The organism is Nonomuraea sp. NPDC004186 (assembly GCF_053603495.1).
Window position 1 is genome coordinate 1 of sequence record NZ_JBSGFQ010000079.1, and the last position, 57396, is coordinate 57396.

Consider the following 57396-nt stretch of genomic DNA (forward strand, 5'->3'; position numbering starts at 1 on the left):
CGTACCAGGACGAGGCGATCGACTTGCCCATCATCATCATCGAGATGCCGAAGAACGCGTGGAAGGGCATGGTCATCATGAGCGTGCCGAGCTTGCCCACGATCACGCCCTTGGTGAAGTGGCGTTGGACGAAGGGGTAGATGATCAAGGCGGGGATCACCGCGATGACCACGATGGCCATTTTGATGGCGAGTGTCGGCGGGGCGTCGCCGGTCACGCCTGCCGTGGCGCTGGGCAACGGGTTGGAGTCCACCACGTACTGGCGCAGGATCAACGCCAGCGGCCACTTCCTGGTGTCGTCGATGTAGAGCATCGCGTTGAACCAGGCGTTCCAGTAGCCGACCGCGTAGAACATCGCCACGACGGCCGTGACCGCCTTCGACATGGGCAGGACGATGCGCCACAGGATGCGGAACTCGCCCGCCCCGTCGATGCGGGCGCTGTCCAGGACCTCGCCCGGGATGCTCATGAAGAACGAGCGCAGCACCACCACGTTGAACGCCGAGACGGCCGTCGGCAGGATCAGCGACCAGTAGCTGTCCTTCAGGCCCAGGCCGCTGACCATCAGGTAGACCGGGATGATGCCGGGGAAGAAGACGAACATCAGCAGCACGCTGAACAGCAGCGGGCGGTGGAGGAACGAGCCCGGGCGCGACAGCGAGTACGCGCCCAGGATGCTCACGCCGGCGCTGAGGAGCGTCCCGACCACCGTGACGCCCGTGCTGACCAGGACGGCCCTGCTGACGACCGTGTCGGAGAAGATCTGCTCGTACGCCTCGAACGTGATCCCTTCCGGCACCAGCACCAGCCCGCCCGCGCGGTTGACCGTGGCGGCCGAGCTGAGGCTGGTCAGGACGATGGTGTAGAGAGGGCCGAGCACCACCACGACGACCAGGGTGATCAGCGAGCCCTTGCCGAGCTGGCCGAACGGCGAGGGGCGTTCCTCCCACGGCGCGAGCCTGGAGGGCTTACGGGAGGTGAGTACGGTCATGATCGCGAATACACCCCTCGCTCGCCGAACGCGTGCGCGACCCGGTTGGCCGCCACGATGAGCAGCAGCCCGACCAGGCCCTTGAACAGCCCGGCCGCCGCCCCGTACCCCAGATCCCCGGTACGCAGGCCCGACCAGTACACGAACGTGTCGAAGACCTCGGATGCCGCGCTGCCGACGGCGCTGCGCTGCAGCATGAACTGCTCGAACCCGACGTTCAGCGCGTCCCCGAGCCGCAGGATCAGCAGGAGCACGATCACCGGACGCAGCCCGGGCAGCGTGATGTGCCACATGCGACGCCAGCGGCGGGCCCCGTCCACGGCGGCGGCCTCGTACAGGTTGGGGTCGATGGTGCTGAGGGCGGCGAGGAAGATGATCGCCCCCCAGCCGGCGTCCTTCCAGACGGTCTGGGACGTGATCAGCAGGATGAACGTGTCGGAGTTCGTCATCCAGTCGATGCCCTCATGGCCGCGCTCCCGCAGGATCTGGGCCAGCAGCCCCGCCCCGCCGAACATCTGCTGGAAGATGGCGATGACCAGCACCCAGGAGAAGAAGAACGGCATGTAGACCACGCCCTGCACGAACGCCCTCAGCCGGGCCGAGACGATGCTGTTGAGCAGCAGCGCCAGCATGATCGGCACGGGGAAGTAGAAGACGAGCTGGAAGGCCGTGATGGACAGGGTGTTCGCGATGGCGCGCAGGAACTGGGGGTCCTGGAGGAGCAGCCCGAAGTTGGTGAAGCCGATGATCGGGGAGCCGGCGATCCCGTCGGTGTACGGGTTGTAGTCCTGGAACGCGATGACGTTGCCGAGGGCCGGGATCCACCAGAAGGCGACGACGAGCAGGAGCATCGGCAGGTTCATCACGAGCAGCGGCCAGTCCCGGCGGAGCTTGGCCCTCCAGGTGATCTCCTGCGGGGCGGCCTTGCTGGGCTGCGGAGCCGTCCGTCTGGCCGTGATCACACCCATGAACAGCCTCTTACCGTTGCGCGGGTTCTCACGGGTCTCACAGCCTGCCGTTCTCCCGCGCGACCTTCATGTAGAACTCCCGGGCCTCGTTCCCGCCCTGGTCCTGCCACTCCTTGACGACGCTCGGCCACTCGGAGACCGGCCGCTTACCCCGGTAGATCTCCTGCATCTTGTCCTCGATGGGCGTGACGAGCCCGGCCATCTTCGACGGCGTCTCCACCCGGAGACCCACGAACGGGTCGTTGGACAGGAGCTTCGCGGCGTTCGACTCCCAGTCGTAGAGCGACTGCACGAGGTCCCTGTACTGGCTCGTCGCGTTGGCGTTGGGCCGCCCCGACAGGAACAGGTACGTGGGCGCGACCTCCTTGCGCCCGAGCGCCGTCGTCTTGATGACGCCGTTCGCGACCGTGTAGTGCTTGCCTTCGACGCCGTTGGAGACCAGTTCGTACTCCTGCGTCCCGAACGGCGCCGAGGTCCAGTTGGCCAGGGCGAGCAGCTCGCGCGTGCGCGCGTCCCCGAGGCCCTTCTTGATGAAGGCGAACATACTGGCGGGCTCGTTGCGCCACACGATGGGGGTGCCGCCCGCGTGCTGCGGGTAGGGATTGACGATCTCCATCTTGAACTTGGGGTCGTCCGGCAGGAAGCGGTCGAGGTTCTCGTGCCAGGCGCCGAGGCCGTCCCAGTAGATGATCATCTGGCCGCTGCCGAAGATGGCCTTGTTGTCGGCGTTCTTGTTGGCCACGACGTCCGGGTGGACGTACCCGTTCGAGAAGAGCTTCGTCATGAACTCGACGTGCGCGGCCCATTCGGCCGTCTCGTACTTGTACTCGAGCGTGCCGTCGCTCTTCTTCCGCCACTCGCGCGGAGCGCCGAAGGCGCGCTGGACCTCCTTGTCCATGCCGCCGAACGCCCAGCGCTTCTTCTTCGGGTCCGTGATCGCCTTGCCGAGCGTCATCAGGTCGTCGGCGCTCTTGGGATGCTCCAGGCCCAGGTCCTTCAGAATGTCCCCGCGGACGAACGTGGCCTGCGGGAACGGGTCGTTCTGCCAGGGGATGCCCTGGAGCATGCCGCCGAAGACGCTGTACTGCCAGGCCGCCGTGTCGTAGTTGGCCAGCAGAGGGAACTCCTTGGCCTTGTCGCCGGCCAGGTAAGGGCCCAGGTCGGCGAAGAGCTTGTTGGCCGCCTCGGTGAAGTGGGCGATCTTGATGAGCTCCCATTGGGGGACGCAGACCATCTCGGGCACGTCGCCGCTGGCCAGGACGGTGCTGAGCTTCTGCCCATACGTGTTGCCGTCCGAGATGTTGAAGCGCACGACGCCGCCGAGGCGCTCGGTCATGTAGTCGTAGTAGGAGTTGCTGCCCGGCCCGGGCGGCACGGTCCCCCACAGCGGCGTCATCGCGGTCACCTCTTTGCCGCTGGTCAGCGGCTTGGTGGTGACGGCCTGCACCATGTTGGCCGGGCGGGTCAGGAAACCGGGCGCGACGAACTCGTTGCCCGGCAGATCCGGTTTGAGCCCGGGGATCTCGAACGGCACCCGCGTGGGCACCAGGCTCTTGAGCTTGTCGGCCGCCACGGCCGTACCCTTGGACAGCTGCTTCTTCTCGGCGCAGCCGGCCACCAGGACGCTCGCACCGACCAGGCCGAGGAATCCGCGGCGGGACGTGTTGGTTGCCATGGCCCGCTCCCTTCTCCAAGTGGGGATGACCTCGTTAAAATTAGTTGGTATTACGACCAAACAAATTAGTAGACTGTGACCGTGGCCACAAGGGATCGCGACGTCACAGGTTGGTGCCGATGAGAAGCTGCGCGGCATCGACTCCTGTTGGTGAAGGGAGCCCGGGATGCGGCATGCTGGGGTCATCTCTTGGCGGGAACGGGGCTGATTTTGATCACTTCTACGACCGGCCCTCAGCCGGCCGACTTCGCCGACGTACGGGCCACCAACCTCGCGGTCGTGCTGCGGTTCGTCCGGGAGCACGCGCCCTGCTCGCGGGCCGACATCGCGGCCTCCACCGGGCTCAACAAGGCGACGGTCTCCAGTCTCGTCGCGGACCTCATCGACCGGCGGCTGGTCCGTGAGACGGGGCTGACGGAGAACCGGGTCGGGCGGCCGGCCACGATGCTGGTGCTGGACGGCTCGCCGTACGCCGCCATCGGGGTCGAGATCAACGTCGACTACGTGTCCGCCGTGGCCGTCGACCTGGCGGGGGAGCGGCTGCTGACGTGGCGGCGCTCGTTCGGCGGCGGCGAGTCCGTCAACCAAGGGGTGGCGGGCGTCGGCGCGATCATCAGGCGGGTGGTCAGCCGCATGGCCAAGGAGGAGCGCCAGGTCCTGGGCCTGGCCGTGGCCGTGCCGGGGCTGGTCGACGTGCAGGGCACCGTACGCATCGCGCCCAACCTCGGCTGGCGGGACGCCGACATCGGCGGCGACCTGACCAAGGCGCTGCGCGACCCCGGCTTCCCGATCCAGGTCGACAACGACGCCAACCTCGCCGCCCTGGCCGAGCAGCGCTTCGGCGCGCACGCGGGGGCCTCCGACCTCGTCTACCTCACCGGCGAGATCGGCGTGGGCGCGGGGATCATCCTCGACGGGCGGCTGCGCCGCGGCCGCCTCGGCTACAGCGGCGAGATCGGCCACGTCCAGCTCGATCCCGACGGTCCCGAGTGCCACTGCGGGCGGCGCGGCTGCCTGGAGGTCATGGCCGGGATCGGCGCCGTGCTGGGCAAGGACCCCTCTCCCGCCGAGATCCAGGTGGAGATCGAGGAGTCCGTACGCCTCGCCCGCGCCGGCGACCCGGCCACCCTGGCCACGCTGGAGTCGGTGGGCCGGAGCCTGGGCAGGGGCGTGTCGATCCTGGCGAACCTGCTCAATCCCGAGGTGGTGATCCTGGGCGGCTACTACGTCCCGCTGGCGCCGTGGCTGCTGCCCGCCGTCCAGGACGAGATGGACGACCGCGTGATCGCCTCCGGGTCCGGCGGCTGCCAGGTCGTCGCCTCGACGCTGGGCCACGACGCTGCCGCGCTGGGCGGTGCCGCGAGGGTGCTCGACTCCATCGATTCGGGGAGATTGCCCCGAGTCCCTTGACCTCGGTCACCGGGGAGTGCACTCTTCAGTCAACCCACCGAAATGTCCGTGTAACTTCCCCAGGCCGGTCGTCGAAGCGCTTCGACAGTTTCAAAGGGATGACCATGCAAGAACCCTTCCGCGACCCAGCGATCCCGATTCCCGACCGGATCGACGACCTGGTGCGCCGGCTCACCCTTGAGGAGAAGGTGGGGCTGCTGCACCAGTACCAGGCGCCGGTCGAGCGGCTGGGCCTCGGCGCGTTCCGCACCGGCACCGAGGCGCTGCACGGGCTGGCCTGGCTGGGACCGGCCACCGTGTTCCCGCAGGCCGTGGGGCTGGCCTCGACGTGGGATCCCGACCTCGTGCGCAGGGTGGGCGAGGCCACCAGCGACGAGGTGCTGGCCTTCCATCACAAGGACCCGGCGGGCGCGGGCCGCAACGTGTGGGCTCCGGTGGTGAACCCGCTGCGTGACCCCCGCTGGGGGCGCAACGAGGAGGGTTACTCCGAGGATCCGTGGCTGACCGGCGTGATGGCCACGGCCTATGCGCGTGGACTTAGTGGGAGCGCTCCCGAAGTCCTCAAGACCGCCCCCACGCTCAAGCACTTCCTGGCCTACAACAACGAGACCGACCGCTGCACGACCTCCAGCAACCTGCCGCCGCGGGTGCTGCGCGAGTACGAGCTGCCCGCCTTCCGGCCCGCCATCGAGGAGGGCGTGGCGGTGGCGGTCATGCCGTCGTACAACCTGGTCAACGGCCGCCCCGCGCACCTCAGCCCGCTGATCGGCCAGGCGCTGCGCGCGTGGGCGCCCGACGACCTGCTGGTGGTCAGCGACGCGTACGCGCCGGGCAACCTCACCGCGCTCCAGGGCTACCACGACACGCTGCCCGAGGCGTACGCGCACGCGATCAAGGCGGGGATCGACAGCTTCACCCAGGACGACGACCGCTCCGAGGCCACGCTCGGCCACCTGCGCGACGCGCTCTCCCAGGGCCTGCTGGCCGAGGAGGACGTGGACCGGGCCGTGCGGCACGCGTTGTCGATCAGGTTCCGGCTGGGGGAGTTCGACCCGGCGACGCCGTACGACGACATCAGCGACAACGTGGTCAACTGCCCCGAACACCAGGCGCTGGCCAGGGAGGCGGCGCGGCGCTCGTTCGTGCTGCTGAAGAACGACGGGCTGCTGCCGCTCGACGGCGTGACCAAGGTCGCGGTGATCGGGCAGCTCGGCGACGCGCTCCTGGAGGACTGGTACAGCGGCACCCTCCCGTACGCGGTCACCGCCCGCCAGGGGCTGGGCGAGCGGTGCGAGACGGTGTTCTGCGAGGCCGTGGACCGGGTGACGCTGACCGCCGAGGCCGGGCCGGTGGCCGCCGATCCCGCGGGCGGGCCGCTCAGCGTGGGCCCGGGCTCCGGCTCTGAGGCGGGCACGTTCGACCTGTTCGACTGGGGCGGCGGGGCCTACGCGCTGCGGGCCGTGGCGACCGGCCGGTTCGTGTCGGTGGACGGCGTCACGCTGGTGAACGACCAGCCGGGCCCCAACGGGTGGGAGGTGCGCCAGACGTTCCGGATGGAGGAGCGGCCGCGCGGCACGCTCGCCCTGCGCCACATCTCGACCGGCTGCTACGTCGGCGCCGGCGACGACGGCGTGCTGCGCCTGGTCGACGACGCCGACCAGGCGGTCTGGCTGGCCATGGACGTGGTCAGGAGCGGCACCGACCAGGCCGCCCGCCTGGCCGCGGCGGCCGACGTGGCGGTCGTGGTGGTCGGCGACCACCCCCTCGTGAACGGCCGCGAGACCGAGGACCGCATGACGCTGGCCCTGGCCGCCGGGCAGGACGCCGTGGTGCGGGCAGTCCGCAAGGCGAACCCCCGTACCGTCATGGTCATCACCAGCGGCTACCCGCTCACCTGGACCGACGACGAGGTCCCGGCCGTGCTGTGGTCGGCCCACGGCGGCCAGGAGTACGGCCACGCCCTGGCCGAGGTGCTCTTCGGCGACGCCGACCCCGAGGGCCGCCTCACCCAGACGTGGTACCGCTCCGAGCAGGAGCTGCCCGACCTGCTCGACTACGACATCATCGCCTCCGACGCCACGTACCTGTACTTCCGCGGCGTCCCGCTCCACCCGTTCGGCCACGGCCTGAGCTACACGACGTTCGAGTACGCCGACCTGCGCGTACAACTGGACGGAGACCTGGTGCGGGCCCGCGTCACCGTGACGAACACCGGCCCGCGGCCCGGCGTGGAGGTCGTCCAGTTCTACACCCACCAGCAGCGCTCCCGCGTCAAGCAGCCGCTGCGCCGCCTGCGCGGCTTCGAGAAGGTCCGCCTGGCGCCCGGCGAGAGCCGCGCCGTCACCCTGACCCTGCCGGTGCCGGAGCTGGCGTTCTGGGACGTGACCAGGAGCAGGTTCGTCGTGGAGAGCGCGCCGCATCAGCTCATGGTCGGCCGCAGCGCCACCGACCTGCGCCTGAGCGCCCGCTTCGAGGTGGACGGCGAGAGCGTGCCGCCCCAGTCGGGGCTGCTGCGCGCGGCGGCGCACGACGAGTACGACGCGATCACGTTCGTGGACGAGACCAAGGTGGACGGCGACGCCGTCAGGTCCGACGCGGAGGGGGCCTGGATCCTCTTCCGGCAGGTCGATCTCAGCGGGGCCACGGCGTGCGTGGCGACGGCGGGCAGCGCGGAAGGCGGCATGATCACCATCCGCCGCGGCGACCCCCTCTACGGGGAGGCCCTCGCCACCTTCCCCGTCCCCAGGACCGCCCGGTACGCCTACCACGCCATCACGGCCTCGCTCGCGGCCGCCGACGGCGTGCACGACCTTTACGCCGTGTTCGAGGACGACGGCGTCACGCTGGCCCGGCTCGACTTCGGAGCCGGGGCTTGAGCGGGCGCACGGTCACGATCTCCCAGGTCGCCAAGCACGCGGGCGTGGCCGTCAGCACGGTCTCCTACGTGCTCAGCGGCAAGCGGACGATCTCGGCCGACACCAGGCGCCGGGTGCTCGACAGCATCAGCGCGCTCGGCTACCACCCCAACGCCGGCGCCCGCGCCCTGGCCAGCAAGCGCTCCAACGTGATCGCGCTGGTGCTGCCGCTGCGGGCGGGCATGCACGTGCCCGTCCTGATGCGCTTCGCCAGCGCCGTGGTGACGGCCGCGCGCCGGTTCGACCACGACGTGCTGCTGCTGACCGCCGACGAGGGCACCGAGGGCATCCGGCGGGTGGCCGCGAGCGCGCTGGTGGACGCGCTGGTGCTCATGGACGTCGAGCTGGACGACCGCAGGGTGCCGCTGCTGCGCGAGCTGGCCGAGCCGAGCGTCCTCATCGGCTTCCCCGCCGAGCCCGCCGGGCTGACGTGCGTCGACCTCGACTTCGCCGCCGCGGGCGCGCGGTGCGTGGACCACCTCGCCGAACGCGGCCACGAGGAGATCGCGCTGCTCGGGGCGCCTTCCGTGGTGTACGAGCGGGGGACGGGGTTCGCCCGGCGGACGCGCGAGGGGTTCGTGGAGGCGGTGGCCGCCCACGGTCTGCAGGGCGTCGCGCTGCCGTGCGAGGACACGTTCGACGAGGTGTACGAGACCGTACGCGGCCTGCTCCTCGACCGCCCCGGCCTGTCCGGGCTGGTCGTGCACAACGAGGCCGCGGTCGGCCACGTGCTGGCGGCGCTGCGGCAGCTCGACCGCCGGGTGCCGCACGACGTGGCGGTGGTGGCGATCTGCCCCGACGACGTGGCCGAGCGGGCCAGCCCGCCGCTCTCCTCCGTGCTGATCCCGGCCGAAGAGGTGGGCAGGGAGGCGGTCCGCCTGGTCATGGACAAGCTCGAAGGCCGCGCGGTGCCCGACTCCACCCTCCTCACCCCGCTCCTGGCCGTGCGCGCCAGCACCTGACCCAAAGCGGCGTCAAGCCTGTCCGCTTTTTCGCCTCCTGGAGTTCCGCGTCCCCTTCTGCGGGCAGGCTGGCCGAGGCGAGGGGAGAGAACGCATGACTGAGCCGCGCATGCCCCCGGGGGCCGCCGACTCGGACGCGGAGGGGCTGACGGCCGTGACGGCCGGTGGGGTTGGGCTCCGCCACATCATCGATGTGACCGCGAAGGAGGGCGAAGGGGTCACGGCGGTCGAACCGGTCGAGGGCGGCTGGAAGATCGGCGTCGAGGTCGTCGAAGACCGTCGCATCCCCTCCTCGGACGACATCCTCGCCCTGTACGAGGCCCGGATCGACGCGGAGGGCGGCCTGCTGTCGTACCGGAGGCTGCGGCGCTACCGGCGCTGCGACGCGGATGGGTCACCTACAGGAGGGTGACCTAGCATCGGGTGCGTGGACGACCCTGGCGCGGAGGTGTTCGAGGGGCAGCGGGCTCGGCTGTTCGGGCTGGCGTACCGGCTGCTCGGCTCCGCCGCCGAGGCCGAGGACATGGTGCAGGAGACGTACCTGCGATGGAGCCGGGTCACCGGGCCGGTCGAGGTCCCGGCCGCCTGGCTGACCAGGGTGATCACCAACCTCTGCCTCAGCCGGCTCACCTCCGCGCGGCGGCAGCGGGAGAGCTACGCGGGCCCGTGGCTGCCCGAGCCGGTGCTCACCGCCGACGGAGCGCTCGGGCCGCTGGAGACCGTCGAGCAGCGCGAGTCCGTGTCGATGGGCGTGCTCATCCTGCTGGAGCGGCTGACGCCGGTGGAGCGGGCGGTGTTCGTGCTGCGGGAGGCGTTCGGGCACAGTCACGCGGAGATCGCCGACGTGGTGGGCATCGAGGAGGCGCACTCCCGTCAGCTCCACCGGCGGGCGCGGGCGCACGTGGGGGAGCCGCGCAAGCGCTTCGCGAGCGACCAGGAGCAGCACCGGCGCATCGTACGGCGGTTCCTGGAGGCCGCCGTGCACGGCGACGTCGCCGCCCTGGAACGGCTGCTCGCCGACGACGTGGTCGCCTGGACCGACGGAGGCGGCTCCGTGACCGCGGCCCGGCGGCCGGTACACGGGCCGGCGAAGGTGACGCGCTACCTGGGAGGGCTGGTCGCGCGGCCGGAGGCGGCCGGGGTGGTGGCCGAGTTCCTGGAGGTCAACGGGGAGCCCGCGGCGCTGATCCGCGGCCCCGGCGGCGACCTGCTGGCGATCATGACCATGGAGCTGGACGGCGACCACGTCGCCGTCGTCCGGACCACCGTCAACCCGGCCAAACTCGCCTTCGCCGGGGCACAGCTCGCCTGATCCGGGTGTGAGCACGATCACACGCCGGTCCTGTCACGGATGGGCGGGCTCGCCAGTTCAGGAACCATGACAGATCGCATCGTGGTGCTGGGAGCCGGATATGCCGGACTGGGAGCGGCCAAGCGCGCCGCACGACGGCTGCGGGGCGCCGGAGCTCGGGTGACGCTGGTCAACGCGGCCGACCGGTTCGTGGAGCGCATCCGGCTCCACCAGCTCGCCGCCGGGCAGCGGCTGCCCGACCTGCCGCTGGCCGGCCTGCTCGACGGCACCGGCATCGAGCTGGTGGTCGCCCGGGTGACGGGGATCGACCCGGGTTCGAGGACGGTACGCCTGGACGCGCCTCCGTACGAGCTCTCCTACGACGTGCTCGTCTACGCCCTCGGGAGCGCGGCGGAGCTGGACTCCGTGCCCGGGGTGCGCGAGCACGCGTACACGCTGGCCACCGCCGACGAGGCCGTCCGGCTGGGCACCCGCCTCGCCGGGACCGGCGAGGTGACCGTGATCGGCGGCGGGCTGACCGGGATCGAGGCCGCGACCGAGTTCGCCTTCACCCGTCCCGGGCTGCGCGTCTCGCTGCTGTCGGGCGGCCTGATCGGGGAGAGCCTGTCCGCGCGTGCCCGCCGCCACCTCCACCGGGCCTTCCGCCGCATGGGCATCGCCGTCCGCGAGCGCACGCCGGTCGCCGAACTCGGCCCGAACGGCCTGCTGCTGGCGAACGGGGACGAGCTGCCCGCCGAGACCGTGGTCTGGGCCGCCGGCTTCCGCGTCCCCGGCCTGGCCGCGGAGGCCGGTCTGGCCACGGACCGGCACGGACGCATGCTCGTGGACCGGTCGCTGCGGTCGGTGTCGCATCCGGAGGTGTTCGGCATCGGCGACGCCGCCGCAGTGGACCGGAGCGGGCAGGTCGCCCGGATGGCCTGCCAGACCGGCCTCCCCATGGGGATCTGCGCGGGCGACGCGGTGGCCGACCTGCTGAGCGGGCGGACGCCGCGGCGGGCCAGATTCCGGTACGTCTGGCAGAACATCAGCCTGGGCCGGCACGACGGCGTCACCCAGTTCACCCGTCCGGACGACAGCCCGCTCGACGCCGTCCTCACCGGCCGGACCTCCGCGGCCTTCAAGGAGACCATCGCCCGCGGCACCGTCTGGGCTATGCGCCACCCGGGCCCGTACCGGCCGTGACGGCCCATCGCTCGTGATCCCGCCACGCTCCGTCGATGAACTGGAAGTCCGGCGAATACCCCTCCCGCCGGAAGCCGGCCCGCCTGATCAGGTTCAGGGAGGGGGTGTTGGACGGCTGGATGTTGGCTTCGATCCGGTGCAGCCCCAGCTCGCCGAACGCGTACCGGACGAGCAGCCGCAGCCCCTCGGTCATGTAGCCCCTGCCGGTCGTGGACGAGTAGGCGCAGTAGCCCAGGGTGCCGTCCTGGCGGGTGCCCCGGATGATGTTGTTCAGGTTGGCCCGGCCGACGATCGCGCCGGTGTCGACCCGGCAGATGACGAATCCCTCGTTCGCCGGGTCGTCGAAGCGTGCCATGTAGCCGTCGAAGGCCTCGTCGGTGGTGATGGGGGCGCCGGGCATCCAGCGGGCGAGCAGGTCGGCGCTCTCCCGGTTCAGGGCCAGGAATTCCGTACGGTCGCGGTGGCCGATGCGGCGGATGCCGACGCGGCCGCCCTGGGCGAGGTAGGTCACTTATCGATCTTGTCGTAAGGCCGGCCACGACGCGCACCGCCAGGACCGGCCGTCCCACTCGACCGGGAACGGCACCGCGTGCGGGAGCGGCGCGCCCCACACCTGCTCGCCCAGCCCGGGGCACAGCACGCTGAGCCCGGCGGTGAGGCTGCCCACATGCCCGACCAGAGCGACCGTCCCGCCGCCGCAGGCGGCCATCTGACCCGGGTGGGCGGCCGGCTCGCTCGGGTGTGCGGCGGGCTCGCTCGGGTGTGCCGCCGGCTCACTCGGGTGGGGGGCGGGCTCACTCGGGTGGGCGGCCGGCTCGCTCGGGTGGGTGGCTGCGATGGAGGCGAAGGCGGCGACCACCCGGGCCACGACCGCGTGCCCGGTCTCGCCGTCCGCCACCGCCTCGCCCAACCGCCCGTCCACGACCCAGGAACGCAACACCTCGGCGGTACGCGCCCGGACCGCCGGGTCGGCGGTGCCCTCCAACCGTCCGATCCCGAACTCCACGAGCCCTCGCAGCGCCACCACCTCCTCCCGCAGCCCCAGCGCCCGCGCGATGATCTCGGCGGTCTGCCGGGCGCGCACCGCCGTACTGGCGTAGATCCGGATGACGCCCTCTCCCCGCAGCCGCTCGGCCGCCTCCGCCGCCTGCGCCCGCCCCTTCGGGGTCAGTTCCGCCGGTGGCAGCGCCCCGGTCACCCCGGCGACGACGTTCTCCGACTCGGCATGGCGCAGGCACAACACGCGGACACCCATGCGCCCGACCCTACGAGCCCGAGCCCCTGGCGTGCTCAAGACTCCGGAGAAGGGCGTCGAGCGACTCCTCGGGGGCCTGTCCGGCGGTGTCGACGAGGACACGTTCGCGCTCCCACGGCTCGTACTCGCGCTCGACGACCTCCCGCCAGTCAGGCGGCCGCAGGTCGGGGATGTCGATCGAGCGCGAGGTCACGCGGTGCCGATGCTCGGCGGGATCGGAGCAGACCACCTCCACCTCGGCCACCGGAGCGCCCGCCTTGACCCCGACCTCCCGCCAGGCGTCGCGGGTGACGCCCAGTGGGTTCACCGACTCCGCGATCACCGTCAGCCCCTGCCTCAGGTGCTCCTCGGCCAGCGCGTAACCGACGACGTATCCGGCGGGGCCGATGGGGTGGCGGGCCAGGCCGGAGCGGACGATCGCCTGCTCGATGGTGTCGATCCGCACGTGCACCGCGCCGATGCGGGTGGCGAGGAGCCGGGCGAGCGTCGTCTTGCCTGTCGCGGGGAGGCCGCCGATGACGATGAGCATGCACCCATGCTAGGAAGCCCACCCGGCGAGCGCGGAAATTGTCACTCCCGTAGTCCAAGCTGAACCCGTCCGCTCTCGCGAAGGGGTGCCGTCCGTGTCGATCCAGGTCGCCGGCCGCCGTCGTTCGGCTGCCTCACTCGCCAAGGCCTTCCCCGGAGCCGAGGTCATCGACGTGACCTCCAAAGCGGACGAGCCATGGGTGCGGCTGAGCCCGTTCTACCCGCACGGCGGCATCCCCGTCCCGCAGACCCCCGGCGTCACCAGCCAGAGCGTCGAGGGGATCTGGCAGGCGCTCAAAGTCTTCGAGACCGCCGACGTCGACCCGGCCAAGCTCGCGATCACCACCATGACCGGCCTCAAACGCACCGTACGCAAGTACGGCCCGGTGCGCGGCCACCGCGACGGCCTCCACGGGGACCGGCTGCTGACCTACCAGGCCGCGCGGCGCCGCATCTACCTCCCGGCCTACCGCTGGGTCCTGGAGCACAAGACCGGCGATCTCGTGGAGCGCCTGCGCCTGCTCGCCGCCGACCGCGACGTCGTCCTCCTCGACTACACCACCAACGGCGACATCGACGACCCCGCCACTCCGCTCTCCCACGCCGCGCTGATCTGCCTGCACATTCAGGAGAAATGGCCGGAGGAAGACTGACCCGCAGTCACCATCAGGTTCCCCAGTCACCAAAAAGTGCGTTCTTCCATGTCAGGGCACACTCTCTTATGGTTTCTGAGTAACTACTAGAGATCACGGGCGTCCTGGTTCGGCGGACGCCCGGACAAGGAGGCAGGCGACATGGCCATCACTCTCGTCAACCCCGACGGATTGCCCGAAATCGATGTCTACCGGCAGGTGTCAATCGCATCAGGGACGAAGCTCGTCTTCCTCGCCGGACAGGTCTCCTGGGACGCCCAGGGGGTCACGGTCGGCGAAGGCGACCTCGCCGCGCAGGTCGAACAGTGCTACCTCAACGTCGCCACCGCCTTGGCCGGGGTAGGCGGCTCCTTCGACGACGTGGCGAAACTGACCGTCTACGTCGTCGACTGGACCCCCGACAAGATGCCCGCGCTCCTGGAGGGCATCTCCCGTGCAGGTGCGAAGCTGGGGGTCACTCCGGTCCCACCGGCCACACTGCTGGGCGTTGCGGCACTGGACATTCCCGAGCATCTGGTCGAGATCGAAGCCACCGCGATGCTCGGCGCATAAAAGGGGATGAACCTCTCCAGGGTTCGGTGCGAGGCTGGGCTCGTGAGCGACACGCAAACCGTGGTCCTGGTCGAGGGAGTCAGTGACAAGTCGGCCGTCGAAGCGCTGGCCGAGCGCCACGGCCGGAATCTGGCGGCCGAGGGCATCTCCCTGGTGGCGATGGGCGGTGCCACGAACATCGGGACGTACATCGGCGAGTTCGGCCCTAACGGTCGCGATCTCCGGCTGGCCGGTCTGTGCGACGTCGGGGAGGAGGGCGACTTCCGGAGGAGCCTCGAGCGCGCCGGCCTCGGATCCGACCTCAGCCGAGGCGATCTGGAGGCGCTCGGATTCTTCGTGTGCGTCGCCGACCTGGAAGACGAGCTGATCCGCGCCCTCGGCACCGCCATGGTCGAGCAGGTCGTCGATGCCGAGGGCGAGCTCAGCTCGTTCCGCTCGCTCCAGAAGCAACCCGCGTGGCGCGGGAGGGCCACCCACGACCAGTTGCGCCGGTTCATGGGGTCAGGCGGCGGCCGCAAAATCCGCTATGCCGGCCTGCTCGTCGCGGCCCTCGATCTCGATCGCGTGCCGCGACCGCTGGACATGCTGCTGGCCCACGTCGCCGGGTGAGGCCTGACGCGCGAGCGCTCCCCGCGGGCTTGTAGGCCCAGGGGGAGCGCTCGTCGTGGTTTCGGTCGGGGCTCGGGGTTACCAGTCGCCTCCGCCGAAGTCGCCGCCGCCGAAGTCGCCTCCGCCACCGAAGTCGCCCCAGCCGCCGCCGTCTCCGCCGCCGCCGCCGAAGTCGCCGCCACCGCCGAAGTCGCCTCCGCCGCCGTCGGCGTAGCCCTCGGCGTAGCCGGCGCCGTAGCCGCCGTAGCCGAAGCCGCCGCTGAGCAGGCTGCCCATCATGGTGCCGATGAACATACCGGTCATGATGTCGCCGAAGCCGCCGTAGTAGCCGTACGCGTACGGCTGGTACGCGGGCCCCGCGTCGTAGTAGGGGCGGCGCTGGCCGTCGACCATGACCTCGCGCATCTGCGGGTCGAAGCCGCGCTCCACGGCCTCGGCGTCCATCTTGCAGGCGGGCACGTCACGGACGGCGCCACCGGGCGGGGCCCAGCGGACGTCGCGGGCGGACGGGCCGTGCTGCGGGTTGAAGAAGCAGGGGGCGCGCCGCTCGGGGACCGGGTCGTTGTGGACCTTGGCCTTCACCACGGCCAGCGCGTAGCGGCCGTCCTCGAGGGTCTGGGTGACCTCGCGGACCTGCTCGGCGCGCTGGACGTTGGCCAGCTGGGTCTTGGCCTTCTCGTAGGAGTCGAGCGCCTGCTGCCACTCCTCGATGTGCTTGCCGCCCTGGCCGGCGAGCGTCACGTCGGTGTCGAGGGAGGTGATCTCCTCGCCCAGCTTGGTGACGTCCTCGTCCACGGTCTGCTTGACGGCCGCCAGGTCCTTGGCCTCCTGGATGGCCTTCTTCTTCTTGCGGTTGCTGGAGTAGAGGAAGTAGCCGCCACCGCCGACCACGACCAGGCCGCCCAGGGCGATCAGCGCGGCGGTGCCGCCGGCGCCGGGGTTGGCCTGGCTGCCGCTGTCGAGCGCGGAGCGCTTGCCGTCGACGGCGAGGTCGACGCGGTTGACGAAGTCCTTCATGCCGTCCACGACGTTGCCGGAGTTGGCACTCACCGCGAGGTTGGCCAGCCGGCCCGCGACACCCTGCTGGCGGATGGCGCTCGAGCCCGCGAACAACGTCTCGCCGTCGAGCACGGCGAACGTGGCGCGGTTGCGGCCGGCCTTCGTGAGCTCGGAGTTGAGCGAGCTCATGTACGACGCAATCGTGGAGTTGTCCAGCGTGCCGTCGGGGAGCGCCACGGTATAGATCTTGCTCTTGGCCCCCTTCAGCGCGTCACGGATCTCATCCTGCTGGTCCGACGACAGCGGTGAACCGGACTCCACGAAAAGCGGGTCCTTCTTGTCCTTCCAGTAGGACACCACCGACTGAGCATCAGGGGGTGCCGCCGCGTTGGCGGCAGGGGACAGCGCAAGCACGACGATTAGACCGGCGATCAGAGCCGCAAGCGCGGCCCCTGCTCGGCGCAGCGAGTGGGTCATTGGCAGCAAGCCTCCTTCGCCCATGAGGACGAACGAGCGGTCGGCAAAGTTCCTCACTGTCGCACGTTACCTGTCCGCGAGCGCGTGGGCGCACACCGTGGCGAAGATGCCGGAATCTCCGTCAGGTGTCCTTGATCTCACAGATCGCGGCGCCCGACGTGACCGTCTGCCCGACCGCGGCCGTGAGCCCCGTGATCGTGCCCGACTTGTGGGCGGCCAGCGGCTGCTCCATCTTCATCGCCTCCAGCACCACGACCGTGTCGCCCTCGTTCACCACGTCCCCGTCCGTGGCCACGACCTTGACGATCGTCCCCTGCATGGGGCTGACCAGCGCGTCTCCGCCCGCCGCCGACGCCTTCCCGGCGCGGGCGGCACCGCGTCGCGGCGCCTTCGCGGGCGCCGGCGCGGACGCGCCGAACCCGGCGGGCAGCACCACTTCGAGGCGTTTGCCCCCGACCTCCACCGTCACCGTCTCGCGAGCGGCGGCGCCGGCGTCCGGGCCCGAGGCGATCTCCTCCTCGTACGGCGCGACCGTGTTCTCCCATTCCGTCTCGATCCACCGCGTGTGCACCGAGAACGGCGAGGAGACGAACGCCGGATCGGACACGACGGCCCGATGGAAGGGCAGCACGGTGGGCATCCCCGAGATCTCGAACTCGGCCAGCGCCCGCCGCGACCGCTCCAGCGCCTCCTGCCGCGTCCGGCCCGTGACGATCAGCTTCGCCACCAGCGAGTCGAACGTCTGCGGCACCGTCATCCCGGCCTCGTAGCCGGCGTCGAGGCGCACCCCGGGCCCGGCGGGCGGGCGCATGACGGTCAGCGTCCCGGGAGCGGGCAGGAAGTTGCGCCCGGCGTCCTCCGCGTTGATCCGGAACTCGATCGAGTGCCCGCGCAGCTCCGGGTCGCCGTACTCCAGCGCCTCCCCGTCGGCGATCCTGAACATCTCCCGCACCAGGTCGATCCCCGACACCTCCTCGGTGACCGGGTGCTCGACCTGCAGCCGGGTGTTCACCTCGAGGAACGAGATGGTCCCGTCCTGCCCCACGAGGAACTCGCACGTGCCGGCCCCGACGTAGCCCGCCTCCTTCAGGATGGCCTTGGAACCGGAGTAGAGGATCTCGAGCTGCTCCCGCGACAGGAACGGCGCCGGCGCCTCCTCCACCAGCTTCTGGTGGCGGCGCTGGAGCGAGCAGTCGCGCGTGCTGACCACGACCACGTTGCCGTGCGCGTCGGCCAGGCACTGCGTCTCGACGTGGCGCGGCCGGTCGAGGTAGCGCTCCACGAAGCACTCGCCCCGTCCGAACGCCGCGACGGCCTCGCGCACGGCCGACTCGTACAGCTCGGCGACCTCGTCCAGGTTGCGCGCCACCTTGATGCCGCGCCCGCCGCCGCCGTACGCCGCCTTGATCGCGATCGGCAGCCCGTGCTCCTCCGCGAACGCCACGACCTCGGCCGCCCCGGAGACGGGATCCTTGGTGCCCGCGACCAGCGGCGCGCCGACCTTCTGCGCGATGTGCCTGGCCCGCACCTTGTCGCCGAGCGCGGCGATGGCCTCCGGCGGCGGGCCGATCCAGATCAGGCCCGCGTCGATGACGGCCTGCGCGAAGGCGGCGTTCTCGGCCAGGAAGCCGTAGCCGGGATGCACGGCGTCGGCGCCGGAGCGCCGCGCGACGTCGAGCAGCTTGGCGATGTCGAGGTAGGTCTCCGCGGGGGATTGACCACCCAGCGCGTACGCCTCGTCGGCGACCTTGGCGTGCAGGGCGTCGAGGTCCTGGTCGGCGTAGACGGCCACACTTCCGATCCCGGCGTCCTGGCACGCGCGGGCCACCCGTACCGCGATCTCGCCGCGATTGGCGATCAGAACCTTCCGCACCGACCTAAGTCCTTCCTGAGAGGTTCAGCGGCCCAGGTACGCGCCGCCGTTCACATGGAGCACCTGCCCGGTCACATGCCTGGCTCCCGCGGAGGCCAGGAACAGAACGGTATCGGCGACGTCGGAGGGGGTGCCGGGGCGCCCGTTCCGCGTGTTCTCCACGCGTGCCCTGATGCCGTCCTCGGTCAGCCGGCCGCGGAAGAACTCGGTGTCCAGGACGAGGCCTGGGGCGACCACGTTCGCGGTGACGCGCCGGGGGCCGAGCTCGGCGGCCAGGTCGGCGGTCCAGGACTCCAGGGCGGCCTTGGCGGCGCCGTACGAGCCGGAGCCCGTGCCGCGCGCGGCGATGGAGCCGATCGAGACGATCCGGCCGCCCTCCCTCAGGCGCGGCGTCAGCGCGGTCGTGACGAGGACGGCGGACATGAGGTTGGCGTTGAGGTTGGCCCACCAGGCCTCGGCCACGTCCGTCAGCTCGCCGGGCTGCCTGCGGTCGAGGTTGGTGTTGCCGCCGGCGTTGTTGACCAGCACGTCCACGTACGGCGGCAGGCTGTCGAGCGCCTCTTTCACGGCGACGGGGCTGGAGGCGTCGAACGCCGCGTGCGCCGCCCCGAGCCGCGCCGCGGCCTCCTTCAGCACGTGCTCGCGGCGGCCGGTGATGGTCACGCGGTCGCCGAGCGAGACGAACGCGGCCGCGACGGCGTATCCGATGCCGGTGCCTCCGCCGGTCACCACAACCTCGCGCATGACCCGAGCGCTCCCCGAGACGAATCCGAACAGTCCTCGGGTAGACCATAGCCGCTCGGTATAACTCAGGCGACGGTAGGTGGTCACCCCTTAAGTTGAGGGCGCTTTCCCCATGTTCCAGGAGGTATGCATGAGCCAGAGCATGCTCGGCGGCGACCCCGCGGAAATGCAGCAGATGGCCAGTCAGTTCACGCAGCAGTCGGAGGCGGTCCGCACCACCATGACCGCGCTCGACCGCGAGGCCGCCAAGGTCGGCACGGCGTGGACGGGGCCGGGCGCCCAGCGTTTCCAACAGGCGTGGCAGAACTACCGCACGGCCTTCCAGCGCATGACCGAGGAGTTGCAGGAGGCTTCGCGCGTCATCGGCACCTACCGCCAGAACATCGAGTCCGCAACGAAATGAGCAACGGATCGGGGCCCTGGCAAGGGAGCCGGGGCTTCCTTCCTCCAAAGCCGAACCGAAGCCGAAGCCGAACCGAAGCCGAACCGAAGCCGAACCGAAGCCGAAGCCGGACCGATGCCGATGCCGGACCGAAGCCGGACCGGCGCTGATTCGGGCCTGATTCGGGGCTGATTCGGGCAGGCCCCGCCGCCGCCCGAATCCGGCAAGCTACGCTTTTCCCCCATGATTGGTCGCGCCTTGGTGGCGAGCGTGCTCGCCCTGCAGGTCCCGCTGGCGCCCGCGGCCGTGAGGGACGAGTGCCGGCCGCCCAGGGGCACCATGCAGGTGGGCGAATCCTGGGCGCAGAAACGGCTCGACCCCAAACGCGTCTGGTCGCTGTCCACCGGCGCGGGCGTGAAGGTGGCCATCGTCGACAGCGGCGTCGATCTGCAGCATCCGCAGATCCGCCTGGCGGGCCGGGCCGACCTCACCGGCACCGGCTACCGCGACTGCGTGGGCCACGGGACCGCGGTGGCGGGCATCATCGGCGCCCAGTACATGCAGGGCGTGCTCTTCTACGGCATGGCGCCGGGCGCGCGGCTGCTGTCGTACAAGCAGACCGCCTCCGAGCGGAACGGCGACCCCGAGCTGCTGGTCAAGGCCATCAAGGCGGCGGCGGACGAGGGCGCCAAGGTCATCAACGTGTCGGTCTCGACGAGCGACCTGCCCTCGCTGCGCGAGGTGGTGCAGTACGCGCTCGCCAAGGACGCGGTGATCGTGGCCGCGGCCGGCAACGTCACGAAGGAGGACGGGACCCCCGTACCGGCCTATCCGGCCGCCTATGAAGGGGTGCTCGCGGTCGGCGCGGCGGGCCCGAACGGCATCCTGTCCAACTTCTCCAACGTCAAGACCCCCGTCGCCGTGCTCGGCCCCGGCCAGGGCATCACGTCCACCTGGCCCGGCCGCTCCTACTTCAAGGACCTCAACGGCACCAGCTACGCCGCCCCCTACGTCGCCGGGGTGGCCGCGCTCGTCCGGGCCCGCTTCCCGAAGCTGGACCAGGCCCAGGTACGCCAGCGCATCATCGCCACCGCCGACGGAGCCACGGGCGGCGGCAAGGGCGCGGGCATGGTCAACCCGATGCTCGCGCTCAGCGCGATCCTCCCGTACGAGCCCGCCGGCGCCCCCGTGGTCGCGCCCCCTCCGCCCAGCCCGCTCGCCGCGGAGGCCGTGGCCAAGGTCCCGCCCGTGGACCACGACGCGATCGACCTGGCCCTGATCGTCGCCGGGTCCGCGCTCGGGCTGGCGCTGCTGGTGGCGATCGCCCGCGTCATGATCCCGATGGGCCGCCGCAGGGGCTGGCGGCCCGGCCGCCCGGAGTGACTCGGGCTGCAAGGAAACAAAACGGTGAATTGTCGGGTACGGCCCGAAACTTCTGATGCTGAAGTGAAAGATCTGGTTCAATGTGTCCAGATCATGCTTTGCCGTGAAAGGTTTAGTCATGCACGCTTTGCGCCCTGGTGATCCCGAGCGGATCGGCGATCTCAGCATTGTTGGCCGGCTGGGAGAGGGGCCGCGGGGCGAGGTGTTCCTTGGCCGCGAGTCCGAGGACGCCCCCATCGTCGCGGTGAAGCTGCTCCCGGCGGAGCCGGACGCCGACGCCGACGCGCCGGTCAAGCACCTGGCAGCCAAACAGGTCTCCAGCTCGTACGTGGCCAGGGTCCTGGACGCCGGAATGCACGAGGACCGCCCGTACGTCGTCAGAGAGCACGTCGAAGGCAAGAGCCTGGCCCAGGCGGTGGCCGACGACGGGCCACTGACCGGGGACGCGCTCGAGCGGGTCGCGGTCGGGGTGCTGACCGCCCTGTCGGCCGTCCACCTCGCCGGCCGTTCGCACAAGTCGCTCACACCCCACAACGTGATCCTCGGCCCCGAGGGCCCGCGGGTCACCGACGCCGGGATCGGCGAGCCGGTGGGCGAGATCGCCTACCAGGCCCCCGAACAGCTGCTCGGCCTGCAGTACGGTCCCTACGCCGACGTGTTCGCCTGGGCGGCGACCATCGCGTTCGCGGCCACGGGCAAGGCGCCGTTCGCCGACCGTGACGCGGTGCTGACCGGCGAGCCCGAGGTGGACATCGAGGCCGAGCCGGTGCGCAGGGTGGTGCTGGCAGCGCTGTCCAAGGAGGTCGGCAAGCGGCCGACCACGTACAGCGCGCTCATGCAGCTGCTCGGCGGCAACGCCAAGCCGCCCGCGGCCCAGCAGACCGCCATCGAGGGCGTGCCGATCCAGGGCATCCCGATCCCCGGCGTGCCCGGCCAGGGCGGTCCCGTGCCGCCGCAGGACACGCTGGTCGCCGGGCCGCCGATGCTGCAGGACGGCCCGCCGCCCGTCCAGGGTCCGCCGTTCGTGCCGGGCCCGCCCATGCAGGGTCCCCCGATGCAGGGTCCGCCCATGCAGGGCCTGCCGGTGCCGCATCAGCACCAGTCCGAGGCGCCGATGTGGGGCCCGCCGGAGCCGGACCAGCCGCCGCAGCACATCAGGCTCGAGGCCGTGCCCTCCGGGGCCGCCGCCCGGCCGCGCCGTGGCTTCCCGCTGGGACTGGTCGCCGGGGTCGCCGTGGTCGCGCTCATCTCGGTCCTGGGCCTTTGGGGCGCGAACAGGTACGTGAAGCTGCAGCAGGTCAACCCGGCCTCCATGGCGCAGGCCAACGCGGACGAGATCCCGGTGCCCGCCAGCGCCCCGGCGACCACCGGCCCGCAGGGCACGGACCCTCTCGGCGGCGGCGCCGATCCGCAGCAGACGCAGCCCGAGGCCACCGTGCCCTGGGGCGCCACGGCTGCCCCGGACGACTCGGGCGTCGGACCGCTGACGCTGCCCACCGAGTGGTCCTCGACCTCGGCTGCGCCCCAGGTGCCCGAGCTGACCACCGTGCCCACGACCCCGGCCGCGATCCCGACCCAGCCGGTCCCGACCCAGCCGGTCCCCACGGCCACGCAGCCGGCCGCGAACAACACGGCCGAGTCGACGCCGACGCCCAGCAAGACGCGGCACGCGAAGCCGACGGCGACCGTCACGAAGACGGTGGACAGGACGCCCACGCCGACGCCCACGCCGACCGAGGAGCCCACGAAGGAGCCGGAGCCCACCCCGACTCCGACCAGGGAGCCGACGAGGGAGCCGGAGCCCACTCCGACTCCGACGAAGACGACGGCCAAGCCGACTCCGACCCCCACGAAGACGACGCCCAAGCCGACGCCGACCAAGACCACGGCCAAGCCCACGCCGACCCCCACGAAGACGACGCCCAAGCCGCCGACCACGAACCCGTACTCGCCCACCCAGGTGTGCGGCTCCGGCTTCTCGGTCCAGCGGTCCAGCCCGTTCGGGGGCGGGGTGACGTACCAGCTCTGGAACAACGGCACCGGCCAGAACTGCGTGGTCACCATCAAGACCACTGACATCGGCAAGAAGACGCCGGTCAGCGCGACCCTGGAGGTCCAGGGCGGCGGCAGCCAGACGGACTCCGGCAGCTTCGAGTACTACGCCGGCCCGGTCAAGCTGCCCGCCAGGGGCAAGTGCGTGCGCTTCTCCGGCAGCGCCGGTGGCACGAGCACCAGCGCGGCCTGGGGCAGCTGCGGAGCCTGAGCGCCCTTTCGAAAGGCAGATGGGCCCGGATCGCTGAGATCCGGGCCCATCTGTCGTTTCAGTAGCCGACGTAGTCCAGGCCGCGCTTGGAGTTGACCACGCCGGGCACGTTCGACACCGAGCCGTAGCGCGAGATCGCGTACCGCACGCCCGCGATGATGTTGTCCACCGGGTCGTAGATGTTCTTGTGCCCGGCCAGCGAGTACGAGCTGAACGTCGGGTCGATGGTCTGCATGAGGCCCTTGGACGGCGTGCCCTTGGCCGCGTTGGAGTCCCAGTTGTTGATCGCGTTGGGATTCCCGCCGGACTCGTGCTGGATGATCATCCAGATGTCGCTGGCGTTCATCTTCGAGGCCGGCACGCCGTTCTTCTCCAGGATCGCGATGGCCTGCTCGATCCACTGCTTGACCTGGCCCGTCGGCGCGGGCCCGCCTCCGGCGGGCGGAGGGCCGCTGGGGCCGTAGCCCCCGAAACCGGACGGGCCACCGCCGCCGGGCCCGTTCCCGCCGGTCCCTTGCAGGGTGGTGCGCGGCTGGTACTCGGGATCCGGCTCCCATTCGATCTTCCGCCCGGGCGCCGGTGTGAAGTCCTGCGTGGAGACATCCGGGATCGCGTGGAAGGTGAGCGTGCGATCGTCCAGGAACCCGTTGATGTCCTTCTTGGCCTTGCTGACCGCCTTGTTCGCCGAGTCCACCCACGGCTGGGCCTCGGTCTTGGCCTGGTCGACCAGCTTCCTCAACCCGGGCTCCACGTCCGCCTCCTTGGCGTCGGGGTGCTCGCGGTAGTAGGTGGTCTTGTAGGTGGCGGCGCTGGTGGTCAGGTCCCGGCAGATGGAGCTGATCTCGGTGCGCGAGGTACGCAGCGCCGAGGCGGCGGCCTCGAGCGAGGACGCGGAGTTGGACAGCGCCAGCTTCAGGTCCTCGGCCGCGGTGCCGTACTTGCGCATGTAAGTGGCGAACTGGTCGGAGGAGCGGCCCTTCCAGGCGTCGTCCACAGCCTGGACCGCGGCCCCCAGCGCGCCGTCGAACTCGTTGACGTCGCCCGACACGCTGCGCCAGGCGGTGGCGATCTTGTCGATGGCGCCGGGGTCGCCGGTCACCTTGTTCAGCATGGTGTCGAGCGCGTCGCCTCCGGGCAGGTGGGCGACGCTCATGAGGTCGCCCTGTGCGCCTTGCGGATGTTCTCCTCCACGTTGCTCAGACCCCGCTCGACCCCGCCGAGCTTCCTGCGGGCCTGGTCCATCTCGCCGATCACGGCGGTCCAGACGCCGTTCGCGGCCGTGGCCAGCGTGCCGGAGTCGTCCAGGTGGCCGAAGGTGGTGGCGGCGACGGCGGTGCGGTTGTTGTGCGGCTCGCCGCGGTCGTCGTAGGTGAGCTTGCCGGGGTTGCGTTCGTTCAGCGTCTCCTCGTACTGGCCGGCGGCCTTGTGGATGGCTGTGCGGCACTTGTCCAGCGCCGAGAGGTAGATCTCCAGATCGGCCATCATTCTCCCCGTGTCTTGTCCGCGTCCAGGTATGCCGTCTGCGTCAGGCGCGCGCCGTATCGCCGGTCGACCAGGAAGCCGCGGCCCGGCGGCAGTGTCTGAGGCCGTACGTTGCCGAACAGGTAGCCCTCGTCCTTGTTGCCGGACATGAGCAGCGCCGGTGTGGCCATGTCCTTCATGCGCTGGATGACCGGGTCGAACATGGCACGGCCCGCGCCGCCCATCTGGCGGGCCAGCACGACGTGCAGGCCGATGTCGCGGGCCTGCGGCAGCAGGTCCACCAGCGGGTGCAGCGGGTTGGACGAGGTCGCGACCAGGTCGTAGTCGTCGACGATGATGTACAGGTCGGAGCCCTGCCACCAGCTGCGGTCGCGCAGCTGCTCGGGCGTCAGGTTGGCCGGGGGCAGGCGGCTCAGCAGGGCGCCCTTGGCGTCGTTGATCAGGTCGGCGGCGGCCGCGCTGGAGGCGGCGTAGCCGATGCGGTGCGGGGTCACCGCCGAGTCGAGCAGCGCTCTGCGGTAGTCGATCACGATCATCATGGCTTCGCTCGGCTGCTTGCGCGCCACCAGCCCCTCGGAGATGAGCCGCAGCAGGTTCGACTTGCCGCTCTCGTTCTCGCCGAAGACCACGAAGTGCGGGTCGGCGTCGAAGTCGAGGGAGACGGGCGCCAGCGCCGCCTCGTCGATGCCGATCGGGATCCGCTCCCGGTCGTCCGGCAGCGCGGAGACGGGCAGGACGGCGGGCAGCAGCCTGACCCGCGGCGCGGGCGTGCCCTGCCAGGAGTCCCGTACGGCCTGCACCAGCGAGCGAGCCCCGGCCGCGATGTCCGTGGAGTTCTGCACCCCGTCGATCCTGGGTAGCGCGGTCAGGAAGTGGAACCCGTCCTTCGTCAGCCCCCGGCCCGGCGCCGCCTCCGGCACGGCCAGCGCCTTCTTCCTGCTGACCTCCGACTCGTACGCGTCGCCGAGCTTCAGCTCGATCTTGGTGCCGAGCAGGTCACGGATGCTCGGCCGGAACTCCGACCACTTGTTGGTCGCGGCGACGAGGTGGATGCCGTACCCGAGCCCGCGCGCCGCGATGTCGGTGATGGTCGGCTCCAGCGAGTCGAACTCCTGCCTGAGCGTCAGCCAGCCGTCCACGACCAGGAACACGTCGCCCCAGCCGTCGCCCTCGATCGCGCCCTCCGCGCACAGCTGCCGGTAGGAGGCCATCGACTCGATGCCGTGCTCGCCGAAGTCGCGCTCGCGCTGCTCCAGGATGGCGCCGATCTCGGCCACCGTACGGCGTACCCGGTCGCCGTCGAGGCGGGTGGCCACGCCGCCGACGTGCGGGAGCCCTTCGAGCGAGGCGAGCGCGCCACCGCCGAAGTCGAGGCAGTAGAACTGGACCTCGCGCGGCGTGTGCATGAGCGCCATGCTGGCCACGAGCGTGCGCACGACGGTGCTCTTGCCGCTCTGGGTGCCGCCCGCCACCCCGACGTGTCCGGCGGCGCCGGAGACGTCCAGCCAGAACGGGTCACGGCGCTGCTCGAACGGCTTGTCGATGATGCCGATGACGGCGTGCAGCTGGCCCCGGCCCTGCCAGCCCGCGGTCGTCAGCCCGAACTCGGGGGTGACGGAGAGCGGGGGCAGCAGGTGCGCCAGGGTAGGCGGCTCGGCCAGCGGCGGCAGCCAGATGCGGTGCGCTCCCGGGCCGTGCCCGGCCAGCCGGCCGACCACGACGTCGAGCAGGCTGCGCTGGTTGCCGCCCGCGGGCTCTTCCTGCTCCGGCTGCGTCGCCAGCTGGACGGGCTTGGTGATCTCGGGCAGCGGCATGTAGGTGGGGCCGTACTCGACGACCTCGCGGATCGCCGCGGTGCCGTCGGGGGCGACCGTCTGCGCCGGGTCGTCGTGGTGGGCGCCGGAGACGTAGGCGGCCTTGAACCTGGTCATACCGGTCGTGTCGAACTTCAGGTAGCCGTTGCCCGGCGCCGACGGCAGCTCGTACGCGTCCGCCACGCCGAGCACGACCCGGCTCTCCATGGCGGAGAACGTCCGCAGGCCGATCCGGTAGGACAGGTGGGTGTCCAGGCCGCGCAGCCGCCCCTCCTCCAGCCGCTGGGAGGCCAGCAGCAGGTGCACGCCGAGCGACCGGCCCAGCCGGCCGATCATCACGAACAGGTCGATGAACTCGGGCTTGGCCGACAGCAGCTCGCTGAACTCGTCCAGCACGATGAACAGCGTCGGCATCGGCCGCAGGTCGGCGCCCTGTTCGCGGGCCCGCTCGTAGTCGCGCAGCGAGGCGTAGTTGCCCGCCGCGCGCAGCAGCTCCTGCCGGCGCACCATCTCGCCGTGCAGCGCGTCGTGCATGCGGTCGACCAGGGGGAGCTCGTCCTCCAGGTTGGTGATGACGGCGGAGACGTGCGAGAGCCCCTCCAGCCCGAGGAACGTCGCGCCACCCTTGAAGTCGACCAGGACGAAGTTGAGGATCTCGGAGGAGTGGGTGATCGCCAGGCCCAGTACGAGCGTGCGCAGCAGCTCCGACTTGCCGGAGCCGGTCGCGCCGATGACCAGGCCGTGCGGGCCCATCCCGCCCTGCGCGGACTCCTTGATGTCCAGCTCGACCACCCGGCCGTCGCCACCCATGCCGATGGGCACGCGCAGCCGGTTGCGGCCCGCCCTGGGCTGCCAGGTGACCGCGGGCGAGAGCCGGCCCGGGTCGCCCACGCCGAGCAGCTCGGTCAGCGTGGTGTTGGTGCCGAGCAGGTCCTGCGACTCGCCGCCGGAGCCCGCCGAGGCCCGCAGCGGCGCGAGCTGCCTGGCCAGGCCCTCCGCGCGCGCGTAGTCCAGCTTGTCGGGGTCGCCCAGCCGGGTCGTGGACCGCTTGCCCGCGTGGTCGATCTTCACCATGTGGAACCCGTCGGGCTGGATCTCCAGCCGCAGCGTGCTGGCCTCCTCGACCGGCCCCGTCGTCTCCGACAGGTCGATCACCGTGACGCCCTGGATGGCGTCGCTGCCGAGCTGGGAGTCGTGCGGCACGTGCCCGCCGTCCACGATCACCACGTGGTACGGCAGCGCGTCCGACGCCGTTCCCGGACGGAACCTGGCCCGCTCCTTCAGCTCGTCGCCCACGAGCTGGTCGAGCTGGGACAGGTTCTCACCCATCAGCCGCACGTGACCGGCTGCGTCCATCTCCTCGGGGTGCAGCGCGTGCGGCAGCCACTTGACCCAGTCCCAGTGGGGCATCGACTCCTTGCCGGCGCACACCAGGACCCGCATGTCGTCGGGGGAGTGGAAGGTGACGAGCTGGGCGATGATCGCCCGTACGAGGCCGCGTACGGCCCGCGGATCCCCGCTGAGGTGGATCCGGGCGAAAGAGTTGAGCGCCACCGCCACGGGCAGCTCGGACACCGTGGAGTGGGCCCGTACGAACCTGCGCAGCGCGCCGGCCGTCAGCGCGTCGAGGTCCTCGACCGGCTTGGAGTCGGGCGGGATGAGCTGCACGGCCAGCTTCTGCACGCCGGTGCCGAGGCGTACCGTGCCGAAGTCGTCGTCGCGGGGCCTGCGCTCCCACAGGCGCGGCCCCATGGCCACCCACCAGAGCGCTTCGGGGGCGGGGCCGCTCCACTCCAGTGCCTCGCGCTGCTGGACGGCGGCCTTGCGGACCCTCTTGCGGATCTGGGAGAGGTAGCGGAAGTAGTCGCGGCGCAGGCCGTTGAGGCGGTTCTTGCGCTCGCCCGCGTTGCGGCCGAACTGGCCGACCGTCATGCCCAGCATCGAGACCGCGAACAGGCCGCTGGCCACGTACATGATGGGGTTGGCGTTACCGCCCGCGGTGAACATCAGCCCCATGGCCGCCCCGCCTGCCAGCATGGGGACGTACATGAGGACGCCGGTCATACCGGCGGGCTGCACCTCGGGGATCTCCGGCGGAGACTCCAGCAGGATTTCCCCACGCGGTGGCTGGGGGCTGGGACGGCGTTCAGGACGCCGAACAACAACAATGCTCACTGACGGGACAACCCTCCTGTCACCTGGAACACTTTCTTACCAGACGTGCCATCCCTATATGTTCGGCATGTCGGATTTCGTCAGCCAGACCTGGAGTGGCCGTGACCTCGCTCGCCCACCAGCCGATGCAGCCCATGCGGCCGATGCCGCCCGGGCCGCCCGGGCTGCCGCCGACGCATCCAGGCGCTCAGCCGCAGATGCGCGCGCCGGTGGCGCCCTTGTGCCACGTCACGATCGTGGCCCCGCGCCGCCGCGTCGATCTGGCGCTGCCTGCCGACATCCCGCTCCCGCACGTGCTGCCCGGCCTGCTGCGCGCGGTCGGCGAGGCCGGCGGCGACGCGGCCGGACCGCCCGGCTGGGTGCTCCAGCGGCTCGGAGGCGCGCCGTTCGACCTTGGGCAGACGCTCGCGTCCCTGGGCGTGCTGGACGGCGAACTGCTCTACCTGCGGCCGCGCGAGCTCACGCTGCCGCCCGCGCTCTTCGACGACGTGGCCGACGTGGTCGCCACGGGCGTCAAGGACAGCTCGGGCAAATGGGAGGCCCGCCACACCCGGGCCATGGGCGCGGGCGCCGCCGCCATCATGCTCGCGCTCGGCGCCCCCGCGCTGGTGCTGTCCGGCAGCGCGCCGCTGGGCGTGACGGTGGTCGCGGGCATGCTCGCTCTGCTGCTGATCGGCGTCAGCGCGGCCCTGTCCAGGGCCGTCGGCGACTCCTCCGCGGGCGCGCTGATCGGCTACGCGGCGCTGCCGTACGCGTTCCTGGCCGGCCTGTACGGCCTGGTCAGCGGCTCCACCCTGGCCGGGCTCGGCGCCCCGCACCTGCTGGCCGCGCTGACCTGCACCGCGCTGGTGGCCACCATCGGCGGCACCGTGGTGGCCGACGGAGTCGCGGGTTTCCTCGGTACGGCCATCGCGACCGTGGCGGGGGCGCTCGCGTCCGCCGCGGTCATGGTGTTCGCCCTGCCCGCGGCGGGCGTGGCGGCGATGACGGTGACGATCCTGATCGCGTTCAGCCCGCTGATCCCCACGCTGTCGTTCAGGATCGCCAGGGTGCCGCTGCCGGCCCTGCCCACCAACGCCGAGGAGTTGCGGGCCGACAACCAGCGGCTGGACAGCGAGGGCGTCCTGGCCCGCACCGCGCAGGCCCGCCGGTACGCGACCGGCATGGTCGTCGGCATCGTGCTCACCGCCATCGGCGCGATGGCCTTCCTGGTCACCACGCCGACCTGGATGGCGGTCTCGATGACCGTCGTGCTCTCGCTGGTGCTGCTGCTGCGCGCCCGCGTCTTCCACGGCCTCGGCCAGCGGCTCTGGCTGCTGGGCGCCGGCCTGGCCGGGCTGATCGCGGTGGGGATCGAGCTGAGCGCGGGCGCGGGCACGGTGGCCGCCGCGGCCGTCGTGATGGGCGTGCTCTGGCTGGCGATGCTGGTCGTCGGGCTCGGCCTGTGGCTGCCGTCCGGGCGGCTCTCGCCGTTCTGGGGGCGCGCGGGCGAGATCGTGGACGTCATCCTGCTGATCGCGCTCTTCCCGCTTGCGCTGGGCGTCCTCGACGTCTACACGTGGATCCGCGGCCTGGCGGGCTGACCGCCTCGCCCCGCTTTCGACGACCCGCTTTCGACGACCCGCCGAGGCGGCCCGGGGGGCCGCCTCGGCAGGTCAGATGTCGCGGGGGTCCTGCTCGCCGAGCCGCCGGAGCCGGTCGTTCCGCTCGGCGGTCTCCGCGCCGAACATGTCCTGGAACTCGGCGAACTGCCGCTGGATCTCCTCCAGCCCGATGATCTGCGACTGCGGCACGGCCAGCAGTTCCTGGGCCTGGCGCCCCTGGTCCTCCTGCGCCTGGCGCACCGCCTGGACGACCTCCTCAGCCAGGGTCCTGACGTCCAGCCGCAGGACGCGCGGCGAGAAGACCACGTTCTGGAGCCGGCCGTCGGCGTCCACGACCGCGGTGGTCAGGCCGCTGCGGCTCTCCCCCTTGCCGGTGATCAGCTGCAGCTCGGCGGCGGCCGCGGCCAGGCGCGTGAGCTCGCGCTCGTTGTCCCGCAGGAGTTTGTCCACGTCGTCGTCGGTGTAGTCCATGACACGCCACGCCATCGGCGCCGGGTTAACTGGAGGCGATCACGGGCTGGCGGGCCGCTGAATCGATCATGAAGATCGAGGCAAGTGTGCCACTTAGTAGAGATATGTGGACAAGAATGCCGATTTGTGGGGCAACAACAGGGTAAAACGGGGCAAGAGATCTACGTCACCTCCTCCACCATCGCGCACACGCGAAAGCGCGTCGACGAGGAGCTGCATCCGAACGTGGAGTTCATCCACGGGCTCATGTCGTACACGGCCGTAGGCGGCCTCGGTTTCGGGGCGATCGGCGGCGTGATGATCGGCGGCGCGTACGAGGAGTTCCGCCGCTGGGCGGACACCACGTTCACCGAAATGGAAGACGCCGTGGAGAGCTGGTCGGACGCCCTCGAACGGGCCAGGCGCAACTGGCGCGCGGCCGAGGAGGCCAGCATCGTGAGGTACCGCGGCTGATGGGCACGCCAGATCCCTGGGGCGGCGCTCCGGACCCCTGGGCGCACACCCAGACCCCGCCGGCCACCCAGGCGCCTCCTGGCAATCCCTACGGCACGCCGGCCCAGCCGGGCGCCCCGGACCCCATGGCGCGGGCGGCCACGCCGCCGCAGCCGGCCGCCCCGGATCCCTGGGCGCACACCCGGCCCCCGGCGCCGGGCCAGCCGGTGCCCGCCAATCCCTACTCCAACCCGTACGCCACCCCGAATCCCTACTCCACGACGCCCACCAGCCCGCGCCCGTACCAGCCGCAGCCCAGGCCCGTTCCCGGCAACCCCTACGCCCAGCCCGTCACCCACACCCCCCAGAACTACGCCGCCAACGGCGCCCAGCGTGCGAACCTGGGCGCAGGCAGGTTCGGTCCGGCTCCGGAGATGAACGCGGCCCGCTCGTCCTTGCCGTCGCTGGGGGAAAAGGCGCTCAACATGCTGAAAAGGGCGGGCAAGCTCGCCCTGGGCCTGGCTCCCGCCATCGCCATCTGCGGCGGCATGCTCGCCAACGAGCCGGGCATGGCCCAGGCGGTCAGCGTCTGGCAGAGCGGCATGGCCCAGCGGCTCGACGGCGGCATGAAGAACCTGCTCCCGCAGCTGCGCGACACGGCCAAGGACGGCTGGATCGCGATGGACCGCGACGAGTTCGACCGGGTGCTGTGGACCTTCCAGCGCGAGTCCGAGGTGCTGCGCAACGTCCTCAACACGGGCGGCAGCTCGCTCGACGAGGTCGCGGCGGCCTACCGGAGCTTCTGGACCTGGGTCCTGCGCACGTCGGCCGCCGCGCTCGGACTGCTCATCGCCGCCAAGGCGCTGCAGCGGGTGCCGCAGAGCTCGGTGTGGGGGGTGCTGATGGAGAAATACATCACGGCCGAGGTCAACATCGCCACGCTCTTCCTGGCCACCTCGCTGGCCAGCACCCTGAAGGAGGGCGGCGAGGTGCTGTCGACCATGGTGAAGCGGAACCACCAGTGGAACTACATCACGCCGGCCGGCGAGGCCGCGGTCAACTTCAAGTCGATCGAGATCGACGCCAAGAAGTACCCCTCCTTCTCGGAGCCCGCCAAGAAGAACGGACTGCCCCCGCGCTACCAGGACTTCGACTGGATCGAGCCGAAACGGGAGATCTCCAAGCCCTGATGGATAGGGTGGTGAGAAAAGCGGCTTCTGCGTCTTGTGGGGTATGAGGGATGATCGAGCGGGAATTCGGCGCGCTGGACATCGACCGGATCCTCCGGAACGCCGACCAGCAGATGGCGCGGGCCGGCGAGTTCCAGCAGGTCCTGCAGGACCTGACGGGCCACGCCCAGGACGAGGACGGGTTCGTCATGGCCGAGTGCGGCAGCACGGGGCTCAAGGAGCTCGTCCTGCACCCCAAGGCCATGCGCCTCAACTCGGCCGACCTGGCAGAGCGCATCAAGGTCGTCATCGCGGAGGCCAACGCCGACCTGCAGCGGCGGATCTCGGAGGAGATGGGCAACGTCTTCGGCGAGGAGAACAACCCCATGCGCTTCGCCCAGAACCCCGAGGGCGGCCTGGAGCTGGTACGGCAGGCCGAGGCGGCCTACAACCGCACGTACGAGGACCTCATGGGAGAGCTGGACAGGATCCGGCAGCGCATGGAGGGCTGAAAAAGCCCGGCTCACGTGGCGTGAGCCGGGCTTTCTTGTTTCCTGTCAGCCGATGCGGTCGGGGCCGGCCTGGTGCGCGGAGGACCAGATGTCCCCTTCGGGGTCGTAGATCTCCCGGTTGCGCTCGCTGCTCTGGTCGCCGCCCGCGCCCATGCCGCCCGGCGGGTACGCCATGAGCCCCGTCCCCGAGGCCCCCGGCCCGCCGCGGAGCACCGACGGAGCGGCCCCCGACGCCGAGCCGCCCGCGCCGTACCAGGTGCTCGGGCCGCCGCCGCTCTGCCCCGGAACCGGGGAGAACGGGGTGCTCGTCGGCACCTGCGTGGTGGGGTTGGTGAGCACGGTGGGCGTGGACTGATGCGGGTAACCCGTGGTCGGCGGCGTCGTCGTGGTGGTGGGGAAGTTCGGGTTTCCGGCGTCGGCGAGCTGGGTCTTCGGCTGGTCTGCGCCGATCACCGGAGGCACGCTCTGGTCCTGGTCCCCGGGCTTCTGCGGCGAGCCGCCGGTGCCCGGGCCGTTGCCCGGCTGCTGGGGGTTGTTGGGGTCCTGGGTTCCCGTGGACGGGTCGTCCTGACCCTTGCCCGGGTCCTGGCCCGGATCGTCGCGCCCCGGATCCTGGTCCTTGCCGGGGTTCTGGTCGCCCTTGCCGTCGGTGCCGTCGGAGCCGTCACGGCCGCCGCCGGTGCTGCTGCCGTCGGAGCCGGACGAGCCCTTCGAGCCGTCGCCCGTGCCGTCGCCCGTCCAGTACCTCGTCTCGCCCGATGGCGTCTTCGTGCCGCTGCCGGGGTCGAGGGGCTGCTGCTTCTGGGTCTCCACCACCATGGGCTGGATCTCGGGCAGCTTGAACGCCAGGCCGTCGGCCATCTGCGCGTTCAGGTCGTTGATCTTGTTGTTCAGCTGCTCCAGATGCGCCCGGGCCGCCGAGTCCACCAGATACCCGGCGGTCCCCAACTGCGGGTTGAAGTTCGTCGTCGGCTCGTTGTCGACGTTGGTCGTGGTGCTGAGGGCGGTGGGCCCGGGCATGGTCGTCTTGGACGTCCTGAGCTGCTGGGCGTACTCGACCATCGGCTTGCCGGTCTTCTCCATGGCGTCGCCGAGCGCCGCGGCGCTCGCGTGCAGCAGCCGCAGCGCCTCCAGCGCCGTCGTGGCCCCTTCGCCGCGCCAGACCTCCGCGAGCTCCTCAGCGGCCTTCAAGAGCGTGCCCTCGAGCCCGCTCTTGCCGTGGACCAGACCGGCCGCCTTGACGTAGCTGTTGCCGGCGCTCTCGATGCGGTCCGGGTCGGTGGCCTTCAGATAGGAGACGATCTGAGCCCTGGTGACGAAGATGCCCGGCTTGCTGTTGCCGAGGTAGTCATAGAGCCTGATCGGCTTCCACTCATCGCCCATCTACGCCATCCTTGCCGATATCTCACGCACTGCTGTCCCGCTGCCCTTTTTCGTAGTTGGAGACGGCCCGTTCGACCGCCTCGGCCCACTTCTCGACATAGTCGATGAGCTGGCTGTAGCTTTCGCCGAACACCTTGTACGCCGACTCGAAGTTGGCGCCGAAGTTGCTGGCCACCTCCCACTTGCCGGTGGCCTCCGGTCCGACGTTGCCCAGACCCTGCACCTCGCCGATCGTGCCGGGGCCGCTCCACGTGGCGCTCATCGACGGCTGCGGGTTGCCGTGCACGGAGCCCAGGTTCTTGCGCAGCCGCGAGACGACGTCCCTGATCCCCTCGTGGTCCGCGTACTGCCCGCCGCCGTTCCCGCTGAGCCCTGGGAAGTCCTTGGCGAGCTCCAGTCCCGGGGGCGGCGAGTCGTTGTCCTTCGGAACGCTCACGCCTTGCCTTTCGAGTCACCCTTGATGGTGTGGTTGGTCGTCGTCACGTCGCTCCTGAAGAGGTCCTCGTCCTCCAGGAGGTACGTGGTCCGTACGATCTCCTGCTGCTCCTGGCCGCCGCCCCGGCCGCCGGGCGCCGCGACCGCCGGGACCATGGAGGAGCCGCCGCTCAGGCCGCGCAGGCCGGCCGCGCTCACACCGTTGCCCGCGCTCGCGCCCCCACCACCGCCGAAGCCGCTTCCTCCCGTGCTGGGGCCGCCGTACGGGCTGCCGATGCCCGTGGTGGGCAGGCTGGTGGACGGGCCGGACAGCGACGGATCGGGCATTCCGGCCAGGGTCGTCGTCGGGCGCCCGGCATTGGGGTCCTGGGAGCTGTTCAGGTTCGGGTTCACGTTCGCATTTGCATTCGCGTTCGCGTTCGCGTTCAGGGCGTTGGAGGGGTCGGTCAGGCCGGGGATGTTGCCGGCGCCGTTCTGGCCGTTGCCGCCGATCCCGTTCTGGCCGTTCCCGATTCCCGAGCCCACGGTCCCGTCCGTGCCGTTGGGGAACGTGCTCGTCGGGTTGTTCGTGGTGTCGATGCCCGGGATCTGGTGCCGGTTGGGGTCCTGCATGCCGTCCTGGTTCAGGCCGGCCGTCGGGTCGAACGTCTGGTTGAGGCCGGCCGGGATGTTGCCGCCGATCCCGGTCTTCCCGCCGAACGGGCCGGTCGGAACGTTCGGCGACAGCGCCATGAACTGCGGGATGTCGGTCTTGAGCTCGGCGGGGAACACGTCGTTGTTGAGCTTGGTGTCCTGGCTCAGCAGCTTGATGGCCTCGGCGGCCTTCTTCCTGTCCTTCTCCTCCTTGGAGTCGCCCCAGAGGTTGGCGAAGGGAAGGTCGCTGATGAAGCGGGTGATACCGCCGACGAGCACGCCCACGCCCGCGCCGATCACCACACCCGGCACGGCTCCCACCCCGCCGAAGAAGGAGCCGATGGCGGCCCCGGCCACGCCGCCCGTGACGGCGGCCTCACCGAAGTCGATGTCACTGCCGGGGTTGTCGGGCACGTCTCCCTTGGCCGCCGACAACGTCCGGGCGTGGACGATGAGCGCGGGGGCGACACCGTGCGGGTTCTTCGGGGGGTTCTTCGCATCGACGGGCTGGTCGCTGATCGTGGTCGAGATGTCCGCCGCCGCCTCCCGCAGCCTGCGCAGCTGCTTCTTGACGGTCTTGGCGTCCTCGCCCGCGGTCCAGGACTTGTCCAGCTCCCGCAGATGCTTGTCGATCACGTCGACGAGATGGTCGAGCCGTGCCTTGCCTTCGAGGAACTCGGCCGCGGCCTGGCCGATGAGCTGGGGCTTGTTCTTGGCCAGCGTGTCGCGGAGCAGATCCAGCGTCGCACCCTCGAACTCGATGCTGCCGATCTGGCCCCTGATAGCCGCCTGGTACTCCGCCATCAGACCTGCATCGCCTTCGACCGGCCCTCGCTGTCCACCTCGGCGCCGTCGTAGTTCTGCAACGCCTGGTCGAGCAGGCCGATGACGTTCGCCACCTGGCCGGTGATGTTCGAGTAGGTGCTGGTGACGGTGGTGATGGCGTTGGTGGTGCTCTGACGGAAGCCCATGGCCGCCGGCCAGAACCCGCCCAGGGCGTCGTAGTCGCCGCTCAACTGCTCGACGGGACCGGAGCCCGTGAAGATGGCCTGCACGGCGCCGCTGCCGCCCGTCTTGCCGGCTTCATGGCCGGGGTCCAGCATGGCGAGGGCCTCTTCCAGGTCCGCCTTGGCCGCCTTGATCGCTCTCCGGCTGAGCTCAACCCCGCCGTTGTCGCTGCCCATGTTCCCCCTCTGGAGTCGGCCCCCGCGCTACGCCTTACTTGCCGTCGAAGATCTGGGAGTTGATCCTGTCGACCTGCTGCATGTTCATGTTCGTGACGTTGATGTTCTTCTTCATCAGGTCGATGAACTGCGACATGTCGTTGGCCTCGCGCTCCCAGAGCTGCCTGACCTCGTCGAAGACGGTCTTGGCCTCGCCCTGCCAGATCGCGCTCTTGGCCAGCAGGTCCCGCTCCAGGTTGTCCAGCTCGGTGACCATGTCGTTGAACGCCTTGGCGAAGTCGGTCTCACCCTGGCTGAGGCCGGAGTAGTTGACCTTTGTAACGTCGAAGATGTCTTCCGCGGGCATTGCGGCCTCCCCTTGCTGCTAGCTGAGACGCGAGTCGAACTGAACGTTGATCATGTTGGCGATCTGGTTCATCGCCTCGGTCCGCTCCTGGTTGAACGCCTGGTAGTTCTTGTTGCTCGTGCCGATGTTCTCCGCCAGGCGGCGCAGGCTGCCCAGGATGACGTCCATCCGCTCGTGCCACTTCTTGTGGACGGCGTCGAACGCGGCCTCCGACTGGCCCAGCCAGTGAGCCTTGAGGCTGATGCCGGCCTGGTCGAGCTGCTGCTGGATGCCGCGCAGGCGCTCGGCGGCGTCCTCGATGCGGGTGACAGCGGCGATGAGATCGGATTCACTTACTTGAGCCTGCGGTTGTGCCCCCACAGTCCCTCCCTTGCTGGTCGGCTGACTCCCAGCCGACTACTGGAGTCGGCCCGTTTGGTCACATTAGTGAACATCCATCACTAGCGTCGCATGTGATCACGTTAATTTTCCATATCTTCGAGGCGGATGGTGGGTGTATTGACAGAATGTAGGCATTTGGGCCCTTGCTCCTGGTGAGTGGTAACAGGCCGTATCTGTCTGTACGGCACATGTGGGGCTGGCGTAACGTATGGGCCGTTCGTGACAAGGGGGGCACGTGGCCGAGGACAGCAATCCCTACTCGAGCGCCCTGAACGGGCTCGGCGGGCTCGGCGGCGGCGCCGTCGACCCGCGTACCAAGGATCCCGACTTCTCGATGAAGTACTCCAGCGTCAACACGCTGGGGAAGAACGTGGGCAGTTACGGCGACGACCTGACCTCGATGAGTCAGAAGACCGGCGCCATCGACATGCACCAGTTCACCTTCGGCGTGATCGGCGGCGGGCTCAACGTGGCGCATCGTTCGGTCCGCGACAACGCCGTCGAGGCGCTGAAACAGGCCAAGGAAGTGCTGGACTCGTGGAAGCAGGCGATCGCCGACGCGGCCGCCAACGGCAAGGACGCCGAGGAGGCCAGCAAGGCCGGCAAAGGCCCCGGCGGCCCCGGCGGGCCGGGGACCGGTGGCCTGCCCAAGAGCGGGCTGGGCGGCCTGCCCAAGGGCGTCAATCCCGACGACCTGAAGATCGACAAGCCCTCGACGGACATCCCGAAGCCGGACATCCCTGGGTCTGACATCCCGAAGCCGGACATCCCCGGGTCTGACATCCCGAAGCCGGACATCCCCGGGTCCGACATCCCGAAGCCGGACATCCCGGGCTCCAACATCGACCAGCCGAAGATCGATCAGCCCAAGATCGACCAGCCGAACATCGACCAGCCCGACATCAAGCAGCCGGACGTCAAGCAGCCCGACCTGAGCGCCCTCAACCAGACGCCCAAGACCAACCTGGAAGGCATCAACCCCAGCCTGCCGACCTCGACCACGCCGCAGGTCCCCAGCACCCCCGGCTACGACCCGCGCGCCTCCGTGCCGCGCACGTCGGTCGGCGTGCCGGACAGCGGGGTGGGCTACACCGCCGGCGGCGGCTCGCCAGGTACGAGCCCGGGCGCGCCGGGGAGCATCGCCCGCGCACTGAACAGCGGGACGCCGCTCTATCCCATGACGCCCGGGATGGGCGGCGGAGCCGGCCAGGAGGAGAAGGACCGCGAGCGCGGTCCCCACCTCGGCGAGGACGAGTCGGTCTGGGAGACGGACGAGGACATCACGCCGGCTGTGCTCGGCAGGGAGGAATAGGCGAGCAGGTGGCTTACGAAGCGGATGTCTGGATGTTCCGCAGTGCCTGGGCGGCCACTGCGGCGGCGACGATCGTCATGCCGTACGCGGCGCCCATCCTCGGGCTCATGAGCCTGGTGATCGCGGACCCGGCCGAGCAGAGCCGGGCGGCGGACCAGTGGAACGACAAGACGCCGGTCAACATCGGGCAGGCCGACAACAAGGACTGGCACCCGCCGATGGCGGCGGGTGCGAAGCCCGCGCAGCAGTCCCCGCTCCTGGCCCCGGCCGGGAACTCGGGGGGCGCCAGCGACCTCGCCTACCTGCGCGGCGAGCTGAAGCGGATGGCCAAGGAGATCGGCGACAACAGCGACTGGGCCGGCCGGGGTTACGCGTCGTTCGTGCAGAAGGTCAACGAGCTCGACGCGCAGCTGGACAAGCTCGACAACAACCGCGTCGCCTGCGGGGAGACGCTCAAGTGCTCGGCCACCGCGTTCCACGTCGTGGCGGTGCTGTGCGACGTCATCGCCGGCATCCTGACGGTGATGGCGGGGATCGTGCTTGCCGTACGTTTCATCCCAGGGGGGCAGGCGTGGGAGGCGGCGATCATCCGCGGGGTGATGAGCATCTACAAGTGCCTGCAGACGGTCTTCAAGAACCACTGGAAGCTCGTCATGAAGGTCACCCTCTACCTGGGACTCGCGGGGACGGCGTTCAACCAGTTCACCAAGGACCTTCCGTTCCTGAAGGCCATGCCGTCCACCGGCGCGCCCAACCTGGTGAACGCCAGCGCCATCTGGGACCCCAGCAAGGCGGACATCGTCAAGAACCCGACACCGCAGATGCCCAACGTGGACGACTCGATGATTCCGGAGTTCGGCTTCTAACCCGGCCCCGACCCCGCCCCTGCCGAGCTGCCGGGAGCCCGGCTGCGCATCACCGTGCCGCCGGGAAACCGGCTACGGCGCTCGTGTGGCTGACCGAGGCCGGCAGCCGGACGCCCACCGTGCCGGCCCGGCCCGCTCCTCGGAGAGGCGCACGCACGCGAGCCCAGACGCAGACGCAGACTCGAACTCGCTCCCGAACCGGACCCGAACACTCCTGAACCCGGATCCGAATCCATCCCGGGGACCGACCATCCCCGGGACCGACCATCCCCGGAACCGAACCCATCCCCGGAGCCAAACACTCCCGAACCCATCCCCGGGACCGAACCCACCCCCGATGGGCCTACCGGCTGCCGACGGTCAGGGGCACCATGGCCGCGGCGGGATCCAGCGCCGGCCCCTGCGGAATGGCGTGCATGATGTTCGTCGGCACAGGCGCGATGTCCGCGGCGTCGTACCCGAGCTTCGCCAGCACGTCAGCCGACGGGACCGGATAGCGCACCCCCTGGTCACTGATCAGCGCCAGCGTCCCCGCGACCGCGCCGAGCTGGCCCTCGCCGGGCAGCACCCCGGCCACCACGGCGCTGCCCGGCGGAAGCAGCACCTGGTCGAAGCGGTCCTGTACGCCTGAGCTCGACGGCGTCGGAATCGTGACCCTGCTGCCGACCGTCACCTTGGCCACGACCGAGCCGGCCGCCGTGTTCGGATAAACCGAGCAGAGCGGCGTCGTCCCGGACACGTTGATCGCCTTGGGCATGGTCGTCGGCAGGGTGGGGTCCATGACGTTCTGGCGCGAGGGCGAGGCGTTGGCCGAGGCCGCGTCGATCTGGATCTCCCGCGCCACCCGGTTGCCGTACGCCTTCTTGATGTTCGGGTCCTCCAGCAGCAGCCTGGCCTGGACGGGGGAGATGGGCGCCAGGCCGTCGTTGAGCAGCACGTACCACCGCGCGGCCGTACCCGGCATGGCCGGGACCACGAACACCTGCCCCACCGCCGCCGTGACCTTCCCGTTGGCCCGTACCTTCCTGCCGAGGTTCGCCACGTTCGGGCCCCTGAAGTCGTGGCCGACGGGCAGCGCGTTCAGCCATGCCGCCGGCACCTTCCTGGGCTGCGCGTTGAGCGCCCGCACGCCGTGCTCGTTGACGCGCATGCGGCGATTGCCCCAGATCACCCAGTTCTGCTGCCCGTCGGAGACCACCATCGCGTCCCCGCCCACGGGCCTCCCGCCGAGGTCCGTCCCCCCGACAAGGGTCGTGTACGGCTTGCGCCCGCCCGTGCTGTCGGGCCCCTCCGCCACGCACACCGACCACGGCGCCTTGACCAGCTTCTTCCGCTCGGGCAGCGAGTCGGGCGCCCCGGAGATCCCGATGAGCGGCCCCCGGGCGTACCCGGCCAGCGAGGCGGCGCTCACGCTCCGGGTCGTGATCTCCCCGGCATCCAGCACGAGCCTGGCCGACACGTAGTTCGCCACCGGCAGCAGCCGCCGCTGCTGCTGGCTGTAGATGAACTTCGCCCCGCTCTCCTCCTCGACCAGCAACTGCCCCGGGTCGGTCAGCTTGGTCGCGTTCCCGGGCCGCACCAGCCCCCAGATCCCGAACACCGCCATCACCAGGACCCCGATCAGGATCCCGCCGAACGTGGCGACGTTCTGCCGGCGCATGGGGGACTCGGGGACATCGGGCTCGGCCTGCAGGAGCGCCATGCCAAGCCTCTGCTGCATCAAGCGGTGTGCCTGATAGAGGTCCTTCTTGGTCTGCACAGCGCCTCCCCGCGTCAGAATCCGCGCATCAGCATAAACGCCTCAAACCCCACCCGCCCCAATCCCCCCAATTCCCACCCCCTCTCACCCCTTCACCCACCCCACCCCCAACTTCCACCCCACCACCCCTCCCACCCCTCCCGACTGCCCGCCCCACCCTCATCCGGCCCACTGCCGCCCCCAGCGCCCTACCACGGCCGCCCACCTCGCGGGTTCCACCTCCGCCAATCCATCCCGGCACTCTCGCAATCCATCCCGGCACGCGCGGCCACCGCCCGCCTGGGGCTTCGGGCCGCCCTCAGCCCGCCCGCCTGGGGCTTCGGGCCGCCCTCAGCCCGCCCGCTGCCAGCCCCAGCGCCCTGCGACCACCGCCCACCTCGCGGTGTCCAGCGCCGCCACCTCCGCCCAGCGCCGCCACCCCGCCCAGCGCCGCCACCGCCCAGCTCGCTCAGCCCGCCTTCAGCGTCACCCCAGACCGGTCTCTGTGAACCACCGCTCGGCCCGCTGCCTCCAGCTCACGCCCCCTCGCAGCTTCCACCCTCGCCAATCCATCCGAGCGCTCCCGACCACCGCCCGCCCGGGGCTTCCGCCCACCTTCATCCGGCACGCTGCCGACCCCAGCGCCGTGCGACCACCGCCCGCCCTGCGACCATCCCCGCCAATCCACCCCAGCCCTTTCGATCACCACCTTCCCGGGGCTTCGGGCCGCCTTCAGCCCGCCCGCTGCCGGCCCCAGCGCCCTGCGACCGCCGCCCACCGCGCGGCTTCCTCACCTCGTCGCCCTGCCGTTTACGGGAGGAGCAACCCCCAGTACAGCGCCCACGGAACGAACACGACGCCGCCCGCCATCAGGAGCCCAACCCGCACCCTCTCGCCGACCGGAGCGGACCGGGGCCACCGTACGAAGGTCAAGACGGTGCCCACGACGGTCGCGATCGCGAGAGCCTGGAGCGCGAGCCAGATGAGAGGCCGCTCCGCCACCAGAGGCCCCGGCGAGGCCAGCTTCCCGCCAGTCATGATCGAGTAGAACAGGTAGAGGAACGCGCCCACGACCACCGCGAGCCCACCGGCACTCACCAGCCACGCCCCCTTGACTGGCGCCGCCTCACCCTGCCCCGCCCTGTCGACAGACGACCCCCTGCCACGCCGCCGGATCCGGCGTACCAGGGCCACCACCGGATACCCCCCGAACGCGACCAGGAACAACACCAGCGCCGCGCCCTGAACGCCCGCCGACTCCCACCACTCGGCAGGCGGCACCGCCACAGTGTCGTCCGCCTGGACCGGCGCGGGCCCCGTCACCTGCGCCACGGGTGCCCGCCCCGAGGTCGCCTCTCCCACCCAACTGCCGACCAGTTCCGCATAACCAGGAGCGAGCTCGGGCAGCCGTGTGACCCCACCATCAGGCGTCCGATGAGCGGCATGATCGGCATCCGCGAAGAACCGGAACGTGTACTGCCGGTTTCCTCCCTTCTCCAAGGCCTTGGCGAAGATGGGCGGCGTCTCCCGGGGTGGCGTCAGCAGGTCGTGCACGCCCCAGATCCCGAGCACGGGCTGCCGCAGGCTCGCGATGACCGGTTCCGGATCGTAGTAGGGCTCGGGAAACATCCCGGCGTCCGTGATCACCCGGTACATCGTGGGCTCGGCCCGATCGACGAACGACCCGTGCACCCCCGCCTTCCGCAACCCTGCCGCCACCGCCCAGGTCTGCTGCCGTAGCGGCTGCAGCGCGTTGGCGCCCACCACGATCACGAACGAGATGTCCTTGGACCGCGACGCCGCCAGCGGCGCCACCCATCCACCCTCGCTGAGGCCCCAGATCCCGACCTTCGCCGGATCGACCCCCGGTTGCCGCCGCAGCGTCTCTACGGCCCCCAGGGCGTCGTCGGCCAGTTGCGAGTACGACCTCTCGAACAGCGAATACCCCTCGGAACGCTTGTCGTAGATCAGCACTGACAGTCCTTGGCGGGCGAACGCCACGGCCTCGCCCAGCAGCTTGTTCCGTTTCGTCCCGGTCCCCGCCCCGTGCACCAGCACAACCCCGGCCCGCCCGCTCTGTGCCCGCACCGGACTGATCACGCTGCCGTGCAGCACCAGCCCACCACTTCCTCGGAAGCTCACCTCGGCGGCCGTCAGGTCGTCGGGCACGTCCAGCCCTCCATCGGGCCCGGCTCCGGAGCGTGTCCCGACTCCACCTCCGAGCTGCCCGGCCCCGAGGCCCCGCTCCCGCACGGCCTGTCCGGCGACGTGTTCGGCCGAGAGTCCGACCGCTAAGTGTTCCGAAGGAGTGCTGGACGCAGCGGGTCCCACGGAAGTGCCGAGCAGTGAAGAACCACCAGAGGGTCCGGCCGCCAGAAGCGCGGCGGCGACGACCGCAAGAATCTTTTGCATATCGCCGAACATACTCTGCAGAGAAGTCTCGGCAAAGAGAAGTCTGCAGATATCGTTCGGGAGGACTACCCTCCTCCTCATGAAGGAGGACGAGACGAAGAACGACCACGAGCCGTTCATCCTCGACGACCCGGACAAGCTCAAGGCCCTGGCCCATCCCATGCGCCGCCGCATGCTGACCCACCTCAACATCCACGGCCCCGCCACCTCCACCACGTTGGGCGAGCTGCTCGGCGCCAAGACCGGCACCACGAGCTACCACCTGCGCCAGCTGGAGAAGTACGGCTTCATCGAGGAGATCCCCGAACGCTCGTCCGGCCGCGAACGCTGGTGGCGCCGCGCCGAGATCCCCAGGGACATGCGCTTCCCCAACCCCGACCAACTGGCCCCGGAGGACCGCGCGGTCCTGGGCGAGTTCCTGAGGGTCGGGTTCGAGGAGGACCGCGCCCTCATGGAACGCTTCCCGGCCGCCTACCGCGCCGACCCCGACTGGGCAAGGGGCTCAAGGGGCCTGGCCCGCATGACGAAGGAGGAGCTGAACGAGTTCTACAACGCGTACATCGCGCTGCTCCTCAAGTACAGCCACCGGTCGGAGGACGCCCCTCCGGACGCCCGCCCCGTCTACGTCCGCTTCTTCACCCTCCCCGCCGACGAGCCCTGACCCCCACGCCCACATGGCCTCATCCGGGCTCACCCGCCCACACAGTCCCACCGGCCCACACAGCCCCACTCAGCCCCCCGCCCACACAGCCCCACCCGCCCACACAGCCCCACCCGCCGACGAGCCCTGCACGCCACACAGCCCTGCGTGCACGCCCGCACAGCCCTGCGGACGAGCCCTGGCACGCCCTCCACGCTCGTCGCCCGCGCAACCGCAACCCGGGCGACGAGTCCTTAACACACGCCTTAACCCACCCCACGGCCCCACCTGGCGAGGGTCCGGGTCCCCCGCAGTGCCGCCCGTCGAGGATCCGAGCACACCCCATCGCAAGGAGCCCTCTGGCGGAGCACCACCATCACGCCGGGCACTACGACTGGGTGCTTCCGGGGCGGATGTCTGTGACGGGCAGGTCCCGCCGGGCGCGGGGGTCGGTCTCGTAGCCGGTGGTCCCGAGGGTGGTGGGGCTGGCTGCTCGGTCTCGTACGTCAGGCGTCGTCGGGGAGTGCCGCTTGGATGGGGGTGATGTTGCCCGTTCTCACCAGGAAGCCTCGGCCAGGGGGGCCGCCGACCGTTCCGCGGGGTAGGCGGATCGAGAAGATGTCGCCGTCGGCCTGGCTCTGGACGGCCAGCAGCACCCCGGTGCGGGCCTTGCGCGTCTCGGCGACGAACCCGCGATAGGCGACGGCCAGATCTCCGGTCGTGCCGGCGATCAGCAATCCGTGATCGCCGTCCCGGCCCGATCGGTGCACCTCCTCCAGCGCCATCCCCAAGGGGCCGTCCGCGTTGATCAACTCGGCGTCGTCCACCAGCACCACGTACTGCTGCAGCTCCGCGACCAGCTCCGTCAGGTTGGCGGCGTTGCCGTCCAGCACGGCCAGTGCGCCGTTGAGCTCCCTTAACGGGCTGCGTCTGGGAGCGACGGCGATGACGGGCGTGCCCCGGGCGATGAGTGAATGGGCGGCGGTCAGCAGGACAGACGAGCGGCCGGAGCGGGACGGGCCGGCGATGACGGCGCCGGGTCCGTGGGCCAGCAGGTCGAGCCCGAGCGGCGCCAGGGCGTCGCCGCCGGCGCCGATCAGTGCCCACAGCGGGGACGGGGGCGTGAACGTGGCGTCCAGGGCGAGTGCTTGGGATGCCGTGACGCGCATGGGGAGGGCGTCCACCCGCAAGGGGGGCTCGCCGTTCCACTGCCAGCCGCCCTGGCCCGTGCTCGCGGACCGCCCGTGAGCGGGGCCGGGACTCCGTCGAGGGCTCGCCGAATCCGCCGTCGACGTGCGGGCCAGGGATTGGAACGCGGCGACCTGGGCCGGGCCCGACGGGTCGGAGGAGAGCAGCGCGATGTGGTGCTCCACGATGCCGTGCTCGCCCATCGAGAGCGCGCGGCCAGGCGGCATCGACGAGGGCAGGCCCTTGAGGGGGAAGCCCGCCAGGCCGTAGTCGGAGGAGTCCGAGAGGCGCAGGAGCAGCCGGTCGTCGAAGACCGTCGAGACCTGGCCGAGCAGGCCCGACCGGTCGCTGGTGACCACGGCCCTGAACCCGACCGCCGGGCCTTCGCGCATGAGCTGGAGCAGCGACTCGATCAGGCGGCCGTAGTCGTAGCTCTCGAAGGCGGCGACGAAGCCCTCCCAGCGATCCAGCATGAACACCAGCCAGGGCAGGCGGTGGCCGGCTTGGCGGTATTCGGCCAGGGAGGCGTGCCCGGCCTCGGCCAGGAGCTGCTGGCGGCGGCCGACCTCGGCACGCAGGCGGGTGAGCAGGCGTTCGACCCGGTCGATCTGGTCGCGGGTCACGACGGCGCCGCAGTGGGGCATCGTGACCAGGGGCAGGAGCGCTCCGGAGCCGCAGTCGACCGCGTGGACGTGGACGTCTTCCGGGGAGGAGTGGGCCGCGATGGAGCCCGCGATCGTGCGTAGCGCCGTCGACCTGCCGGAGCGGGCGGCCCCCGCGATGAGCAGGTGACCTCCGTGGGCCAGGTCCAGCGCGAGAGGGCTTCGGTCCTGCGCCCACGGACGGTCGGTCAGGCCGTAAGGCAGCGGTGGGACCTCGACGAACGCACCCGACGGGGATCCCGCGCCGTGGGGCTCCGGGTGGGAGGGGAAGTGGTCAGGTTGCGCACCGGCCGGTAGAGGGCCTTTGGCGCCTCCGGAGGGGCGGGGGGTCGATGGATGGAGATGGCCTGGGCCCGCTGGGTGAAGGGGCGCGGGGCGACCTATGGGTGGGTGTCCGGGGAGGCCGAGGGAAGGTTGGGCCGAGCCCTTCACGGAGACCTGGACGTGGTCATGGGCGGCGATCCCTGGAATGTGCCTGGAAGCGCCCTTTGTCGGGTTGGGAGGCGCCGTCTGTGGCGCGGGGGAGCCGTCGTCGCCGGAAGGTGAGGAGGCGGTGGGCGCGGTCGCCGAGGGTGACGTGGTGAGGGCCGGGAGGTCCAGGACGAAGTGGGTGGGGAGGGGATCGAGCCAGGGACTGGGCTGGACGGGGACCGCGGTCAGGTGGGTGGCCTCGATCAGGGCGTCGGCGACCAGGGTCAGGTCGGTGACCGTCGAGTCCTCCTCCGGCTCCGGAGGGGGCGGCAGGGGTTTGCCCAGCGAGCGCCAGCTCACGTCGAGCACCCTGATGGCGGCGCCCGGCCCGGCGAGCGGGCCGGTCGAACCTGGCACGGGGCTGCGGCCTCCCACCCTGGCCGTCTGTACGGCGGTCGCGGCCCCCACGCCGGAACGGACGTAACAACGGCCGGGCGTCGACTTGGAGATGTGGGCGGCGTCCGGCAGGTCGATGACGTCGGAGGACTCCGCGGGCTCGGTCACGCGCAGGGCGATGCGCAACGACGTGTTCGCCTGGATGTCGGCCGTGACCACGCCCGCGGGGCGCTGCGTGGCCAGGATGAGGTGGATGCCCAGCGAGCGGCCACGGCGGGCGATGTCGACCAGGCCCGTGACGAAGTCAGGCAGCTCGGCCACCAGGGCGGCGAACTCGTCGATGATCAACACCAGGCGCGGCATGCCCGTGCCCGTGTAGTCCTCGATGTCCTTGGCCCCGGCAGCCGCCAGCAGGCGCTCTCTCCGGCGGATCTCGGCCGCCAGCGAGTCGAGGGCCCGCTGGGTCAGGTGGCCGTCGAGGTCGCTGACCATGCCGACCGTGTGCGGCAGGCGTACACACTCCTTGAAGGCGGCGCCGCCCTTGTAGTCGATCAGCACGAACGTGAGCTGGTCGGGCCGGTTGGCCACCGCCAGCGAGCAGATCAGCGTCTGCAGCAGCTCCGACTTGCCCGCGCCCGTGGTGCCGGCGATCAGGCCGTGGGGGCCGTCGAGCCTGAGGTCGACCGAGAACGGGCCCTCGGGGCCGATGCCGATCAGCGCGCTCGTGGAGCCCTGGGCCCGCCATCGCCCGGCCAGCTCCTGTCCGGACGGGCTGGGCATGCTCATCAGGTCGAGCAGGCGGACGGCGCCGGGGAGGTTGCCCGACGGGTCGTCCCTGCTCACGTCGCGGATCGGGGACAGGGCCCTGGCCAGCCGGTCGGACCAGGTGGGGGAGACGAGGTCGCCCAGGATCGGGCCGATGACGTCGAGGCCGCCGCCGCGCAGGCGTACGAGACCGTCCGTGCCGCACGCGGCCACGGTCTGGCACTCCTCGGGCAGCAGCCGCTGGTCGTCGTCGATGGCGAGCGTGAACACGCCTGAACGCGGGCCCTGGCGCAGCACCTGCGGCATGTTGGGCAGGCCGCGCAGCACCTGGGCGCCGTCGAGGATCACCAGGACGTCGTACGGGCGCACGTCGTACGAGGAGAAGGTGGGCTTCTCCGGGCCCCCGAGGTCGTCCCAGCCGGTGGGGATCTTGCCCAGCTCGGGGATCGCGGTGTTCTGGCGTTCGTCGATGAGGGCGGCGAGCTCGGAGACGCGGCGGGCGGCCGACTCGGGGTCGGTGCCGATCAGCGCCACGCACTCCTCGCCCGCGCGCGGCGTGCAGTGCGGGAGCCAGCGCATCCAGCCCCAGCGGTGCTCGCCGTCGGCGTGCGCGGACACGATCACGATGGCCAGGTCACGGGGGCTGTGCAGGGTCGCGGCCTGGGCGATCAGCCAGCTCGCGAGGCTGGTCGCCGCGGCGCGCGGGCCCGTGACGCCCGCCACGCCCAGCCTGCGCATGGGCAGTGCCACCGGAACGGAGTGGCACATCGGCGGATCGATGGGCCCGCCCTGCTCCTCCGACAGCTCCAGGTTGGCGGGCAGGTCGGCGAGCCCGACCCTGAGCCTGAGAGAGTCGGCGTCGTGGATCCGGCGCTCCCACAGCCGCCTGCGCGGCCCCGTGGCGGTGAGCAGCACCTGCGCCGGGTCGGGCGCGTCCGACCTGCGGGCGGCCTCGTCCGCCACCCTCGCCCGCTCGACGGCCTCGTCGTACGCCTGGAGCTGCTCGTTGTACTCCTTGAGCGCCTTTTTGTGCTGTTTCTTGCCATGGCGGCGGTCGCTCCACCATTGGCCGATCATGATGACCGGGGTCATGAGGGCGACGAGCAGGTAGTACGGCTGCTTCAGGGCGAACGCGAGCGTCACGCCGAGCACGGCGGGCAGGAGGGCGGCGAGCAACTGCAGGCGCAGGCCTTCGTTCCTGGAGGGCTCCTTGGGTTTGACGAACTTGCGCTCGGGCTCGGAGCGCCGGAGCCTGGGCGGGCGGTTGTAGGACACGCCGCCCTCGCTCCTGGGCGCCAGATGCGCGTCTTTGGGCTCGATCGACGTCAGCACGAACACTGACGAACCACACGTGAGCACGGCCTGGTCGGGCCATTCGGTCCGCTCCGTGAGCGGACGGCCGTCGAGCTCGGGCACCTCGCCGTAGTCGGCGGCCAGCTCGGCCGCCTCCCGCTCCGCGACCCGGGCCGTGAGCTCGGCGACCTCCTCGGCCCACCTGCCCTTGAGCTTCAGCCTGGGCGCCTCGCCGGGCGGCCGCCCGGCGCGCTCGATGGTGATCGCGTCCGGCGTCACGCGTACGGTCACCGCTTCCGGGGCGAGGACGGGGTCGGCGGTGGTCATGGCGCACATCGGGTCGGAGCCGATGACGTGCACGCCCAGGCCCAGCCGGTGTACGGCGCCGGCCGCGGGGCCGCCCACCACGCGCACCTCGGCCACCCCGCCCGGCTCCTCGATGAGGGTTTCGCGGGCGAGCGCGGGGTCCAGCGTGATCTTGTCGCCGTCGCGCAGCACGGCGGCGGCCCGGGCGCGGGGATCGAGCGGGCGGCCGTCACGCCACAGGGCCGGCGCCGCTCCCGCCCCTGCGGAGCTCGGCTGCGCTGTGACCGCCTGTGTCGCGGTGCGCTCCGGCCGGCGGGGGTGTGGCACGTGGGCGCCGGTGTCCTCGGGGGGCGACATGCCGTAGGGGGCTCGTGCTTTGGGCAGGCGGACGACCTTCGCCAGCGGCCCGTGATCGTTGAGCGCCTCGCTCACCCTCGCCACTGTGGCGCCGTCGTCGCCGTCGATCACGACGTCACGGTCGCCCTGCCCGCCGAGCACGGTGAGCATGATCCGCATGATGCCGTCCCCTCGCTCGGACCTCGGGCGCCCAAAGGTAGCGCCCGAAGCGAGGGTAGGCGGGTTGGTTGACGGCAATGGCATGGCCGGCTGGTGCTGGGGATGAGCGCGGGTTGGGGCTCCCGATGGCTGTGGATAACCGGTCTCCGCTCTTTGGCGGGGGTGGGTGGCTTGGTCGGGGCGGTGGGTGTGGAGGCCGCGGTGTATGGGATTGGTGTCCGTTTGGTTAGGTCGCGGGGCGTTGCGTCCGGCCGTGGCCGTGGTTGGGCGATTAGTAGTCGTCGGGTCGTCGGGTCGTCGGGTCGTCGGGGGGCGGGTGGGGTCGGGGCTTGGGTTGGGTGTTGCTTGCGGTGGGGTGGGGGGTAATGGGAGTGAATGGTGTGGTGGATGTTATTGGGGTGGTGGCTAGCCGGAGAAATGGTTGTTCGTCAACTCGGTAGAAAGAACCGGCATCGATTATTCGGCATTGGCGTCCCGTCACCTGCGAAACAAGCATGGGTCCTCGCATTCCGCCCCCACGCCCCCTCCTCGCCCCACATAATGGCGGCAATTCCACGATTCAATTGGGAGCCCCCCACCCATGAGGACCAGTGAAAAGCCTGCCGTCAACGCGGCGGCGGGGTTGTCCGGCCCGGCCTCGCGCAAGCTCCCCGTGCCCCCTCGCGAACGCAAGCCGGCCCTCGCCGCCCTTGCCGTTCTGCTGATCCTGGGCGGCGCGCTGGCCACGACCCTGCTCGTGCTGCGCAGCGGCGACCGCGTCTCCGCGATCCGGGTGACGCAGCAGGTCGGCGCGGGCCAGAAGTTCACCGAGCAGATGCTGGAAGAGGTCCAGATCGCGGCCGACAGCGGCATCGACTACGTGAGCTGGTCGGAGCGGGGCAAGGTGGAAAACAGCTTCGCGACCGTCACGGTCCTCCCCGGCACGCTGTTCACGAGCCGGATGGGAGTCAAGCAGAGCAGCGAGCTGGGCCCGGGAAAGGCGACCGTCGGATTGGCCCTCAAGCCAGGGCAAATGCCCGCCGGAGTGGAAGCGGGTGACCGGGTCCAGGTGATATATGTGCCCAGCCGTTCGGCCCAGGGACAAACGCGGGTGCTGGCGGAAAGCGCTCTCGTGTTCTCGGTGGGCGACAAGTCGAGGACGGCGAATTCCGGCCAGATCACGGTAATAGTGGATTCATCAGCGTCACCGGAAATAGTGGCGTTCGCCTCCAGCGGTGAGATCGCGGTGGCCGAGCTACCGGGGGCACGCTGACGTGGCGCTGATCGTACTGGCCGCCGACAAGGGCGCGCCGGGTGTGACGACCGCGGCGACCGCCCTGGCGGCGGTGTGGCCGCGCCCCGTGCTGCTGGCCGAATGCGATCCGGCGGGCGGTGACCTCGCCTACCGGCTCCCGGCCGCCGACGGCGGCGTCCTGAACCCCGGCAAGGGCCTGCTCACCCTCGGCGCCACGGCGCGGCGCGGGCTCGAGCCCGCCCAGATCCACCAGCACACGCAGAAGATCGTCGGGGGTCTCGACGTGCTGGTCGGGCTCACGCACGGCGAGCAGGCCGCCGGGCTCACCTGGCTGTGGGGCCCGCTGGGCAGAGCGCTCGCCGGCATCCCGAACGCCGACGTGATCGCCGACTGCGGCCGCCTCGGCGCGCACGCGCAGCTCGGCGATCTGCTCGCCGAGGCCGAGCAGGTCGTGCTGCTCACCAGGGCCACTCTCGACCACGTCGCCCACCTGCGCGAACGCCTCCAGATCACCAAGGCGCACGGCGTCGCCGTGATCGCCGACCCGCGTAACTACCGCGCCTCCATCGACGACGTACGCAGGATCGTCGGCCCGGCCGTCCAGTACGTGTACGGCCTCGCGCACGACCCCAAGGGCGCCGAGCTGCTGCGCGGCCAGTGGGGCGGACGGCTCGACCGGTCCCTGCTCATCCGCACCGCGAGAGACCTGGCGGGAAGGCTGGTGAGTCACCGATGATCGATCACTCGCTGGTCAAGCGCTTCCGCCAGGAGGTCGGCGACCGCCTGGCCCACCAGCGCCGGCTCGACCAGGCCAACGGCCTGCCCCCGATGACGGGGGAGGACGAGCGCCAGTTCGCCCGGGCGCTGATCTCCCAGGTCCTGGAGGAGCACGCCCGCAACGAGATCGGCCTCGGCCGCACGCCCCCCACGGTCGAGGAGGAAGAGGCGCTCGCGGCCGGCATCCACGCCGCGCTGTTCGGCGTGGGCAGGCTGCAGCCGCTGCTCGACGACCCCCAGGTCGAGAACATCGACATCAACGGCTGCGACAGGGTGTTCGTCAGCTACGCCGACGGCCAGGAGCTCATGCACGACCCGGTCGCCGAGTCCGACGACGAGCTGATCGAGCTCATCCAGATCCTGGCGGCGTACTCGGGCCTGTCGAGCAGGCCCTTCGACACCGCCAACCCACAGCTCGACCTGCGCCTCCCCGACGGCTCCAGGCTGAGCGCCGTCATGGACGTCACCGTCAGGCCGGCGGTCTCGATCCGCCGCGCCCGCCTCGGCAAGGTCTTCCTGTCCGACTTGGCAGGCAACAGCACGATAAGTCGGGACATATCGAGGTTCTTGACGGCTGCCGTCGCCGCCCGCAAGAACATCATGATCGCCGGATCCACCAACGCCGGCAAGACCACCCTGCTGCGGGCCCTGGCCAACGAGATCCAGCCCACCGAGCGCCTCATCACCGTCGAACGAGCCCTGGAGCTGGGCCTCGACCAGTTCCCCGAGCTCCACCCCAACGTCGTCGCCTTCGAGCAGCGCCTGCCCAACTCCGAGGGCCAGGGCGAGATCTCCATGGCCGAGCTGGTCAGACGCTCCCTCCGCATGAACCCCAGCCGCGTCATCGTCGGCGAGGTCCTCGGCGACGAGATCGTCACCATGCTCAACGCGATGACCCAGGGCAACGACGGCTCCCTGTCGACCATCCACGCCAACTCCAGCATGGAGGTCTTCAACCGCATCTCCACCTATGCCCTGCAGGCCAGCGAGCGCCTGCCCATCGACGCGACCCACATGCTCATCGCGGGCGCCATCGACTTCGTCGTCTTCATCACGAAGCGCAACGACTACCACGTCGGCGGCACCCTGCGCCGCTACGTCTCCAGCATCCGCGAGGTCAACGGCTGCGACGGCCGCGTCCTGTCGAGCGAGGTGTTCGTGCCGGGCCCCGACGGCACCGCCGTCCCGCACGCGCCGGTCTCCTGCCTGGACGAGCTCGCCGCCCACGGCTACCTGCCGGGAGGGTGGTGACGAGGTGATCTTCGACCCGTTCGCGCTGCTGACCGGAGCGATCATAGGCGGCGGCCTGTTCCTGTTCTTCGTCTCCCTCTACGGCATGCGCCCCCGCCCGCCCCAGCCCAAGCGCCACCTGCTCAAGATGCTGACCACCCGCACCGCGATAGCCGCGGTCGCGGCCGGACTCGTCCTGATCATCACCGGCTGGCCGGTCATGGCGGTGGGCACGGTGCTGCTCGTGTTCGCCTGGCGCGGCCTGTCGGGAGGGGCCGCCGAGGAGCGCGCCGCCATGCGCCGGCTCGAAGGGCTCGCCGCCTGGACCGAGTCCCTGCGTGACACGATCGCCGGCGCGGCCGGGCTCGAACAGGCCATCCCGTCGTCCATCAGGGCCGCCGCGCCCATGCTCAGGCCCCACCTGCGCGCCATGATCGACCGGCTGCACACGAGGATGGCGCTGCCGGAGGCGCTGGCGCTGTTCGCCGACGAGCTCGACGACCCGTCGGCCGACCTCGTGGTGGCCGCGCTCATCCTCAACTCCCGGCTGCGCGGCCCCGGCCTGCGCGACGTGCTGGGTGCGCTGGCCGTCTCGGCCCGCGAGGAGCTCGACATGCGCCGCCGCGTCGAGGCCGAACGCCGCTCGACCAGGCGCAGCGTCCAGATCGTGGTGATCACCGCGCTCGTCTTCGCCGGGCTCCTCATCCTGTTCAACCCCTCCTACGTGGCCGAGTACGAGGGCCTGCTGGGCCAGGCCGTGCTCGTGGTGGTCGCGGGGCTGTTCGGAGCGGGGTTCGCCTGGATGAGGCGGCTGGCCAGGTTCGACAAGCCGACCCGGCTGCTCATGGGAGGAGGCGGCGGCGATGGTTGAGGGCGCGCTGGGCGGGGCCGTATTAGGGCTCGGCCTGTTCGTGCTGCTGCGGGCGCTCTTCCCGGCCCGCCCGGGGCTGGTGGCGCGGCTGCTCGCGCTCGACGCCGTGCGCGAGGACGCGGGCGCTCCGAGCATCCAGCTCCTGCTGCCCGAGGAGGAGGTCAGCGCGTTCCGCCGCGGCCTGGGTGCCCGCCTGGCCCGCCTGTACGCGGCCCGCGGCTGGGAGGTCAGGTCGATCAAGGCGGACCTGGCGCTGCTCGGCCGCTCGTTCGAGGCGTTCCTGGCCGGCAAGGTGCTGCTGGCGGCCAGCGGCCTGCTGGCCTTCCCGCTGCTGCTCGGCTGGCTGGTGCTCATGGAGTGGGGCACCTCGCTGGCCATCCCGTTCTGGGCCGCCGTGCTCGTCGCGCTGCTGTTCTTCTTCCTGCCCGACCTCCAGATACGCAAGGACGCGGCGGCCAGGCGGCGTGACTTCCGCCATGTGGTCGGCGCGTTCCTCGACCTCGTTTCCATGAACCTGGCCGGCGGCCGCGGCGTCCCCGAGGCCCTCATGATGGCCGTCTCGGTCAGCGGCGAGCAGCCCAACTGGGCGATGGGCCGCATCCGCGACGCGCTCAGCGGCGCCAGGATCGTCGGCATCACCCCGTGGCAGGCGCTCGGCCAGCTCGGCGAGGAGATCAACATCGACGAGCTGCGCGACCTGTCCGCCGCGCTCGGCCTGGTGGCCGACGACGGCGCCAAAGTACGCGCGTCGCTGACGGCGAGGGCCGCGACGTTGCGCCGCCGCGAGCTGGCGGAGATCGAGGGCAGGGCCGGCGAGCGGTCGCAGTCGATGCTCGTGGCCCAGCTGCTGCTCTGCGCCGGTTTCGTGATCTTTCTCAGTTTTCCCGCCGCTATGAAGATGTTGGGGTCCTGATGAACCATCCCTGGATCGTTTACCTCACCGCGTACCTGGGTGTCCGCATCCAGCGCGCCCGCACCGCCCCCACCCGCGGGGCCTCCGCCGTCGAGTGGGTGATCATCACCGCCATCATCGCCGGGGTCGCGCTCGGGTTGGCCACCTTGATCAAGTCGCTGGTCGAGGGAAGGCAGAACGATCTCCAAGGCACCTTCGGCGGTGGCGGTGACACCGGTGGTAATCCGTAGGAGGGGCGAGCGGGGCGCGACGGTGATCGAGCTGGCCATCCTCATGCCGATCATCCTGGCGGTCGCGCTGCTCATCGTGCAGGTGGCGCTCTGGTTTCACGCCCGCCAGGTCGCGGAGGCCGCCGCCCAGGAGGGCGCGCGCGTGGCCAGGGCGGCGCCGTTCGACTCCGGTGACTGGCCGGGCCAGGCCACCGCCAAGGCCACCGACATCATCCAGGCCGTCGGCCCGAAGCTGCTCCAGAGCGCCAAGGCCACGACGTCCGAGAAGGAACCGGACGAGCGCTTCGTCACCGTGACCGGCAGCGCCGTACAGGTCATCCCGCTGCTGCCCGAGCTGTCGTTCACGATCACCGCCACCGCGGGCGGGCCGGTCGAGTGCTTCCGCCCGGACAACGGCGGCGGGGACTGCTCGTGAGGCGGGCGGAGCGCGGCTCCATGGCCGTGGAGACCGTGATGCTGGCCCCGCTCTTCCTGCTGTTCCTCATGTTCCTGGCGGGAGCGGGGGTGCTGGTGGAGTCGCAGGGGCGGGTCAACGGGGCGGCCAGGGACGCGGCCCGCGCCGCGTCGGTGCAGCGCACGCTCGACGACGCCGAGGCCGCGGCCAAGGCCATCGCCGACAGCACGCTGACCGGGCCCTGCGGGTCCCCGTCCGTCTCGCTGGACGGCTCCGCGTGGGAGCAGGGCGGCCAGGTCCAGGCCGAGGTGAGCTGCGAGCTGGACCTCGGTTTCCTGGGGTTCGGCGGCGTCAAGCGGATGACCGGCACGGCGGTGGTGCCGATCGAGCAGTTCAGGAGGGTCGAATGAGAGAGCGGGGGTCGATGTCGGTGTTCACCGTGCTGTTCTCCGTCGTCGTGTTCCTGCTGGCCGGGCTCCTCGTGGACGGCGGCGCGGCGATCAACGCCCGGCTGCGCGCGGCCGACGTGGCAGAGCAGGCCGCGCGGGCCGGCGCCGACGAGATCGACGTCGACCACCTGCGCTCCACCGGCCAGACCCGGCTGCTCGGCGAGGACCAGGTGTGCGCCAGGGCCGACGAGATCGTCGCCGCGCAGGGCGGCCAGGGTGTGACCCGCGGCGAGTGCACCGTCGGCCAGGGGCAGGCACAGGTGACGATCACCGTGTCGGTGTCCTGGAAGGCGTTCTTCCTGAGCGCGATCGGCTTTCCCGGCACCGAGATGACCGGCCGGGCCGTTGCCGCGCCCGAAGCGAGATAGACCGAAACTCACCGGTCGATGGATCGGTGAGCGTACGAGCACGACCCTGGACGGCGGAAGGGAGAGACGATGCCGACGCGAGAGCCCGCGCGCCCACACGGACGTCACACGCCCGTGCGCGTCAAGGCCAGGCGCAGCGCCGGAGACGTGCTCGCCGGCATCGGATCGCTGATCGTGCTGGTCGCGCTCGTGGGCGGGGTGCCGTACGCGCTGCTCACGTTCGTGGGGCCGCCGATCGCGCCCGAGCTGCTCGACCTCGACCTGCTCACCAGCCGCGTCGGCCCGAGCACCGTCGTGGCCGTGCTGGTGCTGCTGGTGTGGCTGGCCTGGTTCCAGCTGTTCGTGTGCGTGCTGGTCGAGGTGTACGCGGGCGTGCGCAGGGTCGGCATGCCGGCCCGCGTGCCGCTCTCCGGAGGCACGCAGGCGCTGGCCAACAAGCTCGTCGGCGCGGTGCTGCTGCTGTTCACGGCGGGTGCGATGGTCGTGCCGCTGGCCAAGCTGGCACCCACGCCGGCCGCCACGCCCGTGACGGCGGTCGCGTACTCCGCGCCGATCGTCGAGAAGACGACCCTCGACACGCACAAGACCAAGAAGGTGTACGTGGTGCAGCCGCCGCACGGCCGGCACCACGAGAGCCTGTGGGAGATCGCCGAGAAGTGCCTCGGCGACGGCCGCCGATATCCCGAAATTTACCGGCTTAATCAGGCGAAGGAGCAGCCGGACGGCTCCCGCCTGCGCATGGCCGACCTGATCAGGCCCGGCTGGGTGCTCGACATGCCGGACGACGCCAGGCACGCCCACGTAGTCCCCGTCGACCAGCCCCGCGAGCAGACCCTGCGCGAGCACCCCGGCAGGGCGTCGGTGGGACAGCACGTGGACCGGCACGCCGACTCGAAGACCGGCCAGGCCGAGAAGAAGGTCGAGGCCAAGCACCGCCAGCCGGATCAACAGCAGCAGCAGCCCGACCGGCCGCAGGCCACCATCCGGCAGAGCCAGACGACCGACCTGACCGACTACCTCGCCACGGCCTCGCTGGCCGCCGCGGGCCTGCTGGTCGTGCTGGCCAGGCGGCGCCGCGAGCAGCTCTGGCGCAGGGTGTTCGGCCGCCGGATCGCCCGCCCGCGCGACGACGCCGCCCAGGCCGAGGTCGCGCTGAGGCTGGGCGGCGACGCGCCGGGCGCCCGCATCCTCGACATCGGCCTGCGGCTGCTCGGCGCCGAGCTGGCCGCCCAGAACCGCACGCCGCCCACCGTGTACGGGGCGCACCTGTC

At 70.9% G+C, this 57396-nt stretch carries 51 protein-coding genes (1 of these 51 only partly in view); 29 read left to right on the top strand and 22 right to left on the bottom strand.

The annotated features are described in order from the left end of the window. The 3 genes from ACWEPL_RS44395 to ACWEPL_RS44405 form a co-directional block, all read right to left on the bottom strand. The coding region (locus ACWEPL_RS44395; RefSeq protein ID WP_452439757.1) for a carbohydrate ABC transporter permease at window positions 1–991 on the bottom strand (991 nt) is incomplete at its 3' end. Continuing rightward, window positions 988–1959 (bottom strand): ABC transporter permease, encoded by a 972-nt coding sequence (locus ACWEPL_RS44400; RefSeq protein ID WP_452439759.1) that lies wholly within the window; start codon window positions 1957–1959, stop codon window positions 988–990. The genes ACWEPL_RS44395 and ACWEPL_RS44400, both read right to left, overlap by 4 nt. Before the next feature lie 37 nt (window positions 1960–1996). Then, window positions 1997–3634: an extracellular solute-binding protein gene (locus ACWEPL_RS44405; protein ID WP_452439760.1), complete on the bottom strand. Its 1638-nt coding sequence runs from the start codon at window positions 3632–3634 to the stop codon at window positions 1997–1999. A gap of 210 nt (window positions 3635–3844) precedes the next feature. On the opposite strand from ACWEPL_RS44405, the gene ACWEPL_RS44410 reads away from it, so the two are divergent. From ACWEPL_RS44410 to ACWEPL_RS44435, 6 genes are all read left to right on the top strand, one after another. Then, entirely contained in the window at window positions 3845–5044 is a 1200-nt protein-coding gene (locus ACWEPL_RS44410; protein WP_350731389.1) for an ROK family transcriptional regulator, read from the top strand. Between the two features lie 104 nt (window positions 5045–5148). Then, window positions 5149–7920 carry a glycoside hydrolase family 3 C-terminal domain-containing protein gene (locus ACWEPL_RS44415; RefSeq protein ID WP_452439791.1) on the top strand — a complete coding sequence of 924 codons (2772 nt, stop codon included), beginning with the start codon at window positions 5149–5151 and terminating at the stop codon, window positions 7918–7920. Continuing rightward, window positions 7917–8921, top strand: coding sequence for a LacI family DNA-binding transcriptional regulator (locus ACWEPL_RS44420; protein ID WP_364243256.1), 1005 nt, complete (start codon window positions 7917–7919; stop codon window positions 8919–8921). The genes ACWEPL_RS44415 and ACWEPL_RS44420 overlap by 4 nt, the downstream gene beginning before the upstream one ends. A 94-nt stretch (window positions 8922–9015) precedes the next feature. Then, window positions 9016–9333, top strand: a complete 318-nt coding sequence (gvpO, locus tag ACWEPL_RS44425; protein ID WP_363962376.1) for a gas vesicle protein GvpO — start codon at window positions 9016–9018, stop codon at window positions 9331–9333. 15 nt (window positions 9334–9348) lie between these two features. Next, entirely contained in the window at window positions 9349–10233 is an 885-nt protein-coding gene (gene sigJ, locus ACWEPL_RS44430; RefSeq protein ID WP_452439762.1) for an RNA polymerase sigma factor SigJ, read from the top strand. A 66-nt stretch (window positions 10234–10299) separates the two neighbouring features. Next, a complete protein-coding gene (locus ACWEPL_RS44435; RefSeq protein WP_452439763.1) occupies window positions 10300–11415 on the top strand; it encodes an NAD(P)/FAD-dependent oxidoreductase in 1116 nt (371 codons plus the stop codon). On the opposite strand, the gene ACWEPL_RS44440 is transcribed toward ACWEPL_RS44435, so the two are convergent. The 3 genes from ACWEPL_RS44440 to ACWEPL_RS44450 are packed head-to-tail and all read right to left on the bottom strand — an operon-like array spanning window position 11384 to window position 13199. Further along, a complete protein-coding gene (locus ACWEPL_RS44440) occupies window positions 11384–11926 on the bottom strand; it encodes a GNAT family N-acetyltransferase (protein WP_452439764.1) in 543 nt (180 codons plus the stop codon). The genes ACWEPL_RS44435 and ACWEPL_RS44440 overlap by 32 nt on opposite strands. Then, window positions 11927–12670: a histidine phosphatase family protein gene (locus ACWEPL_RS44445; protein WP_452439765.1), complete on the bottom strand. Its 744-nt coding sequence runs from the start codon at window positions 12668–12670 to the stop codon at window positions 11927–11929. It lies immediately after the preceding gene. A gap of 10 nt (window positions 12671–12680) precedes the next feature. Then, complete coding sequence (locus ACWEPL_RS44450) at window positions 12681–13199, bottom strand: AAA family ATPase (RefSeq protein WP_452439766.1); 519 nt, start codon at window positions 13197–13199, stop codon at window positions 12681–12683. Window positions 13200–13293: 94 nt separating this feature from the next. Here ACWEPL_RS44450 and ACWEPL_RS44455 point away from each other — a divergent pair, with 94 nt between their 5' ends. The 3 genes from ACWEPL_RS44455 (at window position 13294) to ACWEPL_RS44465 (ending at window position 15012) form a co-directional block, all read left to right on the top strand. Next, window positions 13294–13851 (top strand): DUF6939 family protein, encoded by a 558-nt coding sequence (locus ACWEPL_RS44455; protein ID WP_452439767.1) that lies wholly within the window; start codon window positions 13294–13296, stop codon window positions 13849–13851. A 141-nt stretch (window positions 13852–13992) separates the two neighbouring features. Further along, window positions 13993–14403 (top strand): RidA family protein, encoded by a 411-nt coding sequence (locus tag ACWEPL_RS44460; RefSeq protein WP_452439768.1) that lies wholly within the window; start codon window positions 13993–13995, stop codon window positions 14401–14403. A 42-nt stretch (window positions 14404–14445) separates the two neighbouring features. Next, window positions 14446–15012 (top strand): TOPRIM nucleotidyl transferase/hydrolase domain-containing protein, encoded by a 567-nt coding sequence (locus ACWEPL_RS44465; protein ID WP_452439769.1) that lies wholly within the window; start codon window positions 14446–14448, stop codon window positions 15010–15012. 78 nt (window positions 15013–15090) lie between these two features. On the opposite strand, the gene ACWEPL_RS44470 is transcribed toward ACWEPL_RS44465, so the two are convergent. The 3 genes from ACWEPL_RS44470 to ACWEPL_RS44480 form a co-directional block, all read right to left on the bottom strand. Further along, window positions 15091–16371, bottom strand: coding sequence for a hypothetical protein (locus ACWEPL_RS44470; protein WP_452439771.1), 1281 nt, complete (start codon window positions 16369–16371; stop codon window positions 15091–15093). 238 nt (window positions 16372–16609) lie between these two features. Further along, complete coding sequence (locus ACWEPL_RS44475; protein ID WP_452439772.1) at window positions 16610–18361, bottom strand: acetyl/propionyl/methylcrotonyl-CoA carboxylase subunit alpha; 1752 nt, start codon at window positions 18359–18361, stop codon at window positions 16610–16612. A gap of 24 nt (window positions 18362–18385) precedes the next feature. Next, window positions 18386–19105 carry an SDR family NAD(P)-dependent oxidoreductase gene (locus tag ACWEPL_RS44480; RefSeq protein WP_452439773.1) on the bottom strand — a complete coding sequence of 240 codons (720 nt, stop codon included), beginning with the start codon at window positions 19103–19105 and terminating at the stop codon, window positions 18386–18388. A 130-nt stretch (window positions 19106–19235) separates the two neighbouring features. On the opposite strand from ACWEPL_RS44480, the gene ACWEPL_RS44485 reads away from it, so the two are divergent. From ACWEPL_RS44485 to ACWEPL_RS44495, 3 genes are all read left to right on the top strand, one after another. Next, the gene (locus ACWEPL_RS44485; RefSeq protein WP_026214895.1) at window positions 19236–19508 is read left to right on the top strand and encodes a WXG100 family type VII secretion target; all 273 of its coding nucleotides are present in this window, start codon (window positions 19236–19238) and stop codon (window positions 19506–19508) included. Window positions 19509–19730: 222 nt separating this feature from the next. Next, the gene (locus ACWEPL_RS44490; protein WP_452439774.1) at window positions 19731–20870 is read left to right on the top strand and encodes a S8 family serine peptidase; all 1140 of its coding nucleotides are present in this window, start codon (window positions 19731–19733) and stop codon (window positions 20868–20870) included. A 118-nt stretch (window positions 20871–20988) separates the two neighbouring features. Beyond that, a complete protein-coding gene (locus tag ACWEPL_RS44495) occupies window positions 20989–23133 on the top strand; it encodes a protein kinase domain-containing protein (protein ID WP_452439776.1) in 2145 nt (714 codons plus the stop codon). A gap of 58 nt (window positions 23134–23191) precedes the next feature. On the opposite strand, the gene ACWEPL_RS44500 is transcribed toward ACWEPL_RS44495, so the two are convergent. From ACWEPL_RS44500 to eccCa, 3 genes are read right to left on the bottom strand one after another with little or no spacing between them, the layout of a single operon-like run. Beyond that, on the bottom strand, window positions 23192–24286 hold the full coding sequence (locus ACWEPL_RS44500; protein ID WP_452439777.1) for a transglycosylase SLT domain-containing protein: 1095 nt from the start codon (window positions 24284–24286) through the stop codon (window positions 23192–23194). Further along, on the bottom strand, window positions 24283–24618 hold the full coding sequence (locus ACWEPL_RS44505) for a hypothetical protein (RefSeq protein ID WP_350731418.1): 336 nt from the start codon (window positions 24616–24618) through the stop codon (window positions 24283–24285). Before ACWEPL_RS44505 ends, ACWEPL_RS44500 begins: the two co-directional genes overlap by 4 nt. Beyond that, window positions 24615–28604: a type VII secretion protein EccCa gene (gene eccCa, locus ACWEPL_RS44510; protein ID WP_452439778.1), complete on the bottom strand. Its 3990-nt coding sequence runs from the start codon at window positions 28602–28604 to the stop codon at window positions 24615–24617. The genes ACWEPL_RS44505 and eccCa overlap by 4 nt, the downstream gene beginning before the upstream one ends. A gap of 101 nt (window positions 28605–28705) precedes the next feature. Here eccCa and eccD point away from each other — a divergent pair, with 101 nt between their 5' ends. Continuing rightward, window positions 28706–30187 (top strand): type VII secretion integral membrane protein EccD, encoded by a 1482-nt coding sequence (gene eccD / locus ACWEPL_RS44515; protein WP_350731422.1) that lies wholly within the window; start codon window positions 28706–28708, stop codon window positions 30185–30187. Window positions 30188–30259: 72 nt separating this feature from the next. Here the strand turns inward: eccD and ACWEPL_RS44520 are convergent, their stop codons facing one another. Beyond that, the gene (locus tag ACWEPL_RS44520; RefSeq protein WP_363962392.1) at window positions 30260–30694 is read right to left on the bottom strand and encodes a YbaB/EbfC family nucleoid-associated protein; all 435 of its coding nucleotides are present in this window, start codon (window positions 30692–30694) and stop codon (window positions 30260–30262) included. Window positions 30695–30805: 111 nt separating this feature from the next. Between ACWEPL_RS44520 and ACWEPL_RS44525 the strand changes: the two genes are divergently transcribed. From ACWEPL_RS44525 to ACWEPL_RS44535, 3 genes are read left to right on the top strand one after another with little or no spacing between them, the layout of a single operon-like run. Further along, window positions 30806–31132: a hypothetical protein gene (locus ACWEPL_RS44525; protein WP_350731426.1), complete on the top strand. Its 327-nt coding sequence runs from the start codon at window positions 30806–30808 to the stop codon at window positions 31130–31132. Continuing rightward, complete coding sequence (locus ACWEPL_RS44530) at window positions 31132–32301, top strand: hypothetical protein (protein ID WP_363962393.1); 1170 nt, start codon at window positions 31132–31134, stop codon at window positions 32299–32301. The genes ACWEPL_RS44525 and ACWEPL_RS44530 overlap by 1 nt, the downstream gene beginning before the upstream one ends. 50 nt (window positions 32302–32351) lie before the next feature. Then, complete coding sequence (locus ACWEPL_RS44535) at window positions 32352–32792, top strand: YbaB/EbfC family DNA-binding protein (RefSeq protein ID WP_355190613.1); 441 nt, start codon at window positions 32352–32354, stop codon at window positions 32790–32792. A 45-nt stretch (window positions 32793–32837) separates the two neighbouring features. Here ACWEPL_RS44535 and ACWEPL_RS44540 read toward each other — a convergent pair whose 3' ends face one another. Genes ACWEPL_RS44540 through ACWEPL_RS44565 form a run of 6 tightly spaced genes read right to left on the bottom strand, consistent with a single transcriptional unit; the run spans window position 32838 to window position 37133 of the window. Beyond that, complete coding sequence (locus tag ACWEPL_RS44540) at window positions 32838–34175, bottom strand: hypothetical protein (protein ID WP_363962394.1); 1338 nt, start codon at window positions 34173–34175, stop codon at window positions 32838–32840. Between the two features lie 22 nt (window positions 34176–34197). Then, window positions 34198–34611 (bottom strand): hypothetical protein, encoded by a 414-nt coding sequence (locus ACWEPL_RS44545; protein ID WP_363962395.1) that lies wholly within the window; start codon window positions 34609–34611, stop codon window positions 34198–34200. Beyond that, window positions 34608–36047 (bottom strand): hypothetical protein, encoded by a 1440-nt coding sequence (locus ACWEPL_RS44550; RefSeq protein ID WP_452439779.1) that lies wholly within the window; start codon window positions 36045–36047, stop codon window positions 34608–34610. The genes ACWEPL_RS44545 and ACWEPL_RS44550 overlap by 4 nt, the downstream gene beginning before the upstream one ends. Further along, complete coding sequence (locus ACWEPL_RS44555; protein WP_355190621.1) at window positions 36047–36427, bottom strand: hypothetical protein; 381 nt, start codon at window positions 36425–36427, stop codon at window positions 36047–36049. Before ACWEPL_RS44555 ends, ACWEPL_RS44550 begins: the two co-directional genes overlap by 1 nt. Before the next feature lie 34 nt (window positions 36428–36461). Beyond that, on the bottom strand, window positions 36462–36773 hold the full coding sequence (locus ACWEPL_RS44560; RefSeq protein WP_350731440.1) for a WXG100 family type VII secretion target: 312 nt from the start codon (window positions 36771–36773) through the stop codon (window positions 36462–36464). 18 nt (window positions 36774–36791) lie between these two features. After that, window positions 36792–37133 carry a WXG100 family type VII secretion target gene (locus ACWEPL_RS44565; RefSeq protein ID WP_185070891.1) on the bottom strand — a complete coding sequence of 114 codons (342 nt, stop codon included), beginning with the start codon at window positions 37131–37133 and terminating at the stop codon, window positions 36792–36794. 256 nt (window positions 37134–37389) lie between these two features. Here ACWEPL_RS44565 and ACWEPL_RS44570 point away from each other — a divergent pair, with 256 nt between their 5' ends. Both ACWEPL_RS44570 and ACWEPL_RS44575 read left to right on the top strand, forming a co-directional pair. Then, entirely contained in the window at window positions 37390–38466 is a 1077-nt protein-coding gene (locus tag ACWEPL_RS44570) for a hypothetical protein (protein ID WP_363962397.1), read from the top strand. A gap of 8 nt (window positions 38467–38474) precedes the next feature. Beyond that, on the top strand, window positions 38475–39332 hold the full coding sequence (locus ACWEPL_RS44575) for a hypothetical protein (protein WP_452439780.1): 858 nt from the start codon (window positions 38475–38477) through the stop codon (window positions 39330–39332). Window positions 39333–39675: 343 nt separating this feature from the next. Here ACWEPL_RS44575 and eccB read toward each other — a convergent pair whose 3' ends face one another. Both eccB and ACWEPL_RS44585 read right to left on the bottom strand, forming a co-directional pair. Beyond that, window positions 39676–41091, bottom strand: a complete 1416-nt coding sequence (gene eccB / locus ACWEPL_RS44580; protein ID WP_363962399.1) for a type VII secretion protein EccB — start codon at window positions 41089–41091, stop codon at window positions 39676–39678. A 789-nt stretch (window positions 41092–41880) separates the two neighbouring features. Beyond that, window positions 41881–43239, bottom strand: a complete 1359-nt coding sequence (locus ACWEPL_RS44585; RefSeq protein ID WP_452439781.1) for an alpha/beta hydrolase family protein — start codon at window positions 43237–43239, stop codon at window positions 41881–41883. 322 nt (window positions 43240–43561) lie between these two features. On the opposite strand from ACWEPL_RS44585, the gene ACWEPL_RS44590 reads away from it, so the two are divergent. Beyond that, on the top strand, window positions 43562–44143 hold the full coding sequence (locus ACWEPL_RS44590; RefSeq protein WP_452439782.1) for an ArsR/SmtB family transcription factor: 582 nt from the start codon (window positions 43562–43564) through the stop codon (window positions 44141–44143). Window positions 44144–44628: 485 nt separating this feature from the next. Here the strand turns inward: ACWEPL_RS44590 and ACWEPL_RS44595 are convergent, their stop codons facing one another. Then, window positions 44629–49659 (bottom strand): FtsK/SpoIIIE domain-containing protein, encoded by a 5031-nt coding sequence (locus ACWEPL_RS44595; protein ID WP_452439784.1) that lies wholly within the window; start codon window positions 49657–49659, stop codon window positions 44629–44631. A 580-nt stretch (window positions 49660–50239) separates the two neighbouring features. On the opposite strand from ACWEPL_RS44595, the gene ACWEPL_RS44600 reads away from it, so the two are divergent. From ACWEPL_RS44600 to ACWEPL_RS44645, 10 genes are all read left to right on the top strand, one after another. Next, window positions 50240–50911: a hypothetical protein gene (locus ACWEPL_RS44600; RefSeq protein ID WP_350728305.1), complete on the top strand. Its 672-nt coding sequence runs from the start codon at window positions 50240–50242 to the stop codon at window positions 50909–50911. A 1-nt stretch (window position 50912) separates the two neighbouring features. Then, window positions 50913–51629, top strand: coding sequence for a hypothetical protein (locus ACWEPL_RS44605; protein WP_350728306.1), 717 nt, complete (start codon window positions 50913–50915; stop codon window positions 51627–51629). Next, on the top strand, window positions 51626–52921 hold the full coding sequence (locus ACWEPL_RS44610; RefSeq protein ID WP_452439785.1) for a CpaF family protein: 1296 nt from the start codon (window positions 51626–51628) through the stop codon (window positions 52919–52921). The genes ACWEPL_RS44605 and ACWEPL_RS44610 overlap by 4 nt, the downstream gene beginning before the upstream one ends. Window positions 52922–52925: 4 nt before the next feature. After that, entirely contained in the window at window positions 52926–53771 is an 846-nt protein-coding gene (locus ACWEPL_RS44615; RefSeq protein WP_363962405.1) for a type II secretion system F family protein, read from the top strand. A 40-nt stretch (window positions 53772–53811) separates the two neighbouring features. Then, entirely contained in the window at window positions 53812–54684 is an 873-nt protein-coding gene (locus ACWEPL_RS44620; protein WP_355190643.1) for a type II secretion system F family protein, read from the top strand. After that, on the top strand, window positions 54684–54914 hold the full coding sequence (locus ACWEPL_RS44625) for a hypothetical protein (protein WP_350728310.1): 231 nt from the start codon (window positions 54684–54686) through the stop codon (window positions 54912–54914). Before ACWEPL_RS44620 ends, ACWEPL_RS44625 begins: the two co-directional genes overlap by 1 nt. Continuing rightward, a complete protein-coding gene (locus ACWEPL_RS44630; protein WP_363962406.1) occupies window positions 54901–55329 on the top strand; it encodes a TadE family protein in 429 nt (142 codons plus the stop codon). The genes ACWEPL_RS44625 and ACWEPL_RS44630 overlap by 14 nt, the downstream gene beginning before the upstream one ends. Continuing rightward, window positions 55326–55718, top strand: a complete 393-nt coding sequence (locus tag ACWEPL_RS44635) for a TadE/TadG family type IV pilus assembly protein (protein WP_357726163.1) — start codon at window positions 55326–55328, stop codon at window positions 55716–55718. Before ACWEPL_RS44630 ends, ACWEPL_RS44635 begins: the two co-directional genes overlap by 4 nt. After that, entirely contained in the window at window positions 55715–56125 is a 411-nt protein-coding gene (locus ACWEPL_RS44640) for a pilus assembly protein TadG-related protein (RefSeq protein WP_452439787.1), read from the top strand. The genes ACWEPL_RS44635 and ACWEPL_RS44640 overlap by 4 nt, the downstream gene beginning before the upstream one ends. Window positions 56126–56194: 69 nt before the next feature. Beyond that, window positions 56195–57396, top strand: partial view of a BTAD domain-containing putative transcriptional regulator gene (locus ACWEPL_RS44645; RefSeq protein WP_452439788.1) — the beginning only. 1504 nt of this gene lie beyond the right edge of the window; 1202 of the gene's 2706 nt are visible here — the first part of the coding sequence; the start codon lies at window positions 56195–56197; its stop codon lies beyond the right edge, outside the window.

What these genes read in the sequence shown, in the direction of transcription:
- ACWEPL_RS44555 (WP_355190621.1), bottom strand. Translation starts at nt 36,427, where the DNA reads ATGGGCAGCGACAACGGCGGGGTTGAGCTCAGCCGGAGAGCGATCAAG.
- ACWEPL_RS44405 (WP_452439760.1), bottom strand. Translation starts at nt 3,634, where the DNA reads ATGGCAACCAACACGTCCCGCCGCGGATTCCTCGGCCTGGTCGGTGCG.
- ACWEPL_RS44520 (WP_363962392.1), bottom strand. Translation starts at nt 30,694, where the DNA reads ATGGCGTGGCGTGTCATGGACTACACCGACGACGACGTGGACAAACTC.
- ACWEPL_RS44625 (WP_350728310.1), top strand. Translation starts at nt 54,684, where the DNA reads ATGAACCATCCCTGGATCGTTTACCTCACCGCGTACCTGGGTGTCCGC.
- ACWEPL_RS44550 (WP_452439779.1), bottom strand. Translation starts at nt 36,047, where the DNA reads ATGGCGGAGTACCAGGCGGCTATCAGGGGCCAGATCGGCAGCATCGAG.
- ACWEPL_RS44540 (WP_363962394.1), bottom strand. Translation starts at nt 34,175, where the DNA reads ATGGGCGATGAGTGGAAGCCGATCAGGCTCTATGACTACCTCGGCAAC.
- ACWEPL_RS44505 (WP_350731418.1), bottom strand. Translation starts at nt 24,618, where the DNA reads ATGATGGCCGATCTGGAGATCTACCTCTCGGCGCTGGACAAGTGCCGC.
- ACWEPL_RS44485 (WP_026214895.1), top strand. Translation starts at nt 19,236, where the DNA reads ATGAGCCAGAGCATGCTCGGCGGCGACCCCGCGGAAATGCAGCAGATG.
- ACWEPL_RS44595 (WP_452439784.1), bottom strand. Translation starts at nt 49,659, where the DNA reads ATGCGGATCATGCTCACCGTGCTCGGCGGGCAGGGCGACCGTGACGTC.
- ACWEPL_RS44415 (WP_452439791.1), top strand. Translation starts at nt 5,149, where the DNA reads ATGCAAGAACCCTTCCGCGACCCAGCGATCCCGATTCCCGACCGGATC.
- ACWEPL_RS44450 (WP_452439766.1), bottom strand. Translation starts at nt 13,199, where the DNA reads ATGCTCATCGTCATCGGCGGCCTCCCCGCGACAGGCAAGACGACGCTC.
- ACWEPL_RS44460 (WP_452439768.1), top strand. Translation starts at nt 13,993, where the DNA reads ATGGCCATCACTCTCGTCAACCCCGACGGATTGCCCGAAATCGATGTC.
- gvpO (WP_363962376.1), top strand. Translation starts at nt 9,016, where the DNA reads ATGACTGAGCCGCGCATGCCCCCGGGGGCCGCCGACTCGGACGCGGAG.
- ACWEPL_RS44535 (WP_355190613.1), top strand. Translation starts at nt 32,352, where the DNA reads ATGATCGAGCGGGAATTCGGCGCGCTGGACATCGACCGGATCCTCCGG.
- ACWEPL_RS44400 (WP_452439759.1), bottom strand. Translation starts at nt 1,959, where the DNA reads ATGGGTGTGATCACGGCCAGACGGACGGCTCCGCAGCCCAGCAAGGCC.
- ACWEPL_RS44530 (WP_363962393.1), top strand. Translation starts at nt 31,132, where the DNA reads ATGGGCACGCCAGATCCCTGGGGCGGCGCTCCGGACCCCTGGGCGCAC.
- ACWEPL_RS44495 (WP_452439776.1), top strand. Translation starts at nt 20,989, where the DNA reads ATGCACGCTTTGCGCCCTGGTGATCCCGAGCGGATCGGCGATCTCAGC.
- ACWEPL_RS44600 (WP_350728305.1), top strand. Translation starts at nt 50,240, where the DNA reads ATGAGGACCAGTGAAAAGCCTGCCGTCAACGCGGCGGCGGGGTTGTCC.
- ACWEPL_RS44640 (WP_452439787.1), top strand. Translation starts at nt 55,715, where the DNA reads ATGAGAGAGCGGGGGTCGATGTCGGTGTTCACCGTGCTGTTCTCCGTC.
- ACWEPL_RS44445 (WP_452439765.1), bottom strand. Translation starts at nt 12,670, where the DNA reads ATGGGTGTCCGCGTGTTGTGCCTGCGCCATGCCGAGTCGGAGAACGTC.
- ACWEPL_RS44610 (WP_452439785.1), top strand. Translation starts at nt 51,626, where the DNA reads ATGATCGATCACTCGCTGGTCAAGCGCTTCCGCCAGGAGGTCGGCGAC.
- ACWEPL_RS44435 (WP_452439763.1), top strand. Translation starts at nt 10,300, where the DNA reads ATGACAGATCGCATCGTGGTGCTGGGAGCCGGATATGCCGGACTGGGA.
- ACWEPL_RS44590 (WP_452439782.1), top strand. Translation starts at nt 43,562, where the DNA reads ATGAAGGAGGACGAGACGAAGAACGACCACGAGCCGTTCATCCTCGAC.
- ACWEPL_RS44560 (WP_350731440.1), bottom strand. Translation starts at nt 36,773, where the DNA reads ATGCCCGCGGAAGACATCTTCGACGTTACAAAGGTCAACTACTCCGGC.
- ACWEPL_RS44500 (WP_452439777.1), bottom strand. Translation starts at nt 24,286, where the DNA reads ATGAGCGTCGCCCACCTGCCCGGAGGCGACGCGCTCGACACCATGCTG.
- ACWEPL_RS44480 (WP_452439773.1), bottom strand. Translation starts at nt 19,105, where the DNA reads ATGCGCGAGGTTGTGGTGACCGGCGGAGGCACCGGCATCGGATACGCC.
- ACWEPL_RS44490 (WP_452439774.1), top strand. Translation starts at nt 19,731, where the DNA reads ATGATTGGTCGCGCCTTGGTGGCGAGCGTGCTCGCCCTGCAGGTCCCG.